The 56,180-nt window shown below is 65.4% G+C and carries 45 protein-coding genes and 1 pseudogene; 20 read left to right on the top strand and 26 right to left on the bottom strand.

The features are described from left to right. Positions 1-277 precede the first annotated feature (277 nt). Entirely contained in the window at positions 278-1,129 is an 852-nt protein-coding gene (locus tag JF66_RS03955) for a DUF3097 domain-containing protein (RefSeq protein WP_035875478.1), read from the bottom strand. Positions 1,130-1,193: 64 nt separating this feature from the next. Here JF66_RS03955 and JF66_RS03950 point away from each other — a divergent pair, with 64 nt between their 5' ends. The 3 genes from JF66_RS03950 to JF66_RS23485 all read left to right on the top strand — a co-directional run bounded on the left by JF66_RS03950 (position 1,194) and on the right by JF66_RS23485 (position 2,655). After that, complete coding sequence (locus JF66_RS03950) at positions 1,194-1,919, top strand: SOS response-associated peptidase (protein ID WP_035875476.1); 726 nt, start codon at positions 1,194-1,196, stop codon at positions 1,917-1,919. A gap of 10 nt (positions 1,920-1,929) precedes the next feature. Beyond that, complete coding sequence (locus JF66_RS03945) at positions 1,930-2,427, top strand: DUF6328 family protein (RefSeq protein WP_035875474.1); 498 nt, start codon at positions 1,930-1,932, stop codon at positions 2,425-2,427. A gap of 63 nt (positions 2,428-2,490) precedes the next feature. Further along, on the top strand, positions 2,491-2,655 hold the full coding sequence (locus tag JF66_RS23485) for a hypothetical protein (protein WP_197059313.1): 165 nt from the start codon (positions 2,491-2,493) through the stop codon (positions 2,653-2,655). Positions 2,656-2,660: 5 nt separating this feature from the next. Here JF66_RS23485 and JF66_RS03940 read toward each other — a convergent pair whose 3' ends face one another. Continuing rightward, positions 2,661-3,314: a DUF1345 domain-containing protein gene (locus tag JF66_RS03940; RefSeq protein WP_035875471.1), complete on the bottom strand. Its 654-nt coding sequence runs from the start codon at positions 3,312-3,314 to the stop codon at positions 2,661-2,663. A 154-nt stretch (positions 3,315-3,468) separates the two neighbouring features. Here JF66_RS03940 and JF66_RS03935 point away from each other — a divergent pair, with 154 nt between their 5' ends. Then, positions 3,469-4,377 carry a J domain-containing protein gene (locus JF66_RS03935; protein WP_369797945.1) on the top strand — a complete coding sequence of 303 codons (909 nt, stop codon included), beginning with the start codon at positions 3,469-3,471 and terminating at the stop codon, positions 4,375-4,377. A 54-nt stretch (positions 4,378-4,431) separates the two neighbouring features. Here the strand turns inward: JF66_RS03935 and JF66_RS03930 are convergent, their stop codons facing one another. Together JF66_RS03930 and JF66_RS03925 are read right to left on the bottom strand one after the other, a co-directional pair. Next, on the bottom strand, positions 4,432-5,307 hold the full coding sequence (locus JF66_RS03930) for a hypothetical protein (protein ID WP_035875467.1): 876 nt from the start codon (positions 5,305-5,307) through the stop codon (positions 4,432-4,434). 71 nt (positions 5,308-5,378) lie between these two features. Next, positions 5,379-8,714, bottom strand: a complete 3,336-nt coding sequence (locus JF66_RS03925; RefSeq protein ID WP_197059312.1) for a glucodextranase DOMON-like domain-containing protein — start codon at positions 8,712-8,714, stop codon at positions 5,379-5,381. A 185-nt stretch (positions 8,715-8,899) separates the two neighbouring features. On the opposite strand from JF66_RS03925, the gene JF66_RS03920 reads away from it, so the two are divergent. After that, positions 8,900-9,544 (top strand): phosphoribosyltransferase, encoded by a 645-nt coding sequence (locus JF66_RS03920; protein WP_035875496.1) that lies wholly within the window; start codon positions 8,900-8,902, stop codon positions 9,542-9,544. 85 nt (positions 9,545-9,629) lie between these two features. Here the strand turns inward: JF66_RS03920 and JF66_RS03915 are convergent, their stop codons facing one another. From JF66_RS03915 to JF66_RS03905, 3 genes are read right to left on the bottom strand one after another with little or no spacing between them, the layout of a single operon-like run. Further along, entirely contained in the window at positions 9,630-10,115 is a 486-nt protein-coding gene (locus JF66_RS03915; RefSeq protein WP_051973095.1) for a hypothetical protein, read from the bottom strand. Next, positions 10,099-11,136 carry a DUF6545 domain-containing protein gene (locus JF66_RS03910; RefSeq protein WP_035875465.1) on the bottom strand — a complete coding sequence of 346 codons (1,038 nt, stop codon included), beginning with the start codon at positions 11,134-11,136 and terminating at the stop codon, positions 10,099-10,101. The genes JF66_RS03915 and JF66_RS03910 overlap by 17 nt, the downstream gene beginning before the upstream one ends. Then, complete coding sequence (locus tag JF66_RS03905) at positions 11,136-11,537, bottom strand: hypothetical protein (protein ID WP_035875463.1); 402 nt, start codon at positions 11,535-11,537, stop codon at positions 11,136-11,138. Before JF66_RS03905 ends, JF66_RS03910 begins: the two co-directional genes overlap by 1 nt. A gap of 608 nt (positions 11,538-12,145) precedes the next feature. Here JF66_RS03905 and JF66_RS03900 point away from each other — a divergent pair. From JF66_RS03900 to JF66_RS03890, 3 genes and pseudogenes are all read left to right on the top strand, one after another. Then, positions 12,146-12,571: a hypothetical protein gene (locus JF66_RS03900; RefSeq protein WP_156109641.1), complete on the top strand. Its 426-nt coding sequence runs from the start codon at positions 12,146-12,148 to the stop codon at positions 12,569-12,571. 187 nt (positions 12,572-12,758) lie between these two features. Then, a pseudogene (gene metH / locus JF66_RS03895) lies at positions 12,759-16,306 on the top strand (methionine synthase). A gap of 321 nt (positions 16,307-16,627) precedes the next feature. Beyond that, positions 16,628-17,554: an ornithine cyclodeaminase family protein gene (locus tag JF66_RS03890; RefSeq protein WP_035875459.1), complete on the top strand. Its 927-nt coding sequence runs from the start codon at positions 16,628-16,630 to the stop codon at positions 17,552-17,554. Between the two features lie 15 nt (positions 17,555-17,569). Here JF66_RS03890 and JF66_RS22840 read toward each other — a convergent pair whose 3' ends face one another. From JF66_RS22840 to JF66_RS03870, 5 genes are all read right to left on the bottom strand, one after another. After that, on the bottom strand, positions 17,570-18,406 hold the full coding sequence (locus tag JF66_RS22840; RefSeq protein WP_051973094.1) for an ECF transporter S component: 837 nt from the start codon (positions 18,404-18,406) through the stop codon (positions 17,570-17,572). After that, positions 18,403-20,424 (bottom strand): ATP-binding cassette domain-containing protein, encoded by a 2,022-nt coding sequence (locus JF66_RS03885; RefSeq protein WP_051973093.1) that lies wholly within the window; start codon positions 20,422-20,424, stop codon positions 18,403-18,405. Before JF66_RS03885 ends, JF66_RS22840 begins: the two co-directional genes overlap by 4 nt. Further along, positions 20,424-20,960, bottom strand: a complete 537-nt coding sequence (locus JF66_RS03880) for a hypothetical protein (protein ID WP_035875457.1) — start codon at positions 20,958-20,960, stop codon at positions 20,424-20,426. Before JF66_RS03880 ends, JF66_RS03885 begins: the two co-directional genes overlap by 1 nt. Before the next feature lie 21 nt (positions 20,961-20,981). Then, positions 20,982-22,310 (bottom strand): O-acetylhomoserine aminocarboxypropyltransferase/cysteine synthase family protein, encoded by a 1,329-nt coding sequence (locus JF66_RS03875; RefSeq protein WP_051973098.1) that lies wholly within the window; start codon positions 22,308-22,310, stop codon positions 20,982-20,984. Between the two features lie 80 nt (positions 22,311-22,390). Beyond that, a complete protein-coding gene (locus JF66_RS03870; protein WP_035875455.1) occupies positions 22,391-23,581 on the bottom strand; it encodes a MalY/PatB family protein in 1,191 nt (396 codons plus the stop codon). A gap of 179 nt (positions 23,582-23,760) precedes the next feature. On the opposite strand from JF66_RS03870, the gene JF66_RS03865 reads away from it, so the two are divergent. Further along, positions 23,761-24,519, top strand: a complete 759-nt coding sequence (locus tag JF66_RS03865) for a DUF4386 domain-containing protein (protein ID WP_051973092.1) — start codon at positions 23,761-23,763, stop codon at positions 24,517-24,519. A gap of 28 nt (positions 24,520-24,547) precedes the next feature. On the opposite strand, the gene JF66_RS22835 is transcribed toward JF66_RS03865, so the two are convergent. The 6 genes from JF66_RS22835 to JF66_RS03845 all read right to left on the bottom strand — a co-directional run bounded on the left by JF66_RS22835 (position 24,548) and on the right by JF66_RS03845 (position 31,169). Continuing rightward, positions 24,548-24,688: a hypothetical protein gene (locus JF66_RS22835; protein WP_156109639.1), complete on the bottom strand. Its 141-nt coding sequence runs from the start codon at positions 24,686-24,688 to the stop codon at positions 24,548-24,550. Next, complete coding sequence (locus tag JF66_RS22830; protein WP_156109638.1) at positions 24,675-24,875, bottom strand: hypothetical protein; 201 nt, start codon at positions 24,873-24,875, stop codon at positions 24,675-24,677. The genes JF66_RS22835 and JF66_RS22830 overlap by 14 nt, the downstream gene beginning before the upstream one ends. 3 nt (positions 24,876-24,878) lie before the next feature. After that, entirely contained in the window at positions 24,879-25,013 is a 135-nt protein-coding gene (locus JF66_RS24945; protein WP_255351503.1) for a hypothetical protein, read from the bottom strand. A 93-nt stretch (positions 25,014-25,106) separates the two neighbouring features. Beyond that, on the bottom strand, positions 25,107-26,579 hold the full coding sequence (gene cls / locus JF66_RS03855) for a cardiolipin synthase (protein WP_035875452.1): 1,473 nt from the start codon (positions 26,577-26,579) through the stop codon (positions 25,107-25,109). 73 nt (positions 26,580-26,652) lie between these two features. Beyond that, positions 26,653-27,435, bottom strand: coding sequence for an alpha/beta fold hydrolase (locus JF66_RS03850; RefSeq protein ID WP_035875450.1), 783 nt, complete (start codon positions 27,433-27,435; stop codon positions 26,653-26,655). Positions 27,436-27,467: 32 nt separating this feature from the next. Beyond that, a complete protein-coding gene (locus JF66_RS03845) occupies positions 27,468-31,169 on the bottom strand; it encodes an SCO7613 C-terminal domain-containing membrane protein (RefSeq protein WP_197059310.1) in 3,702 nt (1,233 codons plus the stop codon). Between the two features lie 93 nt (positions 31,170-31,262). Between JF66_RS03845 and JF66_RS03840 the strand changes: the two genes are divergently transcribed. The 3 genes from JF66_RS03840 to JF66_RS03830 are packed head-to-tail and all read left to right on the top strand — an operon-like array spanning position 31,263 to position 36,839. Then, positions 31,263-32,765, top strand: coding sequence for a DUF3375 domain-containing protein (locus JF66_RS03840; RefSeq protein WP_051973091.1), 1,503 nt, complete (start codon positions 31,263-31,265; stop codon positions 32,763-32,765). Next, positions 32,758-33,477 (top strand): DUF4194 domain-containing protein, encoded by a 720-nt coding sequence (locus JF66_RS03835; RefSeq protein WP_051973090.1) that lies wholly within the window; start codon positions 32,758-32,760, stop codon positions 33,475-33,477. Before JF66_RS03840 ends, JF66_RS03835 begins: the two co-directional genes overlap by 8 nt. Then, positions 33,474-36,839, top strand: a complete 3,366-nt coding sequence (locus JF66_RS03830) for an ATP-binding protein (RefSeq protein ID WP_051973089.1) — start codon at positions 33,474-33,476, stop codon at positions 36,837-36,839. The genes JF66_RS03835 and JF66_RS03830 overlap by 4 nt, the downstream gene beginning before the upstream one ends. A gap of 32 nt (positions 36,840-36,871) precedes the next feature. Here JF66_RS03830 and JF66_RS03825 read toward each other — a convergent pair whose 3' ends face one another. Further along, positions 36,872-37,078: a DUF6186 family protein gene (locus JF66_RS03825; protein ID WP_035875446.1), complete on the bottom strand. Its 207-nt coding sequence runs from the start codon at positions 37,076-37,078 to the stop codon at positions 36,872-36,874. Beyond that, positions 37,075-37,662: a hypothetical protein gene (locus JF66_RS03820; protein WP_156109636.1), complete on the bottom strand. Its 588-nt coding sequence runs from the start codon at positions 37,660-37,662 to the stop codon at positions 37,075-37,077. Before JF66_RS03820 ends, JF66_RS03825 begins: the two co-directional genes overlap by 4 nt. Positions 37,663-37,812: 150 nt before the next feature. On the opposite strand from JF66_RS03820, the gene JF66_RS03815 reads away from it, so the two are divergent. From JF66_RS03815 to JF66_RS03800, 4 genes are read left to right on the top strand one after another with little or no spacing between them, the layout of a single operon-like run. Beyond that, entirely contained in the window at positions 37,813-39,438 is a 1,626-nt protein-coding gene (locus JF66_RS03815; RefSeq protein ID WP_035875444.1) for an MFS transporter, read from the top strand. 35 nt (positions 39,439-39,473) lie between these two features. Continuing rightward, positions 39,474-40,451 (top strand): magnesium transporter CorA family protein, encoded by a 978-nt coding sequence (locus JF66_RS03810; protein WP_035875441.1) that lies wholly within the window; start codon positions 39,474-39,476, stop codon positions 40,449-40,451. A gap of 16 nt (positions 40,452-40,467) precedes the next feature. Beyond that, the gene (locus JF66_RS03805; RefSeq protein WP_035875439.1) at positions 40,468-41,718 is read left to right on the top strand and encodes an MFS transporter; all 1,251 of its coding nucleotides are present in this window, start codon (positions 40,468-40,470) and stop codon (positions 41,716-41,718) included. A gap of 24 nt (positions 41,719-41,742) precedes the next feature. After that, a complete protein-coding gene (locus tag JF66_RS03800; protein ID WP_035875437.1) occupies positions 41,743-43,977 on the top strand; it encodes an ATP-binding domain-containing protein in 2,235 nt (744 codons plus the stop codon). Here JF66_RS03800 and JF66_RS03795 read toward each other — a convergent pair. Genes JF66_RS03795 through JF66_RS03785 form a run of 3 tightly spaced genes read right to left on the bottom strand, consistent with a single transcriptional unit; the run spans position 43,974 to position 48,291 of the window. Then, positions 43,974-44,888 (bottom strand): MIP/aquaporin family protein, encoded by a 915-nt coding sequence (locus JF66_RS03795; RefSeq protein WP_081882125.1) that lies wholly within the window; start codon positions 44,886-44,888, stop codon positions 43,974-43,976. The genes JF66_RS03800 and JF66_RS03795 overlap by 4 nt on opposite strands. A 34-nt stretch (positions 44,889-44,922) precedes the next feature. Then, positions 44,923-47,280, bottom strand: coding sequence for an arylsulfatase (locus tag JF66_RS03790; protein ID WP_035875436.1), 2,358 nt, complete (start codon positions 47,278-47,280; stop codon positions 44,923-44,925). 30 nt (positions 47,281-47,310) lie between these two features. Next, positions 47,311-48,291: a formylglycine-generating enzyme family protein gene (locus JF66_RS03785; protein WP_081882124.1), complete on the bottom strand. Its 981-nt coding sequence runs from the start codon at positions 48,289-48,291 to the stop codon at positions 47,311-47,313. Between the two features lie 542 nt (positions 48,292-48,833). Between JF66_RS03785 and JF66_RS03780 the strand changes: the two genes are divergently transcribed. From JF66_RS03780 to JF66_RS03770, 3 genes are all read left to right on the top strand, one after another. Continuing rightward, positions 48,834-50,213, top strand: a complete 1,380-nt coding sequence (locus JF66_RS03780; protein ID WP_035875434.1) for a DMT family transporter — start codon at positions 48,834-48,836, stop codon at positions 50,211-50,213. A gap of 67 nt (positions 50,214-50,280) precedes the next feature. Beyond that, positions 50,281-51,198 (top strand): NADP-dependent oxidoreductase, encoded by a 918-nt coding sequence (locus JF66_RS03775; RefSeq protein WP_035875433.1) that lies wholly within the window; start codon positions 50,281-50,283, stop codon positions 51,196-51,198. Between the two features lie 54 nt (positions 51,199-51,252). Continuing rightward, a complete protein-coding gene (locus tag JF66_RS03770) occupies positions 51,253-52,101 on the top strand; it encodes an aldo/keto reductase (protein WP_035875432.1) in 849 nt (282 codons plus the stop codon). Positions 52,102-52,220: 119 nt separating this feature from the next. Here the strand turns inward: JF66_RS03770 and JF66_RS03765 are convergent, their stop codons facing one another. Continuing rightward, positions 52,221-53,399 (bottom strand): MFS transporter, encoded by a 1,179-nt coding sequence (locus JF66_RS03765; RefSeq protein WP_231556283.1) that lies wholly within the window; start codon positions 53,397-53,399, stop codon positions 52,221-52,223. A 20-nt stretch (positions 53,400-53,419) separates the two neighbouring features. Then, positions 53,420-53,752 (bottom strand): hypothetical protein, encoded by a 333-nt coding sequence (locus JF66_RS03760; RefSeq protein WP_035875430.1) that lies wholly within the window; start codon positions 53,750-53,752, stop codon positions 53,420-53,422. Between the two features lie 105 nt (positions 53,753-53,857). Between JF66_RS03760 and JF66_RS03755 the strand changes: the two genes are divergently transcribed. Then, positions 53,858-54,547 carry a biliverdin-producing heme oxygenase gene (locus JF66_RS03755; protein WP_035875428.1) on the top strand — a complete coding sequence of 230 codons (690 nt, stop codon included), beginning with the start codon at positions 53,858-53,860 and terminating at the stop codon, positions 54,545-54,547. 24 nt (positions 54,548-54,571) lie between these two features. Here JF66_RS03755 and JF66_RS03750 read toward each other — a convergent pair whose 3' ends face one another. Further along, positions 54,572-55,972, bottom strand: coding sequence for an ATP-grasp domain-containing protein (locus tag JF66_RS03750; protein ID WP_035875425.1), 1,401 nt, complete (start codon positions 55,970-55,972; stop codon positions 54,572-54,574). Positions 55,973-56,180: the final 208 nt, after the last annotated feature.

The following is a 56,180-nucleotide window of genomic DNA, read 5'->3' as shown; positions in this document are numbered from 1 at the left end:
GAACCATTTCACGGTACCTGTTGCCATTTGTAAAACTCCTCCAGGAGTGTTAGACCGACCCCGACTGTCGGGGCCGTTCGTCGCGGTATTCGTCGTCCGCTTCCGAAAGGAATGTGGCGCATCAACCGAGGTCGATACGTTTAAGACGTGCAAGCACTACAACTTCAGAACCAACACTAGCCCACATCTCTGGATGGTTGCTCAATTGGGCGGCATTTCGGAACAAAACCGTCATACTTTTTCACGCCCTGTCCCCCGAAATGTGGACATGCACGTGTCATTCCGCCGTGACGAAGTCGATGAGCTGCTCGACGCGACCGAGCAGTTGGGGCTCGAGGTCGGCGTAGGTGCGAACCTGCCCGAGAATGCGCTGCCAGGCGCGAGCGATGTCGGCCTGCTCCTCATGAGGCCAGCCGAGCGCGTCACAGATTCCGTGCTTCCACTCGATGCTGCGCGCGATCTGAGGCCACTCCTTCAACCCGACTCTGGCCGGTTTCACCGCCTGCCACACGTCGACGTATGGGTGTCCGACGACAAGGACGGTACGTCTGTGCGGTCCACGCGCCACCGCTTCTGCGATTCGGCTCTCCTTGGATCCCGGCACGAGATGGTCGACGAGAACGCCGACCTTGCGCGTGGTCGTGGGCTTGAACTCCGCGAGGATCTCTTCGAGGTGGTCAATGCCTTCCAGATACTCCACGACGACACCCTCGATACGCAGGTCCGCGCCCCAGACCTTTTCCACAAGTTCCGCGTCGTGGCGACCTTCCACAAAAATGCGACTCGCCCGGGCGACGCGCGCCGGCGCGTCCTTCACGGCCATTGATCCCGAGGCGGTGCGGGCGCGCCCAAGAGCGGCCGCCATGGTGGGGGCAACCAGAGTCACCGGCTTGCCCTCAAGGAGGAAGCCGCTGCCGAGCGGAAAGAGCCTGAGCTTGCCGTGCCTGTCCTCGAGAGTGACGATGTTCTTCTCGACCCGCATGACGGCACCGCAAAAGCCGGTTGCCACCTCTTCGACCACGAGCTCACGGGTTGCTTCCTGGGTGGGGATCACGATGCGGCCGACCTTCTGCCAGCCGGGAGAAAGTACATCTGCGCTATAGCGGTCGTCGCCGAATCGGTCATCCATTGAATTGACGCTAGCCGATGTCGACTCCGCTGCATGCAGACGAGGCTGGAGTAATCTGGTCTGTATGTGTGGTCGATTCATCATTACCGATACGGCGTCCGATCTCGCCGCCATGTTCGAAGTCGAGCATGAGGGGAGCAACCTGCCCGAGCCCTCGTGGAACATCAAACCCACCGAGCAGATCCCGATTGTGCTCGAGTCCGCCAAACAGGACCCTGCTGTGCGCCGTCTCGAATCTGCCCGGTGGTCTCTCATTCCGTCCTTCGCCACCGAAATGACGTCGTCCTTTCCCACTTTCAACGCCCGCTCCGAATCCGCAGCAGAGAAGCCGACGTTCAAGAAGTCCGTCGCGTCCCGGCGGGCCCTTGTACCGGCCACCGGCTATTACGAGTGGCACACCGTCGGAACGACGAAGACGCCGTATTTCGTGCACTCCGATGACGGACTGCCGCTCGCCTTCGCCGGCCTCTATTCCTGGTGGAGAAACCCGTCACTCGCGGATGATGACCCCGCCCGGTGGGTACTCTCGGCGACCATCCTCACAGCGGATGCCCAGGGCCCTCTTTCTGCGATTCACGACCGGATCCCTGTGGCTCTCCCCGAAGAGACGTGGGATCAGTGGCTTGACCCGCACACCGTCGGAGACCAGGAATTCGTGGATGCCGCCGTCGCGGCATCGCGGTCACTGGCGGAGAGCCTGCGTTTCTATGAGGTGGCACCCGTGGTCGGAAACGGTCCGGATCTCATCGAGCCCGTTGTCCGCGACTCTGCCCACAGCGACACCATGTAGTGGGGCATCCATGCCCTATCTCGATCATCCGGCACCCGGCGAACAGACAAACGGACGCCATGAAACCAGGACGGAACGTCTGGACCGCAATTGGATCTCGATTCTCCAGGAGCTTCGGGTCACGCAGACGGGCACCCAGATCATCACGGGCTTCCTGCTGGCAGCGGCGTTCCAGCCTCGCTTCCAGACCCTGGATAGCTACCAGATCACGATTTACCTGACACTGATCTCCTCGGCCATCATCACCACGGCCCTCGGGATCGGCCTGGTGAGCCTCCATCGGCACCTGTTCCATCGTCATGCCATGGTGCAGGTTGTCGCGATCGGCAGCGTCCTCTTGCGAGCGACCCTGATCGGGCTCTCGGTGGTGCTGACCGGAACCGCGCTCCTCATCTTCGACATCGTGGTCGGTCGTGTGGCAGGTCTGGTGGCCGGGGGTGTGATTTTGCTCGCGACTGGGCTGATCTGGCTCGTCTTGCCCCGTTTGGTTAAGGTCAATCGGCCATGAACGGTACGCTCGAATGAGGTGCCCCGAGAATTTCAGCGGTCACCACATCGAGAGGATCACCACATGAACGTCGTCGCCTTTATTATCGCCTTTGCGATATTCGTTCTGGGTATCTGGCTTTTTGGTTTTGCTTTCACGGCTCCGGCCCTTCAGGGCGCGATCTTCATCTCAGGGATTCTGGCTATTTCCGTCTCGCTGGCGATCCCGTTCCACATCCTGCGGAACTGAGGCGCTTAGGGCAGCAGCCCGGCCACCAGATTGATCAGGGCGGCCAGGATGCCGGCGCCGAACGGAAATGACAGCAGTGCGTGTCGCAGCGCCGTCATGCGAATCGCGTGGGTCTGAATGGGAGTGTCCGAGACCTGGTAGGTCATGCCGATCGTGAAGGCCAGATACGCGAAGTCTCCGTAGTTCGGGGCCTCCTGCCGAGCGAAGTCGATTCCGCCGTCGACGCCACGGTAATAGAGCGAGGCGTATCGCAGCGTGTAGAGCGTGTGGATCAAGGCCCACGATAGTGCGACGCTGGCCACGGCGATGGCTGCCAAGCCGCCTTTTTGGGAGAGGGTGGAGGTCGAGGCGGCTGTGAGAAGAAAAGCGATTGCACCCAGACTGCCCAGGCTCGCGAGGAGCACGAGCAGTTCAGAGACCCGGCGGGACGGATCTTCACGAGTGGCGTGTCGTGCGGTGCCGCTGGCATCCAGTCGGCGGACCGCCAGCCAGACCCACGTGATGTAGGTCACGCATGCGGCGGCCCAGCCGATGATGAGCGAAAACAGCCAGGCGTTGAGTAGCCCGGTCACCAGGGCCGCGGCGACGCCCACCACGAGCATCGCCAGAAGTCGAGTGCTGGAGCGATGTATGTGGCGCACGGGGCCGGGACTCTTCACCAGCTGATCGTCGCATAGTTACCGCGCGAACAACCGCCCTCGGCGGTATTTCAGGCGGGCGCGGTATGTTAATTTATTCACTCACCGAACTTTGACCGTATGAAAGGTTCCGCCCCGGATGCACGAGAGCCCTGCCGCGTCCACACCATATGAGGTGTTGGGAGTATCGTCCCAGGCGACTGATGAAGAACTACGACGTGCGTATCGGCTGAAGCTGCGCAAAACGCATCCCGACGTCGGCGGAAGTGCTGCGCAATTCCATGCCGTGCAGATCGCGTGGGAGCGGGTGGGCAGCGCGGAGAGTCGAGCCGCCTACGATCGCACGCGCTTCGGTGACCCGGAGCCCACGGCAGGTGCCTTCAGTGGTTCCTCCACGCCAGGGTCCGGGTCGTCGTCCCGGTCATCACAGACGGGGCTCAAGACACGAATGCACGGCCACCCGGGTGGGCAGGTGCGACAGCGTTACCTCACCCTGATCAGGGAATGGGCCGGCCGAGGAACTGTCGTCGACGACCCCTATCTTCCGTCTCTCGTGCGGTCGGCACCCCGGGGAATTCGGCACACCCTGGCCAAGGCCCTGGCCGAGGAAGCGACTGCTCATCTCGTCTCTGGTCTCGGTATCGGGTTCACGGCGTGGCACGACGTGGACTGCGGCAACGGGCGCGACAAGCTCGATCACGTCGTGCTCGGCCCCGCGGGACTCTTCGGAATCCTGTCGGAAGACTGGGGGAGCACGGTTTCGCTGCGCCGTGGAGAACTCGTGGGCGATGAAATCCCCGACGAGGAAGACCCGGTGCACAGCTTCCAGGCCAGTGCAAAGTCCTTCACACGTCTGGTGCGCGTTCGCTTCACGGGACTCATCGTCGTTGTTCCCGACGGCGACGTCGACGGCACCCCCACAGTGGCCAAGCGCGGACGGCATCCTCTGGTCATCGTCGTACCCCGGTCCCGCCTGAACGGTCTCTTGCGTGACGGTTTTCCGGGGATGGATCGGGGTAGCTTTGAGAAGGTCTTCGAACTGCGCAGCACCCTCCAGAACGGCATCCGCTTCGTCTCCAGCTAGGGGACGAGGTACGAGTCGCCGTCGCGGCGAGACCGTGCAGCCACGAGGGGCTGCCTAGCGCAGGCCGAGCTTCTCCACCCAGTAGTCGAGAAAGCTGGCTCCGGCCTCATCGTGGATCTGTTCACCCATCACGATGACGGGATAGGGGCGATCGAGGATGCCGTCGAGCGGACGCACGTCGACATGGGACACGTCGTAGCCGGCTTCGTGCAAGTGGTCCGCCATCCGGTAGTCGCTGCGGGAATCGCCGACTGAGCGCCAGAGGCGGGGGAGCGGCCCGCCTTCGGCGAAGAAGGCGAGGGCGCGTTCGGCCGCGTGGTTCTTGTCGAGGGTGACCGACTCAATATCGGTGGAGATGATGGTGGCGTCGAGGCGGAACGGCACGGCACCGGCGGAGTCCGGCGCGACCCGGTCTTCGAAGCGCACCCCAAGGCCGTGGCGCTCAAGGATGGCAAAGGCGGCTCGGTTGAACGCTGGCTGACGTCTCTTGTAGGCGTCGCTGGGCACATCCGTTCGCTGTTCCACCGAGACCATGGCCTGTTTGGTCTCGTCGAAGAACATCGTGTCGGCGAAATCATCGTGCACGAGTGTGCGCAGCTCGCCGATGACGGCCTGCGGCAGTGCCACGCTGTCGTCGACCACGACCTCGCCCATGCCGTCGGCGCCGATCGCAAACCAGACGGCCCCTTTTTCGCAGACTCCGTACATGCGGAACGTGTCGGGCAGCCCCTCCTGAAGGAGCGGGGCGACGACCTGATCGCGAATGAACGCGGCCGATCGACCGGTGATGAAGGCAATGGGCACGTTGGCGCCCGCGAGAGTGACGAGGTCGGTCAGGATGCTGGGGGTCGCGATGGTGCGCGTGATCGGGCTTGCGATGGGTCCGTCGACATCGAGCAAGAGACCCAGCGGGGAAGCGGTTGTAGGCATGCCTCATCATTTCACGGGAGTGGTGCCCGTGCGTCGCGGGGTCTACGACACGGGTTCGGGTGCGAGCTGCGCTAAGGAATCACAACGGCCGGAAGCACGACCGGATCCTGAGCGGTGTAGTCCAGTTCTGTCGATTGCGTGACGCCGTCCGGGGTGAGGATGTCCATGACCCTCGGTACAGATGTCGGGTCGGCTGAACAGAGGGCGTTTGCGCGAGCCGTGGCGCACACACCAAACGTGAACGCTCCGGGCGTCGGGGTGAAGGCGCGGGTTTGGTCAGGGCCCTGGGTGCCGTCCTGGCCGGTCAGAGCCACGGTGAATCCCCATCCGCTGACCGGCGTACCGCCGAGCGCCGCCTTGTCCACGCGGAAGGAGATGAAATCGGTGGTCGGATTCGCACGCACACTGAGCGAACCCACACTGATTCCGATCGAATCAACGAAACGGTTGTTGCCGAAGCCCTGCACCTCGATGAGTCTGCTCCACGGCTCGGCGAGTTGATAGTTCATGCTGGGGAAGGCTGAGGAGGTCGACGACGCCGTCCCCTCCGGGCTGTGCACGTAGACATCCACGAGCTGGGCGCCATTCGGCGAGCCGAACGCAGGCGTCAGGTCGCGCGTCTTCACCCGGAAGGTCACACTCGAACCCGTGTCGTACATCTCAAACCCGGTCAGATCGAAGGCATCTGGTGTGAAATCGCCCGACGTCGGGTAGGCGTAGTTGCGCGGTCCGTTGTCGTCGCCCACCGGGTCGCCCCGGCTGAAGATGAGCTCTCCGTCGACGGCGTCGCTCACCACCGACCGCACAAGCTGGGCAGTTCCGCCGCCGGCCGCGATGCTCGTGATGACGATGACATTGGTGCCGAATGCCGAAGGCACGTCGACGGTGAATGCGCCGGTCGCATCGGCGGTGGTGTGCGCCGTCGCGGTCTGGCTGTCCTCGTCCGTGGCGACGCGGGCAAGGGAGATCCCGGCGCCCGGCTCGGCTGTGCCGGACACCGTCGTCGTGGCTGGCGTCTGTGAACCCTCCGTCGGCGCGGTCACGGTCAGTGGGGTGGTTGCCTGCGTCGTGCTCACGTAGCGGTCACGAACCTCCGCGGGCTGCTCAAGCGATCGGCCTGCTCCCAGAGCTGCTGTGAGGCGCACCTGGGCAGCCGATCCCCAGGTAAGCGGAGACGCCGATCCCACCGACTGGCCGTTCACGAAACCGATTGATGCGGTAGCCGGATCGCTCCCGAATGGCGACGCCGGAACGGGCGTCTGGTCCCAGACCTGCTCGGGCACAAGACCCGGGCCCGAATTCATGGCGTTGATCGCCACAAGCTGAGCCGCGGCTTCGCCCGCCTGTCCCTGCGCGAGGTACTGCTGAGCGCGCTCGACGCCGAGCACCGGCCACGGATGTCCGAGCCCCGAGAAGTTGTTGGTCCACGGCGCTCCGGTGACAGCGCAGTTCGTCGCTACGCCGACGAAGCAGTCGCCGTAGCCGTCGCCGTTGTAGCGCAGCCACCCGGCCCCGCTCTCGGTGGACCGCTGGAGCGTCGCATCCGTGACAACGAGGGAATCGAGAATCGTGGGGTCGGTCGCCGGAAGTATGCCCAAACGCACATATTCGAGGAAGCCGGCATCCACGATGGCTCGTTGATCGAGCGTGGGCCCGCCGTTTCCGACGTTGTAGCTGATCGCGGCGTTCGGGTCGCCGGTCTTGGAGAGGCGGATGAAATAGGGCGACATCGACAGCGGGCCGGTTGTCGTCACGCCCCACGTCGTGATCGACCGCTGGTACTGGTCGGCGGTCGCGCGCCACACCGCTGCGCTGGTTGGATCGCCGTGCTGGTCGGCGATTGCCGCGGCCGCCACCAGCCCGGCGATCTGAGCGGCGATCGTTGAGGGGGAGTAGCCGGGCTGTTCTTCCCACCGTTCCACGCCGAAACTGGGGCCGTGGCTGATCAGAAAATTGGCCGCAAGCTTCACATGCGGCCACAGGTCGTTGTCATCGGCGAGGCCCGATTGCAGGGCCATCAGCAGGGGATATGCCGTCTCATCGAGCTGGTCATTGAAGGCATCCGCGGCCTTGGTGCCGTCGAGCAGCGAGTTGCGCGGCTGCGATCCGTTGGCCTGCTGACTGGAGAGCAGCAGGTAGCGAACGGTGTCGCGGGCAGTGGCCATATCCCCGGCGGTGTACAGGGCCGTCCAGGCCTCGTAGAGGTCGCGCGCGAAAACCTCCTTGTAGCCGCCCACGAACAGGTTGTTTGGATCGTTGGCCGGGATGGACTGCCCCCACGGGGCGTTGACTCCCGCCACGATGGCACCGGGATAGGTCTTGTCCTCCGAGGCCTTCACCACATTCGCGGCACGAAAGTAACTTCGGGTCGCCGTCTTCAGCTGGGCGGCAGTGAGCCCGGCGGCCGAGAGAGCCGGTGCCGTCAGGCCGCGGTCATAGCTCGCCCACCCGGCCGTGTAGCCGCCCTGCATGCGCGCGAGGGGCGTGGCCACCGTGGCCTGGGCCGTCTCGACGGCGGACGCCCGGCTGGTGCCGAATCCCAGGGCCAGCGTCGACTGGTTGAGCGCGTCACGCTGCAGGCCCATGGTCTGTTCCACATTGCCGTCCGTGGCCGTCGTACCGGTTGCGGTCAGGGCATGCGATGCATCGAGTTGAGTGAGGCCGTCGCTCGGTGTGCCGACAAAGCCGCTGCTGATTCGGTCGAAGGGGGAGTCGGCCGCCACGGCGAGGAACGACGGCACCGCATACGCGGAGCGGTCCGCCTGGCTCTGGGTGTTCATGTCAAATGAGACGGGCACAGGCGACGCCGTCGAGGTGTCGATGACCGCAGAATCCGCCCCACCGTTCGCCGAGCCGCCGCCGCCGTTACCGCCCGCGTTCGCGTCCAGTCGCACGAAAAGTTTGTACGTCGACGGGTTCTTCTTCGCGTCGGCGGAGAGCGGCACAAACGTCGTGCGCACGACCACGCTATTGCGCTGCGGATCAGTGAAATACCGGTTTACCAGTCGGTACGCGCCGCTTCTGGCGGTCGACGTCACCGTGCACACCATGCCCGTGGCATCCGCTGACACCGAGTAGGTCATGTCACGACTCTGCAGGTCGGTGAAACTAGCGCCGTCGGTGACGAGGAACTGCATTGTCTCTACATTTGTCGCGTCAACGGTGGGGGCGTACACGTCGGACAGAATCCCGTTCGCCACCGTGAACCAGATCTTCGAACGGTCGTTGCGGGCGGTGCCGATGCAGTCTTTGCGGGACTGACTCTGGTGGCTCACTGCCCCGGGAGCATCGGTCGCCTCAGCCGTCACCCGCATGGCGCTCTGCGGTGAGGCGGTACACCCCGCGGCGAGGGTGCTGACGGCGAGGGCCAGCGCCAAGGCGGAGATGATGACGCGCGGATGCTTCACGATGTGTCTCCTCAGGTCGGCCTCTCGAACCTTAGGGGCAGCCCTCGCAAGGGTCAACGCCCCGTCCGCGCATGCCACTGCGCGCAGGGCGCAAGCTAGCGACAATGTGAGCCGGGGCCATAATGGCTCAGAAACCACTCCGACGAGTTTGTCCCTGCCCGTCGATGTCCCCGGGAGGTGCGGAAATGCCCGTGTTCACTGATCGGGTCGAGGCCGGCAGGTCCCTGGCCGAACACCTCGAGCACTTGAGGGGACGAGACATCGTGGTGCTGGGATTGCCGCGCGGTGGAGTGCCCGTCGCCTTCGAGATCGCCGACGTACTCGATGCGCCATTGGACGTGATCGTTGTGCGCAAGCTCGGTGTGCCATTTCAACCTGAACTGGCCATGGGAGCCATCGGAGAGGGCGGTGTGCGTGTGGTCAGTGCGCACATCCTTGCCGTCACCGGGGTGACGGAGGAGCAACTGCGCGAGGTCGAGCGACGGGAGCGCGCCGAACTCGAAGCGAGAGTGGCCCGATTCCGAAGTGGGCGCCCCCGCCTCACCCTCACCGGCCGGATCGCCGTCATCGTCGACGACGGAATCGCCACCGGGTGCACCGCGCGCGTCGCGTGCCAGACGGCCCGGCACATGGGCGCTATGCGGGTGATCCTCGCCGTACCGGTGGCCCCGGCCGATACCGTGCGCGAAATCATCGAAGCCGATGAGGTCGTCTGCGTATCGACACCGCGGATTTTCGAGGCTGTCGGCCTGCACTATCGCGATTTCTCCGCCACGACCGACGAGGAGGTCATCGCGCTGCTCGACGCTGCCGCTGCGCGGACGGCCTAGCGATAGGCGTGGGCCACGTCGCCCCAAATCGCAGCGGCGTTCTGGGCTGTGTGAACGAGGCCGTCAGACTGACCCGGGGTGGTTCTCAGATTCCTGAAACAGGTTCAGCGTCGGTGACGACATCGGGAAGCTGCTCGGCGAGCAGATCAGTGATGGAACGCAGGGTTTCGGGGGACACATCCCCGAGCATGCGCGCGGCAAAGTTCACGACGCGCTTGACCCGGAGGCTTTTCACGAACGCGAGCTGCGAATCCACTCGCTCCGGCAGGTCATCATCGGACCCGAGGAGATACTCGGGTGGGATGCGGAAGAATTCACCGATCCCGGTGAGAAGAGCAACATCGGTGACGAGGGGGCCTTGGCCAGTGATCATGTAGGCCCAGCGCGCCCGCGACAATGCGATGCCCCGGTCAGTGAGCCCCTGTGCGATCTGCCTGTAGGTGTACGGTGTGTTGCCTTCGGCCACGACAACGTCGAGCAAGAGATTGAGCTTTCGTGCGAGTTCGACCTGGGGACTGAGAACCGGTTGCCCCGGAACGGTCGGCGTCGGCTCGTCAGCTGTCTGTGACATTGGATTGGGTCCGATCAGTTTGTGGCTTCGGCGTCTTTCTGGTCGGTGCCTGGGTCTGTCGTTCGGCCCGGTCGATCACTGATTGCTCCCTTAAGGATACGGCTTGTGCGGGGTTGAGGAGCAAGCTGTCACGAATTTCGACGTGTCGTCGATACAGGTGCACGCCCGGTCTGTGAACAACGAGGAGTTGCAGCGGAGTCAGAGCGCGCTCGATGCTCAGATCGGGCGAGGTCGAGAGGAGACGATTCCAAATTGGCGTGATTCGCCAGAGGAGCACCAGATCACGGTAGGTCTTGCGCACGGATGAAAGACCGTCCGCGGTGGCGGTGAGGCATAATCCGACAGCGAGGCTAATCGGCGACAGGAGAAACGTCAGCGTGTAGGCGAAACGGGACCAACCCTGAAAAGTGAAGTCTGGATTGAGCACGGACTGAAAGGCGCTCGTGAGGCTGATGAGCGCGTAGCCGAGAACGCCGAGACACCCCAAGGTCACGAAGCCGAGCGAGATCCTGGTTATGCCGCGCGGTTGCTGCCGCATATCAGACACGCAGGCGTACGCGACTGAGACTCCGAAGATCGCCATCGCGATCCAGGTTGTCGACGCGTAGGCGGTGTAGTCCCAGCGAGAAACAAAAGCCCGCGAGATATTGTCAGTCACCCGCCAATCGCTCCCAAAGAAGAGCACGGCTTGTGTCGCAATGATTGCACTCGCGATGATTGCGGTGCCGAGCTTGCGAGCCTTCGTAATGCCTCCCGGCGAGACGGCCTGCTGAACGATGACGTCAACTAAGGCGATCGCGACGATGGCCAAGGCATGGAACAGGAAGTAGGTGACATTGATGTCACCTAATAACGAATCCACTCCGTCATAGATCGGCTTGGGCTGAAGCGTCATGGTCAGTGCAAACACGGCGAGAAACCAGAACAGCAGACGCCGTCGACCGTGGAGCGCGGATGGTGCGCACAGGCCCGCGGCGAGCCACAGGATTGCAGACACGGTGATCAGCACGGTGGCCTGCATCACAGCACCCGTCCGAATCCCGTCGGGGGACCCTTCGCAGCTGCCGGACCATCGCGCAGAATCATGAGCGCGAGGCAATCCCCGATTGCTTCCGCCAGAGCTTCCTGCTCGTCGCTGAACCGGCTGCGCGACAACGCATAGGCGATGGCATCGAGCGGAATGAGCGGCGCCAGTAAGGCTACTCGGTCGGCCGGGATCAGCTCTTTCTCGTGGTGCAGGATCATGTGCCCGAATTCGTGATTGATCAGCTGTTGGCGGTGAACGGCAGACTCCGTCGGCACGTGGTGGATGCGCTCGAAGTCCTCGCCGGCGACGGCGATCCAGAGACCGCAGATGCCGTGCGCGAGCATACGTTCCGTGGCGGCGCGAATAACGATCTTCTTGCCACGCACGACTTCCATCTGCTGGTGCAGCAGATCCGCTGTCAGAGGTCGAGGTAGGTTCAACCCCGCCACCAGCTCACGTGCTCTTTCCGTGCGCCGTTCGTAACTCACCCTGCTCCCCCCTTGACGCACCCTGATCCCCCTCGTGTCCGTGGATCGAGTGGGGGCGTCACCTACCTCCAAAGTATCGCGTTCACGGGGCAGGATAGAACGTCAGTTCACGAAATGTTGCTTGTGGCATCTGAGGTGCTCGAGTCCACGGTACGATAGACATGTCTAATGTGGGCCTTGGGGGGAAGGACAGTCGTGGCTTTGCGTGATCATGGTCGTGTTCCGGGGGGACTCGTACCCAGCCTTGTGCGGGGTACTACCGGCCAATGATCGGGCGAAGGCGTGACTCCATGTGGAGGCTGTGCGGGCGGTGTTTCCGGGGGGATGACACCGCCCTGCAGAGCATCGCGCGGGGCAGGGGGATCGTCGAGCTGCGACGGCTCGGTGTGGCCCTGCTCACCGGGGAACATTCTGTGCACACCAATGAACCGGCGAGACCGGTTCCCGCGGACGATGCCGGTGCGCGACTATGGCTGCGGGCGGTCCTCCCGGCAAACGAAGGTCAGCGTGCCGTGATGACCTTCGAAAGTTGGAGTCATCCCCGCATGGTTCTGGAGGTGGTCACCGACGCGGTCGGCGATGTGCTGACCGCGTACCGACGCGTGGTTCAAGAAGCCATGCGCATCATCGACTCCGGCGACACGATGGTCGTGCAGGTCTGTTCAACGCCGAACCGGGACGAAACCCCCTACGCGTCGCCCGCAACGACATGGGTCTGGGTCTTTGACCGCGACGGCGCTCGCGCGGTCGACGCCGAGACGCTGCAAGCGAACCTGACCCCGGATGAACGCATGGCCCGCTCGACCTGGGGTGCTCGGTTCGCAACCGGATGGGCTCTCACCGGTGAACCAGGTGGGGTCGCTGCCCCTGTTCCCGGCGGCCGGCGGCGGCGTCGGACACGGTCTGTCTCACGAGCACGGCAGTCGTTTCGATCCGTGTGAGGACCGGATTGACCTCTCCGTACGGAATGTTACACACACGTTCCGGGGCGGACTCCCGCGCAGTTAAGCTGTCCGAATGAGCGAAACATCCGGACACGTCGGCGCCTCCGAGCACGTCAATGCGGCTCGTCCCCGTGACGCCCGACCCCACACGACGGATGCCGGGCGGCCCGTTCGCTCGCAGGCCCTGCTGGATGCCCTGCGCACCACGGTCGTGATCGCCGACGGTGCCATGGGCACGATGCTCCAGGAGCACAACCCCACCCTCGACGACTATCAGCAGCTTGAGGGCTGCAACGAGATCCTCAACGTGAGCCGCCCCGACATCATCGCGGCGATCCACGACGTCTACCTCGAAACAGGTATCGACGCGGTGGAGACGAACACCTTTGGCGCCAACTGGTCAAATCTGTCCGACTACGACATCGAAGACCGCATTGAAGAGCTCGCCCGCACCGGCGCGGAGATCGCCCGCGCACGCGTGGAAGCCTTCGAGGCCCGCGACGGCCGGGTGCGCTGGGTGCTCGGGTCGATGGGCCCGGGCACCAAACTGCCGAGCCTCGGCCACACCACCTATGCCAACCTCAAATCCACGTTCGCCGAGCAGGCTCTGGGACTCATTCGCGGCGGCGCCGACGCCTTCCTGATCGAGACCTCCCAGGACCTGTTGCAGACCAAGAGCGCGGTGAACGGCTGCAAGCAGGCCATTGACGAGACCGGCGTCTGTTTGCCCATTTTCGTCGAGGTGACGGTTGAGACCACCGGCACCATGCTGATGGGCAGCGAGATCGGTGCGGCTCTGACCGCGCTTGAGCCGCTCGGCATCGATGCGATCGGCCTCAACTGCGCCACGGGACCCACCGAGATGAGCGAGCACCTGCGTCACCTCTCCAAGTTCTCGCACGTCCCCGTGATCTGTATGCCCAATGCCGGGTTGCCGCAGCTCACGAAGACCGGCGCGAGCTACCCGCTCACTCCCGAGCAACTTGCCACCGCCCACGAACAGTTCGTGAAGGAGTTCGGTCTGGGCCTCGTCGGCGGATGCTGTGGCACGACCCCCGCGCATATGAAGGCGGTTGTCGATCGGCTGCGCGGCACCCCGGTGAAGGCGCGCACCCTGGAGGTCGACCCCGGCGTGGCCAGTCTTTATCAGCACGTGAGCTTTGACCAGGACAGCGCCTTTCTCGCGATCGGCGAGCGCACCAACGCCAACGGCTCCCGCGCCTTCCGCGACGCGATGCTCGCCGAGAACTGGGACGACTGCGTCGACATCGCCCGCGCCAGGTGCGCGACGGGGCCCATCTGCTCGATGTGTGCATCGACTACGTCGGACGCGACGGTGTGGCTGACATGAAACAGGTCGTGTCACGGCTCGCCAGCGCCTCGACGCTCCCGCTCGTGATCGACTCCACCGAACCCGCCGTGCTGCAGGCCGGCATGGAACTCATCGGCGGGCGGCCGGTCGTCAACTCGGTCAACTTCGAGGACGGTGAGGGCCCCACCTCCCGCTTCGGACGCATCATGCCTCTCGTGAAGGAGCACGGTGCCGCCGTGATCGCCCTCACCATCGACGAAGAAGGGCAGGCGCGTACCGCCGAGCACAAGGTGCGCATCGCCACCCGCCTGGTGGACACGCTCGTGGACGAGTGGGGAATGCGCGTCGAAGACATCATCGTGGACGCCCTCACCTTCCCGATCGCCACCGGTCAGGAAGAGACCCGCCGCGACGGAATCGAAACCATCGAGGCCATCCGCCAGATCAAGGCGAAGTACCCCGGCATCCACACCACCCTCGGTGTCTCCAACGTGTCCTTCGGCCTCAATCCCGCCGCGCGCTCGGTGCTCAACTCCGTCTTTCTGCACGAGGCGACCGAGGCCGGTCTTGACTCCGCCATCGTCAACTCGGCCAAGATCGTTCCTCTCGCCTCCGTGCCGGACGACCGCCGCAAGGTGGCCCTCGACCTCGTCTGGGACCGCCGCGAGTATGACGCCGAGGGAACCCTCACTTATGACCCGCTCGTGGCCCTGCTCGATCTGTTCGCCGGCGTCGACTCCGCCGCGCTCAAAGACGAACGCGCCGCGGAACTCGCCGCGCTGCCCGTGGGTGAACGTCTCGAACGCCGCATCATCGACGGCGAAGCGAAGGGGCTCGAGGCCGACCTCGACCTCGCCCGAGCCGGCGGACTGAGCGCCCTCGACATCGTGAACGTGCACCTGCTCGTGGGCATGCAGGTGGTCGGTGCTCGATTCGGCAGTGGCGAGATGCAGTTGCCGTTCGTGCTGCAGTCCGCCGAGGTCATGAAGGCGGCCGTTGCCCTGCTCGAGCCGCACATGGAGAAGTCCGAGGCCGCCGGCAAGGGCACGATCGTGCTCGGCACCGTGCGCGGGGATGTGCACGACATCGGCAAGAACCTGGTGGACATCATCCTCACCAACAACGGCTACGACGTGATCAACATCGGCATCAAGCAGCCGATTTCGGAGTTCATCCGGGTGGCGGAGGAGAACAACGCCGACGTGATCGGCATGAGCGGCCTGCTCGTGAAGTCCACTGTGGTGATGAAAGAGAACCTGCTCGAGCTGAACTCCCGCGGCCTCGCCAAGACCTGGCCCGTGCTGCTCGGCGGCGCTGCGCTCACGCGTTCCTACGTGGAAGACGATCTGGACAGCATCTTCGACGGGCAGGTGCGCTACGCCCGCGACGCCTTCGAGGGTCTCGCTCTGATGGAACCGCTCGTGGCGATTTCCCGCGGCGCGGACGCAGCCTCCGTCGGTCTGCCCGCGCTGAAGAAGCGCATCCACAAGAAGAGCCTGCTCACCCTCACCGAACCCGAGGAGATGCCCGTCCGCTCCGACGTGGTCTCCGACAACCCGATTCCCGTGCCGCCCTTCTGGGGCAGCCGCATCGTGAAGGGATTGGCCCTCGCCGACTTCTCCGCCTTCCTCGATGAGCGCGCCACGTTCATGGGGCAGTGGGGACTCAAACCGAGCCGCGCCGAAGACGGCGCGAGCTACCAGGAGCTGGTCGATACGGTCGGCAGGCCGCGGCTGCGCTACTGGCTGGACCGCATCCTGAGTGAGGGGATGCTCGACGCCTCCGTCGCCTACGGCTATTTCCCGGTCGTCGCGGAGGGTGACGACATGGTCGTACTGCACCACGGCGACGACCCCACCGGTCGCGTCGGCCCGGCCGGCCTGCTTGCACCCGATGGGGGATCGGGCGGCACCGTGGGCGCAGACCGGCTGCGCTTCGCGTTCCCGCGCCAGCGCCGCGACAAGCACCTGTGTCTGGCCGATTTCGTGCGTTCCCGGGACAGCGGTCAGACGGATGTCGTGGGAGTGCAGCTCGTGACGGCCGGGTCTAACGTGGACTCGGTGACGGCGAAGATGTTCGCGGCCAACCAGTACCGCGACTATATGGAGCTCAACGGGCTCACCATGCAGCTCACCGAGGCCCTGGCCGAATACTGGCACTCTCGCATCCGCTCGGAGTTGGGCGTGGGCGACGAAGACCCGACCGACGTGGCCGGCATGTTCAAGCTCGAGTACCGGGGAGCGCGCTTTTCGCTCGGCTACCCGGCGTGCCCGGAGATGGAGGACCGCCGCAAGGTGGTCGAACTGCTCAAGCCGGAGCGGATGGGCGTGGTCCTGTCGGAGGAGCTTCAGCTGCACCCGGAACAGTCGACGGACGCGTTCGTGTTTCACCACCCGCAGGCGAAGTACTTCTCCGTCTAACGAGCCCCCCGCCCCCAACTCCGCTGGTCGAGGAGCGCCGAATACGGGCGCTATGTCGCTGGTCGAGGAGCGAGGAGCGAGGAGCGAGGCACGAGCGTATCGAGACCTCGCGAGCCGCCCTTCGGGCGCCCGCATTTCGCTCTCGTCCGTTCCGAAGCGGAAAATCCTCCCGCCGCTTGAATCGGGCTTCTCGAGAATTCTTTGTGCAGCCGGAGGTGGTGCGGTCCGGAGGGCATGATGCGTGCGAGGATCGTGCCGGGGGCTGTGGCCGGCTTGATCGCCTCAACCAGGGACTCTGCGGCGATCAGGAAGAATGGGGCTATGACCATCCCACAGGATGTTGTCCTCATGTCGGCTGAGCAGGTGTACGCGGGCCTGAGCATGACGAGCGCGGTGCTCGCACTCTCGACGGCCCTCCGAGCGGGACTCGACCCCGGCGTGGCAGCCGAACGCAGCTCTGTTCCGCTGGTTCGGGGAAGCTTTCTGCTGATGCCTGGGGAATTCGGGCAGTACGCGGGCGTGAAGATCCTCACGGTCGCCCCGGACAACCCCGCACAGAACCTTCCGAGCATTCAGGGAAGCTACCTGCTCTTCGACTCCACGACCCTGAGCCCGGTCGCGGTGATCGACGGCATCGCCCTGACCCTGCTGCGTACGCCGGCCGTCTCGGCTCTGGCCGTCGACCTCCTCGCCGGAGTGGATGCGTCCACCCTTGTGGTCTTCGGCACGGGTCCGCAGTCCCTCTTCCACGTGCGCGCGATGGCAGCCGTGCGACGACTCACGAGCGTCACCATCGTCGGGCGCTCGGCGGAGGCGACAGCGCGGCTCGTGGCGACCCTCCGGGCCGAAGGCTACCCGGCGGCGGCCGGGGTGGCCGATGATGTCGCCACCGCCCGGATCGTGGTCTGCTGCACGAGCTCTCGTGAACCGCTGTTCGACGGAGCCCTCGTTCGCGACGACGCCGTCGTAGTGGCCATGGGTTCTCACTCTCCGGGCGCCCGCGAGACAGACGACGCGCTGGCCCTGCGCAGCGTGATCTACGTTGAGGATGTGCCCACGTCGCTGCGGGAGGCGGGAGATGTCGTGATCGCCATCGACAACGGATGCGCCAACATCGCAGACCTGGGATCGCTCACCGACCTGGCACGCAACGGCGCGAAGCCCCGCAGCGGCCCCGCACTTTTCAAGAGTGTCGGAATGGGCTGGCAAGACCTCGTCATCGCGAGCGCGCTGCATTCCGGGATGTAGGCGCCGTGGAAGGTTTCAGAGCCGCGCGAGGTCGCCATCGCTCTGTCGTCGTGCCTCGACCGGCGGTACTGTCGACCGCCGGTCGAGGCGCGGGGACATCTTCGCGCGACGCAGCGCGGCGAGCACGGCCGGGCCCACCAGAATGATTCCGATCGTGGTCGTGATGGCCCGAACGGTGTCCCAGGTGAGCGTCGAGGTGACGAGGGAATACAGGGCGAACGAGGCGAGGTTCTGGCCGGGCTCGGCATCCGCGGCATAGGAGATGCCTGTTCCGGAGCCCACCGCGAAGGGCCAGAACCAGAGGTTCATCACGAGTCCGAAGACGTACGACGCGACGATGCCGTAGGCGGCAAGGGCGGCGATCTCGAGCCGCGCTCGAATCCTGGTCGGCGTCCCGCGACCCTGCGGAAGCAGGCCGGCGCCGGCGCCGACCCAGCCGCAGGCGAACATCTGGAACGGCGTCCACGGGCCGAACCCACCCCACAGCAGCGATGACACCGCAATCGTGAGGAGTCCCAGGAGGAAGCCGAACCGGGCGCCGTAGGCGCGCCCGGCCAGGATCAGCAGCACGAACACGGCCTCCACACCCCCGACGCCGGTGCCGGCGATGCGTACCGCGGCTCCGACGGCCGAAAGCACGCCGAGGAGCGCCACGGTCTTTGCCGTGTACATTTCCCCGTCGAGGGTGATCGCCAATGCCACGATCAGCGCCGGAACGAGGGCGAATGCCACGATCGGCACGGCGGCCCGGGCATCGGCCGGAACCGCGGACACGAACAGCGGCCAGGCGAACGCCGCAGCGGCGAGAATGCTCCCGATCCCGAGCACCCACCCGGTCCAGCGGCCCGTCACCGGGTCACCGCCGCAGGCTCTGCCACGAGGCGAGCCTCGCGCATGTGGATCCTTCGAGTGGCGAGCTTCTGCGCGAATTCGTGGTCGTGGGTCGCGAACATCACCGCCGAGCCGGTGGAGCCCGTTGTTCGCTCTGCGGCACGACGCAGGGCGTCACCCACGAGAGTGCGGGCCCGGGCGTCAAGGCCGCGAGTCGGCTCGTCCACGAGCAGCAGCGCCGGGTTGGCCGAGAGTTGGATCGCCATCACAAGGCACAGTCGCTCACCGGCCGACAGATCGCGCGGATGCCGATGCAGGAGACCCGAAACGGCAGTGCCCGAATCGAGGCCGAGGAGACGCGCGAACGTCTGCGCGGTGACGGCTCCCGTCGCGCGCGACGTTCGGTCGGCCCGCCGGCACTCCTCGGCCACCGTGAGCGCGAAGAGCAGGTCGTCGAAGTTCTCGGGGACAAGGGCGACCGCACTCCGGCGCCTGTGTCGCGTGAGAGCGTGCACGTCACGTCCGCCCACCCACACGGTACAGGTCGCCGTGGGGAGCGCAATCGCCTGAAGCAGGGTGCTCTTGCCTGCCCCGTTGCTGCCGCAGAGGGCTACCAGGTCGCCGCGCTCAATGCTCAGCGACACATCGTCGACAGCGCGGGTGGCACCGTGCGTAACCGACAGGTGACGGATGCTCGCGAGCGGGTTCGCTGACGTGGCGCCGCCTGGGCTCGGGGTATCGGAACCGCTTCGGGACTCGGAGCGCGGGGCTGCGAGCACGGGCGGGGCAGGCAGCTCGGGCGGGGCCAGTTCCCGCGGGATGGTGTCGCGGCCCAGAACGTGCACGGAATTGCCGCGAATGGCGAGCCAGGCATCCGTGATCGCCTCGAATTCCCGCGTGTTGTGTTCGGCCACGACCACACAGACCTGTGCCTCGTGCGCCAGGGCGTCGAGCACTCCGCATACGCGGACGCGAGCGTTGGCGTCGAGGTCGGCGAGGGGCTCGTCGACCAGCAGCAGGATGGGGCGCGAGATGAGGGCGGCGCCGATGGCCACGAGGCTGGCCTCGCCCGCCGAGAGGGCGTCGATGGGCCGGGGAAGCAGATGTTCTATGTCAAGCCGAGCGGCCACCTCGCGCACGCGTTCCTGCACGATCACCGGGGCGACGCCGCGCACGGCGAGGGCGAACCCGATCTCATCGTGCACGGTTTCGGCCGCAAACCCCAGGCGCACGTTCTGTGACACGAGGCCCACGAAACCAGCCGTGTCCCGGGGTGGTGTCGTCGCTCGGTCGACTCCGGCGACCTCGATCCGGCCGTTCTGGGTGCCCTCGTGGAAGTGCTGGAAGAGTCCGCTCATACTGTGCAGCAGGCTCGTCTTGCCCGAGCCCGTGGCTCCGGTGATGACGGTCAGCGTGCCCGGAACGAGCGCAAACGAAAGGTTGTCGAGCCGCCACTGTCCGGTGAAGCCGAGCGAGGCATCCGTCATGACAACGGGCCGGTCGCAGGCGCCCTCGGCGCGCTCCGTTGCCGCGAACCCTCGGCTCTCCATCGACGCGGCGAGCGCGAGGGCCCGCTCGATGGTCTGCTCGAAGACGGGCACCAGGAGGGCCGAGATCGAACGTTCGCCGCGCAGGGCGCCCGCGACCCGCACGCGGCGCACGGCCTCAAGCAGGGCGGGAAAGGTGGCCCAGGCGATCACGAGCGCACGCGACACCGTGCGCACTGGGCCCCGCCCAGCGCCCCTAGCGAAGAAACGGCGCACGTCGATGGTCGCGTTGAGCACACCGAAGAACAGAATGATCGCGGCAACGGGCAGGGCGCTCAGCGCCGCATTCCCCAGCCCGGTCGTCGTGATGGGTCCGAGAAAGGCCACGTGGCTGAACGGGCCGCCGAGGCGCAGCAGAGGCAGGTCGAGCAGCACGGCCCCCGTGCCGCCGCCCGCACCGCCGAAGAGTACGCGGTAGACCACGCGCACGAGCACGAAGCCCATCGCGAACAGCGCGGCGGCGCGCAGCGGACCCGGGCGCAGTCGGAACACTAGCTGCCCGGTGTCGGAGTCTCGGTACCGGTGGTGAAGCGGAGTCCCACGGACTGGCCCGGCGTCGACTGCAGGGTGCCGAGGCCCTCCTGGGCATATTCCCAGTCGGCAGTGGCGGCGGGCTTGACCCAGAGTGACCAGTACGCGTACGCAGGCGGCATCGCGGCACAGGATTCCGTGAAGCTGGCTTCGCCCTCCACCTCGACGGTCTCCTCCGGCCCCGGGCGGTCGTTGACGCGGCAGACAATCTGGTCGCCCCACTCCACGCTTCCCTCGGTCGCGATGCCGGCCGTCGTCAGGACCTCGGTCGCCGCCACGGCTCCGGACGCGTCCACGCAGTCGGTGACCGTGGGGGAGTCGAGAGTGCCGTAGTCGATCACGACGGCCACGCCGGCGCACTCGGTGGCGTTCGACTCGGCGGTGGAGGTCGGCGCGGGGGCGCCGGCCGCGTCGGACGAAGCGCCCGCGGCGCATCCGCTCAGAGCGAGCGCGGCGGAGAGGACGAGGGCGCCGAGGGCGGCGCGTGAAAGCTTCATGGTGTTCAGAATACCTAGCGTTTAGAGGATGGCGGCGACCCCGTCGAGGCCTCCGCGCAGATCAGTGATCAGGTCGTCGACGGACTCGATGCCCACCGAGAGTCGCAGCATTCCGGCCGTGATGCCGAGGCGGGCGTTGAGATCATCGGCAAACGAGACGTGCGTGGTGGTGAGCGGATGCAAGACCATCGAACGCGTGTCGCCGATGCCGGTCATGCGGCTGAAGACACGCAGACCGTTCGTGAAGGCGCGCGCGCCATCGCGGCCACCCTTCACGGTGACGGCGAAGACCGATCCGGTTCGACCGTTGTAGTAACGCTGCGCAATCTCGTGCAGAGGGCTGCTCTCGAGTCCGGCATAGTCGACGCCCTCGACCTCCGGCTGTTCCTCCAGCCAGTGCGCGACGGCGATCGCGTTGTCGACGTGGCGTTCCATACGCAGCGACAGGGTTTCGATTCCCTGGTGCAGCAGAAAACCGTTGAAGGGAGAGAGCGACGGTCCGATGTCGTTGACGACCGCCTCGCGAACGTACTGGGCGTAGGCGGCGGGGCCGAAGCGCTCCAGCAGCGAGGGGAGGCCGCGACGGAGCGAGTCGGTGAGCAGCGGGTAGCGCCGGGAGCTTGCCGCCCAGTCGAAGGTGCCCCCATCGATGACGGCACCGGACACCCCGGCACCGTGGCCGCTCAGAAACTTGGTGGTGGAGTGCACGACGATGTCGGCGCCGTGTTCGAACGGCCGAATCAGATACGGGGTGGCCACGGTGTTGTCGACGACGAGCGGGATACCGTGTCGTTTCGCGACGGCGGCGACACGCGCGATGTCCACCACGTCGTTGCGGGGATTGGGGATCGTCTCCGTGAAGATCGCCTTGGTCTCCGGACGGATCACGGCGTCCCACGCGGCATCGCTGTCCGTGTCCCACACATAGTCGACCGAGACACCGAACCGGCGGAAGCTGCGGCCCAGCAGGATGCGGGTCCCGCCGTAGATGCTCGCCGTCGACACGATGTGCTCGCCCGACTCCGCCAGGGCGAAGAGGGCGGCCGTGATGGCGGCCTGGCCGGACGACACGACGACGGCCGCGGAACCGCCCTCGAGCGAGGCGAGGCGTTGTTCGGCCACCGCGTTGGTCGGGTTGCCCTGGCGTGAGTAGATGGGTTCCCGGGAATCTCCGTTGAACCGAGCGGCGCCGTCGTCGAAGGAATCGAAGACGTACCCCGCGCTCAGTGCGAGGGGTGGAATCCGCGCCCCCCGGTTGTGATCCGGGTACTCGCCCACATGTACCTGCCGGGTATCGAAGCTGAAGTTGTTCCAGTCAGAGATGGGGGCGGCGACATCGGTTGTGGGCATGGCGTGTCCTGTTGCTTCCGGGGTGACGTGTGCGGGCGAGCCCGTGGTGAGCGGTGGAGTCGAGGTGGTGGGCATCGCCGTCAGGCCGCCGTCTCGATGGCGGGGGATTCGGCGTTGCCGACCCGGGCGACGAGGGCCGTGATGCGGGCGACGGCCTCGCGCAGGGTGTCGGGGGAGCAGGCGAGGTTGAGGCGGGCGAAACCGCGGCCGCCGAGTCCGAAACACTCGCCGTCGTTGAGGGCGACCCGACCTTCGTCGAGGATGCGACGGTACGGGGACTCGCCGAGCCCGAGGTGACGCAGATCGAGCCATGCGAGATAGCTGGCTTGGGGCCGGTGATACACCACGGCGGGGAGATGCTCGCGGAGCAGGGAATCGAGCAGTCGGTCGTTGGCAACAATTCTATCAATGGCATTGTCGAGCCAGTCGCTACAGGAGAACGCCGCAATGTTGGCGTGCAGTCCGAGGATGCTGGTGCGACAGGCGACCTCCTCCGGCAGCCGGTTCAGCAGCTCGTTCACCTGCTCGTCCGCCGCGACGATCAGGGCACACTTCACACCGGCGACATTCCAGCCTTTACTGGCCGAGGTGACGGTGACCGCCCGGGCCCCGGCTGCCTTCGCGAGGGGAGCGAAAGGCGTGAATGTGACTCCGGGATGCGTGAGGGGTGCGTGAATCTCGTCGGAGATGACGAACACATCATGGGTGGCCGCCAGCCGGGCCACCTGCTGAAGCGTTTCGCGGTCGAACACGATTCCGTGGGGGTTGTGCGGGTTGCACAGCAGGAAGGCATCGACGCCGGTGGCGAAGGCCCGCGCGAGAGCGATGAGGTCCAGGGCCCAGGCCCCACCGACCTCGATAAGCGGGGTCTCCACGACGACTCCGGCAACCTCGTCCACGAGTTCGTAGAAGGGTGGGTAGACGGGTGGTGCGATGGCCACGCGACCGCCCCGTGGAACGGCGAGCCGCAGTGCTTCGACGATCCCGACGCTGACATCCGTCGCGAGGTGAACGTGGGCGGGGTCGACCTGCCAGCCCCAGCGGGCCAACGCGAAGGAGGCGAAAGCGGGGGCCAGAGGGCCGGGGCCGTCGAGATAGCCGGTGTCGGAGGCCTGCACGCGCTCCACGAGGGTTGCCACGATGTTCGGGGCGAGGGAGTAGTCCATTTCCGCGACAAACAAGGGAAGTACGTCGGAGGGAAACCGAGTCCACTTGATGCTGCTGCGCTCGCGTCGAATATGTTCGAGCGGAGCCACGGGAAAGTCTGACATGACCACAGCATGCAGGATCTATCGGTCTTTCGCGAACAGCCATGTAAATATTCGACACATGGGGCGGTGTGGGCGAGAGAATCGAAGAATGACCGTCGGGCCCGTTGCCTTCTCTGTCGGAGCTGGGCGGAGTATATTGCCCGGTGATACGCGTGGTGCCCGAGCCGACAGGAGCCGAAATGACGCATACACGAACCTCGACTGCTATTCCCCTCGGGCTGCGCCGCACCACCGGTGTGCTGTTCGTGATCGGTGCCGTCGCCTTTGCGGCGTCGGCATCGGTGCTGTCCGCGACCTTCGACTGGCCGGACATCCTTCGAGAACCGGCGGCCATTGTGCTGCCGTCCTTTACGGCTGGAGGAGACAGCCTGGTCTGGACGTGGTTTGCGACGGCCTGGACCTACGCCATTCTCGCCGTGCCCCTACTATTCCTGCCCACGGCCATCGGACGGCGAGACGACCCCGTGCTGCGCGTCGCCACAGCGATCGGTGCAGCGTCCGTGCTGCTGGCGCTGATCGGGTTTCTGCGCTGGGTCTTCGTGGTGCCGCCCCTGGCCCTGAGCTATGACACGGGAAACCTGCTGACTAAGGCCGCCGTGGAAGCGGCCTGGACGGCCCAGCACCAGTACGGCGGGGCGCTGCTCGGCGAGCACCTCGGTCAGGTGCTCGCGATTGTCTGGTCGGTCACCGTAAGCATCGTCATCGTGCGAACGCGGGTGCTTCCACTCTGGCTCGGCGTGGCGGGGCTGGTTGTGAGTGCGCTGTACCTACTGGCACAAGGGGATGTTCTCGCCACCGCAGTGCCATCATTTCCCCTCTGGGATCTGGCCGGTCTGCTGGGCAGCTCGGCATGGGGGCTCTGGATCGCAGTCCTCGGCGTGACCCTGCTGGTTGTTCGGCCGTCCGGCCAGGGCCGAGTGACGTCTGATTCGGATTGACCTGTCGAGGTGATCAGGTGACTTGAGGTCAGAGGGCCGTCATCTGCAGGGCGAGGGCCTCGATTGCTGCACGTGTCTGAATCGCCTGGGTTGCTTCCGCCACGTCGCAGATATCGTTCTCGACGGGCCATTCGAGTGCTCGGGTTTCGACGCGATCATCGTGGAGCATATGCGATACCCGGCCGAGGGGGGGCTTGCTGGAACACGTTGTCGTGGGAGCGTCGGAAGACTCCCCGCCCGTCCAGAGCGTGGAGAAGGAGGCGCGAGAGTCGGTTACCGGTGACGGCGTTCGCAAAATCCAGCATGTCGAGGTCGATGTCCTCATCGTCGCCCGTGATCGGGTCACCGTTCTGCACGATCTACACCACATTATTCTCCAGGTCGTAGTACCCACCCTCGCCGTTGGACATGACCATGCCCACCATTTCCAAATCGATCTCGGCCAGAGGCCGGTGTGACCGTGCGGACGGATTGGCGTGCTCGCGTGACTGCATGCTTGATTCTCGTGCGAAACGGGCCCAATTCCAATCGGGGCGATCGGGCACCCGAGTCGGCGCGGTAAATCGCAATCCGCGCAGGAACGCGCACTACTGCAGTCCCGATGTCAGCCGCGCGACACCGTCCAGAACCGTGGAGCGGCGCGGCAGAGCATTGAGCTGCTCCAGAGTGAGTTCACGGCTGACGGCTCGGTAGCCATCCTCGACTCTCCGCATATCAGCGACGAAGGAGGCGCCACGCACCATCAGGCAGGCTTCGTAGTTGAGGCTGAACGATCGAATATCCATGTTGCTCGACCCGATCACGGCCACATCATCGTCGATCGAGAAATGCTTCGCGTGCAGGATGTACGGAGCCGGATACAGCCAAATGCGCACGCCGGCCCTGAGCAGCGCTCCGTAGTAGGACCGTTGAGCGTGGAAGACGGCACCCTGATCGCCGAGCTCCGAAACGAAGAGTTGCACATCCAGTCCGCGCTGGCGCGATGACGTGATCGCGTACATCATCGCCTCGTCGGGGACGAAGTATGGGCTGGTGATGATGATGCGCTCCTGCGCCGAATAGAGCAGGGCAAGAAAGAGCCTGAGGTTGTTTTCTCCGTCGAAGCCCGGGCCGCTCGGGATCACCTGGATATCCAGGGCATGGGGTGACGTGTCGAGGGGCAGCTGATCGGCGGGTACGCGCTCCATCGAGAGGAGTTCATCGGTCTCGCTGTACCAATCGCTGAGGAACACAACGTTGATGCCGCTCACGACCGGGCCGGTCACCCGCGTCACCAACTCCTGCCATTGCAGTCCTCGCTTGAGGTTCTTGGGCGCGTTGTAGCTTCGATCGATGAGGTTCTGTGAGCCCATGTAGCCGACCCGGCCATCGACGACCACGAGTTTGCGATGGTTGCGAAGGTCCGGTCGCTGGTATTTGCCCTTCAGCGGTTGAACGGGCAGGAGGAATTGCCACGTGACGCCGATGCGGTCGAGTTCCGCGAAGGTGGCCTTGTGCCCGGCCGCCCGGAGTGAGGAAATGTGATCGAGCAGCACGCGCACGATGACGCCGCGTTTCACGGCGGCCTCCATGGCGGTAAAGAACACCTTCGTCGTCGGGTCAAACGAGATGATGTAAAACTCCACGTGCACGAAGGTCGTGGCCGTGTCAATATCGGCGGCCATCGCGGCAATGGTGTCGTTGTAGTCCCCCAGCAGCCGCGCGGTGTTTCCTCCCACCAGCGGTACGGCTCCCAGGCTCGTGTTGAGCTCCACAACGGACGCGAACCAGGGCGGCCATCCGGCGCTATCCGACACGAGCTGGATGTCGCCCCTGCCTTCGGCGATCAGCCGGTTGATGTCGACCTGCTTGTCACGGCGCTTTTTGGGCAACCGTGAGCTGCCCAGCAGGAGGAAGAAGATAATCCCCGCGTAGGGAATGAGGAAGATGGCGAGAAGCCACGCCATCGCGGCGCTCGGCTTGCGATTTCGGGGAATCACGATGATCGCCGCGATCCGCACGGCCAGGTCGATCAGGCCGGCAACCACGACGAGCAGAACGGATAGTTGTTGCGAGTTCACTCCAGCCACGCTTCCACTCAGGGGCCATTTCTGGCTTGAATCTAGCGCGGGAGCTCGACCTTGTCAGAAAGTCCTAGGCGTCGGCCGTCAGAAATGCGATGGACGCCTCTCGGAAGGCCCGTGACGTGGGCGCGTTGAAGTGGTTGCGGCCCGGGATCTCGAAGAAGGTGCCCTGCGGGGTGGCTTCGGCGAGCGCCCGGGAAGCCTCCAGGATGCCGTCCTCGCTGCCGGTGGCAAAAAGCAGTCGCTGCGAGGGCGCGTTCTCCCGACTCGGCTCCGGTCCGCCGCGCATTCCCTCGACGAGCGCCACGAGCGCCTCGAGGTCGTTGCCGGGAACGGAACGGGCCATGGTCAGGTAGGCGCCCGTGAGTCGGTCGTCGACGTCGGCGCCGTGCTCGATGTGTGCCCGGGCATCCGCGATGTCGAATCGCTTGAGGGGATCGCCGTCGGGGATTCCACCGAGGACGGCTCGCTCGATTCGGTCCGGAAGATCTCGGGCAGCCTGCCAGCCGACTCGAGCGCCCAACGAATACCCCACGAAGGTGACCTCATCGAGCAGGTAGGCATCGAGCACCTGAAGCACATCGGAGACCAGATGCTCCATCGTGTAACGGTCGGCGGAATGCGGTTTCTCGCTCGAGCCGTGGCCACGCTGGTCCATGGCGATCAGTCGAAAGCCCGAGCGGGACAGGTCGCGCACCCACCCCGTGGCGTGCCAGTTGGCGACGGCACTGGAGGCGAAACCGTGCAGGAGAAAGACCACGGGCCCGTCAGGCGCGCCGAACTCGTACGTGGCGAGTTGAATGCCATCGGCAGAATAGACAATCTTGGGCGAGGGCGCGGCGGGAGTATGCATCAGGATCTATTCCACCACAGACGGTCCCTTCGTCAGCCGAGGTCGCGCAGGCCCGCTCTGATACTGCTCTGATCGGCAGTGTTCCGCTCCGACGTGATCGCGATGACAAGAAGCACTGCACCGACGGCTGCGAGCGTGATCCACCAGAGCAGCGGGTTGATCGTGCGCCCGATCTGCACGCTGAAGACGACAGCGATCTCGATCGGGAGCACACTGAGGCCCACCATGAAGGGGGCCGCGAGACGCAGCAGGGAACCGATGAGGATCGCCGCGAGGGCGAGAGTCATCACGAGCATGGCGCGCCAGGTCTGTGGGTCGGTCCCGGTCGCGAGCACCGAGGGCAGAAACGTCACGACGATTCCCGGGGCCAGCAGTCGCCACGAACCGGTGAAGCCGTTCGGCCAGGCCGCCAGTCCCGACCAGAAACCGGTGGTGGGTGGGGACTCGCGGGGCGGACGCATGGCGAGGATCCCGGCGGCGAGCAGGCCCAGCCCGAGTGGGAGTGAGAAAGCTTCCACCCTCAACTCGCGCTCGCTCCAACCCGCAACGGCGGTGCCCCAGGCGAGCGCAAAAAGAAACCATGCCGGGGGCAGCGATACTCGCCGGGTGCGGGCCCGGGTCACCACCACGAGCATAAAACCGAGCAGGCCAACGGTGAGGGTCATCAGAGTGGTCACGGAGAGCACGTCGTGCCGGATCGCGGTGATGGGTCCGACCACGAGGAACGCGGTGGCCGCGGCGTAGCGCCAGCGAGATGTGTCCGGTGCATCATCGGCCGCGCGCAGCAGGTATGCGGTCGCGGTTGCGAGGAGAGCGGCCACGATACTGAGCGCAAGGACCGGCAGCATCACGAGGGGCTGGATAGCGAGATCCAGCAGGTCCAGCCCGAGGCCCCACCGCACGGCCTGCGCGGCGCCGGCGCCGGCGGCAACCGTGGCCAGTACCAGGGTGGGTCGGCGAAGGATTCGCAGGCCGGAGTACCGCATCGACAGCGGATGTCCCATGACCCAGCGCCCGAGCAGGAGCAGGGCCAGGCTACCGACGAGCAGGGCCGTCGCCGACCATGGCGCGGTGACGTAGTAGTGGGCCCCCGAGAGAACGAGCACGAGCAGGGTGGGCACGATGGCGAACGTGAGGCCGACGGCGTACAGCCCGACGCCCGGACGGCCTCGCGCCACCAGGATCGCACCGGTGATCGCCACGGCGACTGCCGGGGGCAGCAGGAACGCTTCGATCATCGATACGCCCAGCAGGGCCCACAGGCACCAGAGCGCACCGGTCCAGCTGATGCCCGCTGCCCACCAGGCGAACCGGCGATGGGTGGAGAGCGCGGTGGCCGCGGCACCGAACCCGAGGACAAGGAGAACCAGGAGGGCGGTGGGAAGGCCGGCGGCGATGCGCACCAGCGCCAGCACGACGGCGAGCCCGGACGTGATGAGAGCGGATATCTCGATCCAGCGGCGCGCGGAGTCCGCTTCACGCTCGGGAATACCCCGGTGCCGAAGGCCCAGAGCCATCCGGTGCGTCAACGGGAAGATGCCGGCGACGATCAGGGCGATGATCGGCAGCACGATGGGGGAGCCGCTCATGGGGAGCTGCGCGCCGAGGCACACCACGACGACGGCGAGGGACGGCACGAGCAGCGCGGCCGCTGCCGAGCGCAGGGCGCTCGACATCCCTGTGCGGCGGGTGAGCAGCAACGTGAGCGCGAGGGCGAAGGTCACTCCCGTCGACAGGGCGGTCCAGCCGCTGCGCACCATGAGAACGGCCAGGATGCCGAGGAGAAACGGGACGGTCGTCACGATCAGGGTCGCGTACCAGCTGCGCGGCGACAGCCAGGTGGTGAGCGTTGCCGCCAATGCGTAGAGCGAGGCGAGGGTCGTTGTCAGGCACAGGACGATGATGTTCTCGAACTGGGCCAGATTCAGCGCGGACGAGAAGACGATCAGCGCGTAGGCGTAGCCGACCCCGAGGTAGAGCGGGCGCCAGCGGACAGGCCTCGTGCGGGCCACCGCAGCCAGAACGGCAACGGCTACGGCCCCGACCCACAGCGCGGTGCCCGCCTGAGTCCACCCGATGGCTGCCGAGAGTGCGAGAGACAGATGGGCGCCTGCAATGAGGGGAGCGCGCAGGGCCCGCGGCGCCACCGCGAGTGCGGGCATTCGTACGAGGGCCAGGCTCAGGACCGAGGCCAGAGTCAGGCCGACCACAGCCTGCGTGGGACGCTCGAACCCGGCCCATCCGGTCACGGTCAACAGCGTGAGCAGGGTGGCCCACAGTGCGGTGACGCGGCCTCCTACACCACCGGGCGCCTCCCCACCATGGGTGCGGGACGACAGCACCCACAGGGTTGCGGCGGCCACCCCGGTGGCGAGAATCGAGGCCAGTCCCAGCGTTGGCGGCACCAGGGACGCCACCGGCGAGACCGCTCGTCCGAGCACGGCCAACGCGAGGGAGGCGAATGGGAACAGGTACTGCTGAACGGCCACGACGGTCGCCGGCACGACGGCAAGCGCGGCCACCACCGCGGCCCCGCGGAGGAGGTCGGGTCGCCGCGCGGTGAGGGCGGGGCGCACCATCGACAGGCTGACAAGGGCCGCTCCCGAAGCAGCGGGAATCAGAGCCAGGTACCACGCACTGTCGACGAGGTCCAGGGCGAGCGGCAGGATGCCGATCGTCGTAACGATGAGAGCGCCGACGGCAGCGCTCCAGGCGCGAGGAAAACCGTTCCTGCTCGCACGGGCCGCCACCAGGGCAAGGGCCGTCAGAACGCCGGCACTGACGATGATCCGGGGTGCACCATCAGGGAGCGGGAGCAGGACTACCTGGAGCAGCGCGGCGAGAACCGCCACAATCTGGAACCCCGTGGCCGTCGTATATTCCGCGGACAGGCCGGATTCAAACCGGGGCTCCAGCCTCCGTACGACGGCCTGGAGTAGAAGCATGACAGCAGCGACAGCCACGGTGCCGAGGACGGGGGACAGCGCGCTGCTCCCGGCGGCCCCGAACAGGACGGGGGTGAAGGCCAGTCCCACCACCGCAGACCACACCCAGACCCGAATGCGGGCGCTCGCTCCGAGCCTGAGCAGGAGGAGCGCACCGAAGAGGGTACCGATACCGGCGAGGAAGAGCGATCCGCGGCCCGCGGGAGCGACGTGTGTGAGGGCCCAAATGTCGAGTCCGACAAACACGACCGCCAGTGCGCCGACCGATTCGGCCGAGAACTGCAGGCGGTTCCGGGCGAAGAACCAGGCGCCGACCACGAATGCCGCCGTAATAGCAGCGATGGTCATGGTGCGTGTCGCGAAGCTGGTGAGGTCGGAGTTGAGAAACGTGAAGACGAGGGCAGCCACGGCCAGCAGGCCGGCGCCGGCCACGGCGAGCACCGACTGCACGCTGATCTGCGAGGTCGTCCCCGGGCGCGCTCCCGTCTCGGGAGATCCCGGCGACCGGCGGGGGGTGTCGGGCTGTTCGGTCCCGAGCGTGCGGCCTGTACGCTCTGCCGTCGCCTGATGCGGCCACCTCGTGATGATTCGACCGATCACCATCTCTCGGACCTCGAGTGCCACGGCCGCCCGGGCGGAGGCGTCTGCCAGCTCGGCCGCGACAGGCCCGGACAGCTCGGCACCGCAGTTGGCACACCACTGTTCATCGACCAATGCGATGTCACACCGGGGGCAGATGCGTTGATCCCCGAGATACCGCACCGCGCTGTCGCTCCACATTTTCCCCATTCGCGCAGTCTAGGTGGGGCCGGGCGACCCGGAAGGCCAGCGGCGTGTCCGCGGACGACTACGGTTGATGAGGTCTTGGAAAGGAATAACCACGTGAGCGATATTGCGGGTGAGCTGGCGCGGGTGCGCGAGGCCTTCGACAAACCCACGCTGCGTCTTCTCGATCGCAAGTGGGCGCCGTTCGTGCTGGCGGTCTTCGCGTCGTCGTTCAGCCGTGACCGACGCAGTGTGCAAGCCGACCTTCTGCACGCCCAAGTCGACGCCTATCTGGCCGATCTGAGGTCGGTCGGCACCGAGGTACCGACCAAGAACGGCCGCGCCCTCTGCGTGCAGTGGATGAACGACCAATGGCTGTATCGCGAAACCGGGGATGGCGGCGATGAGCAGTACTCTCTCACGTCCCACGCCCTGGAAGCCCTCCTGCTCGTGGCCAGTTTGTCCAGGGACCGCGCGCTCATCAGCGAAAGCCGCCTCACCACCATCGTCGACACCGTGCGCCACCGCGCCACGCAGGCTAACCCCGACCGCGAGGAGCGCATCCGTCGCCTCGATCTCGAGATTGCCGAGAAGGCAAGTGAGCGGGAGCGACTCGCGCAGGGGGGCGAGATCGCGGCGGTCTCGAACGATCAAATGCACGAGGGGTACGCCAACCTGATAGACCTGATCAACCAGCTACCGAGCGACTTCAAGCGCGTCGAAGAGTCCGTCGCGGGCATGCACCGGCAGATCGTCAATGATTTCCGAGGTGAGGAACGCCCCATCTCTGAGGTGCTTGACGAGTATTTGACGAAAACGGATGCCCTCATGTCGTCGACTCCCGAGGGCCGCGCTTTCGAGGGGGCCTTCGCCCTGCTGCGCAATGACGCGCTGATCCAGGAGCTGAAGAACGACCTCGAGACCATTCTCTTGCATCCCTTCGCCCTGGAACTCAGCGCGCACGACCGGCGCAGCTTCATGGGGACGGTCAGTCTCATTCGCAAGGGGATCGATGACGTTTTGACACAGCGCAACGGTCTGACCACGACCCTGCGCGAGCACATCGTCAACCACGACGTGGTCAAGGACCGCGAGCTCGAGCGCCTCCTGCGCGAGATCAACCGGGAGCTGGCGACCTGGATGCAGACGGCCGGTCCGCGCTCCACGGTGACGGCCGAGCTGATGCCCGGGACCCTCGACGTTGAGCATCTGCGCGAGCGGTTCTACGATCCGGGCGCGCACCTGGCCCCGCCCGGACTCGAGGATGTCTCGGCGGATGCCCCGCAGCCGGCAAGCCTCCACGACATGCGCCAGCAGGGTGGCCCGCTGCTTGAGGAACTGCGGCAGGCACTGGTGACCGCGTTCTCGAACGGGGAGGCGGCATCTGTCGGCGAGGCGTTCAATGGCTTCGCGGCCGAGCTGCGGCGTCCGGTCGAGATCCTCGGAATGCTGCAGATGGCCACCCAGCTTGACGCCGTCCACCGGGCGGACACGCTCGAAACCTTCGATACCCTGCGGCCCGACGGTTCTCGTCACAGCTTCCTGGTTCCTCGGATCATCTTGAATGGGCACGAAACCGCGGCGCTGGCCGCCCTGAACTCTGGATCTGACGATGACTGACGCTCCTGTCGGCGAGACCGACTCCGACACTCCTTCCGAAAATTTCTCGCTGTTCGAGGGTGACGAAGGCGGACTCACCATCGACCAGCGCAAGACGCTCGTGTTGCTGATGAAGCACCGTTACATCTCTGCCGCCTTGCAGCCGGCCGAATGGCGCATCCTGCTGCGTTCGCGCAGCCTGCTCAAGTCCCGGCTCAACGATGTATTCCTCGATCTGCATATCGACCTGCACTACGAGATCGCGTACAAGCGCCAGGCGGTGGCCGAAGGTGGAGACCGCTTCCCGACACTGCTTCATGATGTGTCCTATTCCCGAGAGGAGACGATTCTGCTCGTTCTCCTGCGCCAGCGCTTCCGCAGCGAGCGCGCGAACGGTCAGGACATCGTCATCGTCGATCGCGATAACCTCGTCGAGAACGTCGCGCACTTTCGCCCTGAGAACGCCACGGACCGTTCGGGGGACGCGCGCCGCGCCGCCGCCGCCGTCGACAGTCTGGCCAAGGCACGGGTGCTGCTCAAGACGAGCGACGCCGATCGCTTTCGAATCTCCGCGGTGATCGAGGTGCTGCTGCCCGTGGAACGCCTGGCGGAGCTGCTCGAATGGCTGGTGGCTCAGAACGCCGATCCGGCACCGTCCGGCAGTGCTCGGTCCGATATAGATGCGCCACACATAGACGCGCCTGACGCGCTGGAACTGGAGAGCCTGTCATGAGCGATTCCCCCCTCTTCTATATCGACGGGTCCACCGAAGGCACCACGCAGTGGCGCGCCGAATCGTTCCAGATGGTCAATTGGGGCGGATTCCACGGGCACCACGAGGTCGCCTTTGCTTCCGGCGCGACGCTCGTCTCCGGCGCGTCGGGTACCGGTAAGAGCAGCCTGCTCGATGCCTACCTGGCGCTGATGATGTCATCGGATACCCCTTTCAACGGCGCGTCAAACGATGCCGGCGCCGGCCGGGCGCGCAGCGTCGACCAGCGCAACCTGATGACATACCTACTGGGTAAGACCGACTCCACTCGAGAGGCCGACACCGGCCGGTTGCGGGATCAGGTGCTGCGTGGAGCGGATTCAGCCACCTGGGGCGCGGTCGCGATGACCTTCCGCGATGACAACCAGCGCCGGTTCACCGTGCTGCGGGCATATTTCGTGCCGCGAGGCGCCCACAAGTTTGCGGACATCGCCATGAAGATGGCGACAACGGACGGATGGCTTGACCTGCGAGACCTCGCAGAGCTCACCGAGTCCCGGTTCGATAAGCGCGCGATGAAGACGCGCTTTCCCGACCTGGACGTGTTCGACACCTACGCGGCGTTTGCCCAGACTCTGTACACGCGGCTCGGCATCGGCGCCAACGGCGAGGGAGGAAAAGCCCTCCGGCTCCTCGCCCGCATCCAGGCAGGCCAGCAGGTCAAGACCGTCGATGGACTCTACAAATCGATGGTCCTCGAGGAACCAACGACGTACGCCGCAGCCGACAAGGCTGTCGACCATTTCGAAGACCTTGAACGTTCCTATGGTGCGATGGTCACCGAGGCGCAGAAGGCCACGGTTCTGGAGCGCCTGCCCGATCTCCACCGTGACTTCGAATCGGCGGCCGCCCAGGCGGATTTGATCGATACCTTCGGGGTGCACCGCGCGGGCGATACCCCGTTCATCCTCTGGAAGCTTCAGACCGAACGCCGTCTTCTCGAGCAGGCCTCTGACGCCAACCGGGTGGAGCGCCAGGACGGCCACCTCGAACTCACCCGCAGCCGGGACACTGAGGCCGAGTTGAAGACGCGAGTCGCCGACGTCCAGCGCCAGCAGCGGGACAACGGCGGCGACGCGCTGGTCAGCCTGCAGACCGAACTGGGCCGGCTGGGCGACAGGCGCGACGACGTGCGTGCGGACCGTGTCAAGTTTGAGGACCGCATCCGTGACCTGGCCGTCTCATTCGACACCGAACCGGAATTCCGTCAGGGCCAGCGGGTCTCCGAAACCTTTCTGGCGGGCTCGGTCGCGGCCGAGCAGACCCTTGATGAGCAGCGCTCAGCAGTGCACGCGCGGTCGTACCCGATTGAAGAGCAGATTCGTGCGCTCAAGCAGGAGCACGCTTTCCTCAGCGGGCGGGCAAGCCTCGTTCCGCAACACCTGCACAACGCACGCCTGATGATCGCCGAGGCGGCCGGCATTCCCGCCGAGGAATTGCCGTTCGTTGCTGAACTCATCGACCTGGCCCCCGAGGAAAACGCCTGGCGGCACGCCGCCGAAGTCACCCTCGGGTCCGTCGTGCGCGTGCTGCTCGTCGATGAGACGCGGCTGCGCGCGCTCAGCGAGGCGATCGATCCGCTGCGCATTCCCGTGCGCATCCACTTTGAAGGAGTCGCCCTCGAACCGTTCGCGCCGGTCGCCCGCGACACGCGCTTCGTCTCGGGCAAACTCGTGCACAAGGACTCGCCCTTCAGCGGCTGGGTGCAGGATCGCGTGCACTCATCGAGCCTGGACGCGCTGTGCGTCGACGCGCCGGCGGACCTGGCCGGGGACGGCCCGCGGGTCACTCCGAGTGGCCAAACCCGCAACGGAGCCCGCGGCGCACACGGGTGGAACAAGGACCAGAAGTCCATTATCGGGTTCTCCAGCCGTGCCCGCCTCGACGACATCGACGCCGAACTCCTCGACCTGACCCGCGCGGCGGACGCTCTCGCCCGCCAGGCCGCCGCGCTGGGCGACGAGATCGCCGCCCTGCACAGCAGCACGCTCGCGCACCGGTTCATCATCGATGCGCTGTGGACCACCATCGATGAAGCCGGCGCCGAGTCTCGAATCGTCGAGAAGTCCGCCGAATTGCAGCGGATGCTGGCGAGCAGCGACATCCTGCGCGGCTTGAAGGAACAGGAAGAGCGGCTCGTCGTCGAACTGGAGTCGGCACAGAAACTGAAGCACTCCACAGAACGCACCGCGGAGGTGCTGGCCGCCGAGCAAGCTCGCATCGTGGATTCCCAGGACGCTGTGAGCGACGCGCTCGACAGGATCGAGCGGGGAGAAGCGGTGACCCTGTCGATCGAGAATGCCGCGCATCTGGACGAGCAGTTCGCCATGGTCAGCGATCTGCACGACCTCGCGGCCTTCGACGGCGGGGTGAGGCGGCTGCAGGACCGCCTGACCGAACAAGGCGCACGTGACCGAGACCGGGCGACGGGCGCGCGCGATTCTCTCCTCCGAATCTTCGAGACCTTCCAGAGCCGGTGGCCCGACCCCAACATCGGTGTCTCGATGGACTCGTTCACGGGCTATCGGGACATTCTCGATGCCGTGTACACACTGGGGCTGCACGAGCGCCGCCAGGAATGGAAACGCCGCCTCGCCGCCTGGAGCGGTCAGGACCTGGTACCCCTCACCGGGGCCTTCACGAGCTCGATCGAGGAGATCGAGGACCGGCTGCGGCCCATCAACGAGATCCTCACGACCCTGCCGTTCGGCGCGGGACGCGATCGACTGAAGATCTCGCTGCGCCGACTCCACCGCGACGATTCGAGCGCCTTTCGCACGGAGCTTCGGCTCCTGTCGTCCGGTGCGACGGAAGATTTCACCGACGAGCAGACCGAAGATCGTTTCATCCGCTTGCAGGCGTTCATGAACCTCATTCGCAGGCCGGAAACCGACTCGAAAACGCCATCGCAGCGGGATCTGCTTCTGGACGTGCGCAAGCATGTGGAAATCACCGCGGTCCGCATGACGCCGGAGGGCGAGGAAGTGAGTACGTACTCGTCCCTCGGCGGCAAGAGCGGTGGTGAATCTCAGGAACTCGTGGCCTTCGTCGTGGGCGCCGCACTGCGTTTCCAGCTCGGGGACGAGAGTCGCACCCGGCCCCGATTCGCGCCGGTCTTCCTCGACGAGGGATTTGTGAAGTCGGACTCGGAGTTCGCGGGCCGGGCCGTCGCCGCCTGGAAGGGCCTCGGCTTCCAGCTCATCATCGGCTCCCCGCTCGACAAGGTGACCGCCCTCGAACCGCACATGGAGCTCGTGTTGTCCGTGACGAAGAACACCCGCACGGGTTATTCGTACATCACGCCCCTTGGAGCGTCAGGGTAGGCGCCCCGCAACGCTGACCTGATGTCACGATGTCACATGGTCTGTGAGAAGAAGAAGTGCCAGCCGAACCACCACCACGCGGAGATGAGACCGATGCGAATGGTGCGCGAGGCCATCGCATCGGCGAGCATGTCCGACAGCGGGGCCACGTCGTCTGGTTTGCGCCGCGCGTAGAGTTCCAGCACCAGCATCGCGGTCACGATCACGAGGTAGCCGCCGATCATGATGATCCGCGTCATGGCCGACTCCAGAGGCGGAGAAGGCCGAGACCGGTCAGGAGCCAGCACCCCACGAAGAACACCTGCCCAACCCCCGAGCGTAAGAGAGGGTCCAACAACACCGAGACCGTGGGAAACGCTTGGAGTGCATAGGTCGCGGCCAAGGGCGAGGTAGCGCTGATCACCAGGGCCAGGGCCTCCCACACGCACAGGGATATTGCCAGCAGGGCCCAAATAGTGGATGACCGATGCACCGCGGCGTCCGGTCGTACGTCCCGAGTCGGCTGCGGTGACCACGCCAGGAACATGACCCCCGCGCCGGCAATGAGAACACCCACGAGGTCGAGCCATCCGTTGCGCGGGGTGACGGTGAGGATGACACCGACGATCGCGGCACACGCGACGATCACGCCGCGGGGAAGGATCCTTCGCCGGATGAAGGGTTCCACGGGGCTTCCTTTGACAAGATCAACGAGGACGAGGGCGACCGCGAGCGTGAACAGAAGACCGTCGACCCGGGCGCCCCTCCACCATTGGAAGCCGGCCATGATGGCGAGCGCGAGCAACCAGAGCAGTGCGCTTCGTTTCCAGATGATTCGTCCCACGCGCACACAATAGACGGACTCGGGCGCGCGCGCGATGGGGTGAATTCACACATCTGAACCCGGATGGGTGCATACTCGGCGCAAATGAGGCAGGTTACTTTCGCTGCCATCCGCACAAACCGGCGATCGGGCCAGATTGAGTGTGAAGTCATGAAAAGTTGGACCGCGGTCAGCATTTTGGGCAGTGCCCAGTTCGTCATGGTCCTCGACAGCACGGTGATGAATGTCTCCATTTCAACGGTCGTCGCGGACCTGAACACGACCGTTGGAGCGATGCAGACCGCGATCACGTTCTACACACTCACCATGGCGGCACTGATGCTGCTCGGTGCGAAGCTCGGCGATATCTGGGGCCGAAGGCGCGCGTTCGTCATCGGCGGGATCGTCTACGCGTGCGGATCGCTGACCACAGCGCTGAGCCCCAATATTGCGGTGCTTTTCATCGGCTGGTCCATCATTGAGGGACTCGGCGCTGTGCTCGTCATACCGGCCATCGCGGCCCTGATCGCAAACAACTACACCGGCCGCGAGCGTGCGACCGCCTACGCGGCCATCGGTGCTGTGTCGGGCGCCGCCGTCGCCGCCGGCCCCCTTATCGGTGGCTATGTGACCACCTATCTCAGCTGGCGATACGTGTTTGCCGGAGAAGTTGTCATCATGGCGGTGGTGCTGCTGCTCGCCCGGCGCATCAGCGACACGAGCAAGCCCCAGCAGATCACGATCGATGTTCCGAGCGTGCTGCTGCAGGCCACAGGTCTTGTGCTCATCGTGTTCGGAATGCTCCAGAGCAAGACCTGGGGCTGGATCTTGCCCAAGAACGCGCCGGAAATCAACGGGGTTCCGATCGAACCACTGGGTCTGTCCCTTGTGCCCTACCTGATCGTCGGCGGATGCCTGTTGCTGTGGATGTTCTTCGAGCGCCAACGTCATCTGGTCGAGACCAACCGCGCGCCACTGGTCAACGTGGAGATTTTCTCCATCACTCGCCTGCGCGCGGGGCTCACGGTGTTGGCATCACAATATGCGATTACCGCCGGGCTGTTTTTCATCATCCCGGTCTACCTGCAGATGACGTTGGGGCTCAACGCTCTCGATACCGGATTGAAGATCTTCCCGCTGTCGATCGCACTGATCCTCTTCTCGATCGTGGGGACGAGGCTGTCTACCCGGTTCTCGCCGCGGCGCATAGTGCGCATCGGACAGCTCATTCTGGTCGCTGGGTCGATTGCCCTCCTCGGCTCGGTCTCCCTCGAGGTGAAGAGTGCTCTCTTCGGCACGGGCATGTTCCTGGCCGGTTCCGGTCTGGGGCTGCTCGCGTCCCAACTCGGAAACGTGAACATGTCGAGCGTGGGAGAAGACGAAACAAGCGAGGTCGGTGGAGTGCAGGGGGTCTTCCAAAACCTGGGTTCCTCCCTCGGAACGGCCCTGATCGGTTCAGTGCTCATCGCCGCACTGGCCACGTCATTTGTCGGCGCGGTCGACGCGAGCGACCTTCCGGCGAGCGCGAAATCGCAGGTCAACACCGCCAGCCAGGCGGGTATCGCCATCGTCCCGGTGACGAGCGTCGCCGGTATCGGCGAATCAGCGGGGCTGACGGCCGATCAGTCCCAGGAGCTGGAAACCATCTATGCCGATTCCCAGGTGTCCTCGCTTCGTGTCTCTTTCTTCGCCCTGGCCCTGCTCTCCGTTATCGCGCTCCTGTTCTCCAAAAACCTTCCCCTTGAGGTGATGGAGAAAAAGGAGAAGGCTCAGCGACGCAATCAGGACATCTCCTGACGTGTGCCGAATCGAGAAAGCTGATTTACTCAATCGTGCTCAACTTCACAACGCGTTGCTATCGCGACGGTACCCTGATCGACGAAGGATTCGACCTAGCGGAGGTGTCTGAGCATCTGGCAGCCCCGGACACGGTCATCTGGGTCGACCTGTGCCAGCCGGATCGTGCGGACCTCGCCCGTCTGGCCGAGGAACTGGGACTCCATGAGCTGGCGGTCGAAGACGCACTCACCCTGCGCCAACGGCCCAAACTGGACCGATATCCCGACCACCTCTTTCTGTCGGCCTATTCGGTCGGCTTCGACCCCGGAACCGCGCTTGTCACCACGAAGGAGATTGCGGCGTTCATCACCGACCGGGCGTTGGTCACGGTGCACAAGGACGAGAACTTCGATCTGGCTGCGATCGTGGCACGATGGGATTCTTCCCCGGATCTGGCCAAAAACGGCGTGGCCTTCCTCCTGCACGGCCTTCTCGATGTGCTGGTCGACGGTTACTTCGAGGCTGTCGAGGCACTCGACCAAGAAATTGAAGAACTCGAAGACCTTCTGTTCCTCCCCAGATCCAACCAGACCGAGGTTCAGCAACGCTCTTTCACACTGCGCAAGAGTTTGGTCGTGTTGCGGCGCGTCATACTCCCGATGCGCGAGGTCGTGAACACGCTGCTCCGCCGCGACCTGCACATGCAGATGGACGAAATGGGCCCGTACTTTCAGGACGTCTATGACCACGTGCTCCGCGTCATGGAGTGGACGGACAGCCTGCGTGACCTGGCGACAAGCATCCTTGAGGCAAACCTGGCAATCCAGGGTAATCGGCTGAACGTCATCACGAAAAAGGTCACCGGCTATGCGGCCATCATCGCCGTACCCACGGCGATCACCGGCTTCTACGGTCAGAACGTGCCCTACCCGGGGTTTGCCCAGATCGACGGCTTCTATGCCTCCACCGCCGTGATCATCGGCCTGTCCGCACTGCTGTTCGCTCTGTTCAAACGCAACGACTGGATCTGACCTGACGGGAGGCTCCATGACCGCACCGGACGCCGGGGGACCACGCCCGGAGACCCCGCCGTGGTCGGCCTGGCGAGTCGTGATGGGGTTCGGGGTCGTCAGCCTCGTTGTGGACCTGTCCTCGAACGGCGCACAGTCCATCTTCGGCCCTCTGCTCGGCCAGCTGGGTGCATCTGCCTTCGTCGTCGGTGTGATTGTCGGCCTCGGCGAGGGGATTGCACTGGCGTTCAGGCTCGTCTCCGGACCGATTTCCGATCGAACGGGACGGTACTGGGGTTTCACTCTGGCGGGCTACCTGCTTACGGCGGTGTGCGTGCCCCTGCTGGCCGTGACGCCACTCGTCGGCTCGGCGGGACTCGTACTAGCCAGTGCGCTCATTCTGCTGGAACGCACGGGCAAGGCCGTGCGAAGCCCGGCGAAGACGGTCTTGCTCGCCAACGCGGCCGGCGCGGTAGGACGAGGCCGGGGATTTGCCGTGCACAAGTCACTCGATCAGGTGGGCTCCCTGCTGGGGCCGCTGATCGTGGCGGGCGTCATCGCCGCCACCGGGTTGCTCTCGCCTGCATTTGCGCTCATGGTCGTCCCGGGGGCGCTGGCTATGGGGCTCTTGCTGTGGATCCGGGCGCGGGTCCCCGACATGAGTATCTACGAGAGAGCCGACGACCGCGCCGCGGAACCAGAGCCGGTGCCCGGTACCGTTCGGAGGTTGCCGACCACGTTCTACCTGCTCGCGACGTCCGTGAGCCTGTCCACGGCGGGCCTCGTGAGCTTCGGCGTGATCTCCTTCCACCTGATAGACGCAGGACTCCTGAACGTCGCCGCCGTGCCTCTGGTCTACGCGGCGGCCATGGGCGCGGCGGCCCTCGCCGCCCTGATCAGCGGATACGCCTACGACAAGTGGGGAGCGCGCGTGCTTTTCGCCCTTCCCGCCCTCATCTGCTGCGTGCCGGGCCTGGCGCTCTCGGTGCAGTTGAGTGCGGTTGTTGTCGGAACCGTGATCGCGGGCATGGCGTCCGGTATCCAGGAATCCACCGTCAAGGCCCTGGTGGCCGACCTGATTCCCTCGGTGCGACGGGGCACCGCCTACGGGATCTTCGCGGCCTTCGAGGGGGGAGCGGCGCTCTGCGGCGGCATCCTCGCCGGAGCGCTCTACAACCGGGTGGGTCTGCTCATGGCCGTGGTTGCCGTGTTGCAGGTTCTCGCGGCCACGATGCTGTTCATCACGATTCGACTGCGGGAGAGACTCTCGGCACCGCGTCTAAACTAGTACTTTCGGTTTAGGGGAGTTTGAGTGGTCGACCAGGAACTTGTGCGTGAACAGGACTACGTCGCGATTCTCTATGCACGACTTGATGCCCTGCAGCGTGAAGCCGAGGAACAACTGACGGCCATTCGGCGACTCGACGTGGGCGGCAACCATCAGGCGCGCTCCGAGCGAGACAACTTCGCGCGGCTCTATGAGGACCGCATCGTTCAGCTCCGGGAGGTCGACGACCGCCTGGCGTTCGGACGTCTCGAGACGGCACCGGACGAAACGACCGGCGAACCCGTTTATCGGTACATCGGCAGGGTCGGCTTGCGGGATGCCGATCTTCACCCGCTCCTGCTCGACTGGCGTGTACCGCAGGCTAGTCCCTTCTATCAGGCTACCGCCGCGACCCCTCTCGGGGCCCGGTCCCGACGCCACCTTCTGTCGCAGGGGCGCAGCGTCGTGCGCATTGAAGACGAGATTCTCGACGCTTCCCTGCTTGAGAATGCCGATGCCACCCTGCATCAGGGCGAGGGGGCGCTGTTGACGGCGCTCACCGCCCAACGAACCGGTCACATGAACGACATCGTGTCGACGATCCAGGCCGAGCAGGACCGCATCATCCGCTCCGACCTGCCGGGAGTTCTCGTCGTGCAGGGTGGCCCGGGTACCGGGAAAACCGCGGTCGCGCTCCATCGCGCGGCATATCTTCTGTACACGCACCGCGACAGATTGCGCGATTCCGGCGTGTTGATCGTGGGACCGTCGCGGTCGTTTCTGCAGTACATCGAGAACGTGCTGCCGTCGCTCGGCGAGACCGGTGTCGTTCTGACCTCCGTCGGCCAGCTCTTTCCGGGGGTGGAAGCGACGATCGAGGATGCTCCTGCAGTGGCAGCGCTCAAAGGCCAGACGATCATGGCCGACCTGATCGCCCGGGCGGTGCGCTCGCGCCAGAAGGCTCCCGCCCACCCCCAGCGGCTGGTGGTGAACGGCGACGCAATCACCCTGCGTCCGCAGCTCGTCGCCGATGCCATTTCGCGCGCGCAAGGCAACGGAAAGCCGCACAACGAGGCGCGCGTCGCCTTCGCTAAGGCGGCTCTTGGCGCGCTCGCCCGCGACTGGCTGACCCAGCTGAAGGCCCAGGGGCGGTCGATGGATGACACCGACCTGCCGATGCTGCGGGAGGACCTGCGTTTGGCCGATGATGTGCGCGTGGCGCTCAACACCGCATGGCTTCCTTTGACGCCCGAGAAACTCGTCAAGGATCTGTACGCTCGCCCGGAGTGGCTCGCCCAGATCACCCCGGAATGGACCCCGCAGCAACGCGCCCTCCTGCATCGGTCTCGCGGTGCGGATTTCACGATCGCCGATATTCCCCTTCTCGACGAAGCAGCGGAACTTCTCGGCGAGTACAACGTCGTCGATGAGGCGAAAAGGCGCGCCGTCAAGGAGCAGCGTAAGCGGGACATCGAGAATGCCGAAGCCGCCATCTCGAATATGGAGGTCAAGGGGCTGGTCAACGCGAAGGCGCTGGCGGAGAGCTTCGCGGAATTGGGGGAACGGGCCACGACGGCGGAACGCGCCGGTCGTGATCGCACCTGGACCTACGGGCATGTCGTCGTCGACGAGGCCCAGGAGCTGTCGCCCATGCAGTGGCGATTGCTGCTGCGGCGCGGACCCCGCCGATCCTTCACCATTGTCGGTGACATCGCGCAGGCCGCCTCCGCGGCGGCGGCCGCAAGCTGGAAGGACGCCCTCCAGCCGGTGCTGGGCTCGTCCCTCGAGGCGGGCCGCTGGCGCCTCGAAGAACTCACCGTGAACTATCGCACACCGAGCCAGATTGCGGCGGTCGCCGAACGGGTCGCGGTGGCACACGACCTCCCGATCACTGCATCGCGAACGGTGCGAGAGAGTGAGTGGCCGGTGGAAACCGTGCGGGACGTGAGCGACGCCGTCCGCCGAGACCGTTCGCTCCCTCATGAGGGAACACTGGCGGTCATCGTGGTCGCGGCCCAGATCACGGCCGTGGAGGAAAAGCTGAACTCGGAGTTCGGCAGCCTTGTCGGGCGCGGGGAAGTAGGCCTCACTCGGGAAATCACCCTGCTCACGCCGCACGATGCGAAGGGCCTGGAGTTCGACGCCGTGATCGTCGTCGACCCCGCGGCCATTCTCGCGGCTTCCGAGCGGGGAGCCGGCGCACTGTATGTCGCCATGACACGGGCCACCCAGCGCCTGTACCTCGTGTCAGACGGGCCGTTGCCGGCGGGCTTCGCCTAGTCCGTATCCGAGTCTGACCGGCTGGGTGCCGGCTTGACGGACGGCATGCTGTCGGATGCTCCCTTTTCGGCCGGCACGGAGTCCGTTCGTACATCGTCCAGTCGCCCCTGGGCGGCGAGGATTCCCCCTCGATCGCCGCCTGGACCGCGAAGGATCCAGGCGATGCCAACGGCTATCAGTGCGCCCGCAAGGGGACCCACGACGTACGCCCAGTAACCGCTGAAGTCCTGCAGCACCAGAGCAGGGCCGAAAGAGCGGGCGGGGTTCATCGACGCCCCGCTGATCGGGCTCGACCAGAGCCCCGCGAGGATGATGTAGCTGCCCACGCCGAGGGCCCCGAACACTCCCACGTTCTGGGCCCCGGAAGCCGTGCCCAGAATGGTGCTGACGAGCCCCACCGTGAGGAGCAGTTCCATGAGCATTGCTTGCGTGTCGCTGATACCGGTGCCCGGAGTCGTGGCACCGAGATCGCCGATCTTGCCGAGCAACGCCCACAGAGTCAGGCAGGCCAGTGTCGACCCGAGCAGCTGGGCGATGATGTAGCCGGGCACCCGTCGCCACGGGAAATCACCCCGTGCGGCGAACGCGATGCTCACAGCCGGGTTGAGGTGAGCGCCGGACACCGCCCCCATGAACAGGATGATCGCCATGACCATCAGCCCCGGGGCGGTGACCGCCGCCGCGCGCTCGATCGCGCCGTTGGACTGCGCGTTCACCACGGCGCCGCCCGCGCCCACGAGAACGAGGAAGAATGTGCCCAGCAACTCCGAGAAGAGTCGCCGCCATTCGTGCCGGGGATCATCGAACTCATATGACCGCCCGAATTCCAGGGCGGCCATCGCGGATGCCCGTCGCCGGGCCTGATCGACCGCGCCGATGTTCTCCGGCTCGTCCTTCTGATGAGCGGCCATGTCAGTCCCCGTTCCTCGTTGGTGTGGTGTGAAATCACTCACGCATGAGCATTGCCTGCGCCTCGCGTTCGAGGTCGACGTACGGCTCGCCGCTAACGTCCACCGCGACGCGGTGGATCGTGCCTCCGGTGAAGGCCCACGGCGAGCCCCCCGCGTACTGACCGGTCACGGGCTCACCGCCGTCGCGGCCGACGCAGAGTCCCTCGCCGGCGATGGAGAACTTGCCGGGTTGCGTCTTGATTCGCCCCTCGCCCACCTTCCGGTCGCCGTAATAGAGCGAGAGGATGCCGGTGGACACGTGAGGCGGATCTTCCCCGTCCTTGGTGAACGACGCGGACAGGATGATCTTGTCTCCCGTCGGCAGGTCTTCCGAGGCATCGATGGTCTGTTGGAACAGGCCGACGAAGTTGTAGACGTAGTGCAGGCGGTTGTCCCGGACAAACAGGGAATGTCCGCCGAACCGCGAGCCCTGAGCGAAGAGCACACCCTCGGAATCCGCTCCGGGAACGTCCACCAGGGCTCCGATCACGTAGGACCGGTTTCGGATGTTGACTGCTTGAGACTCCGGTACCTCAGACGAGTTCGGGTAGTAGACGTAGCGGTTGCGCGCGGGGGACAGCACCGGTCGGGGTGTGAGCATGATTTCGAGCGCCGAGCGGTCGTCGAGGGGGAAAGCCTCGTTCGCGCCTGCCTCGGCGAACCAGAGGTTGACCAGTTCGCGCACCTTGTCGGGATACTCGGCAGCACGGTTTGTGACCTCGGCCGGGTCGACATCAGTGTGGTACAGCTCCCACTCGTCGTCGTTGAAGTGGCTCCAGCCACTGATCGTCGGGTGGTTGGTGATCGCCTTCCACCCATCGTGCCAAATGGCGCGAGAACCGAGCATGGAGAAGAACTGGGTGCGCCGCGTGGTCGGCGCGGCTTTGTCATCGAAGCTGTACCGCATGCTAACGCCGTCGAATCTGCTCTGCACGTGACCTTTGATCCGTGAGGGCGGAACGACACCGAGCACATCGAGCACGGTCGGCACAATGTCGACCGCGTGGTGGTACTGCGTGCGCAGCTCACCTCGTGCCTCGGAACCGGCGGGCCACGAGATAATGCAGGGATCGCAGGTCCCGCCGTTGAATTCGTACCGCTTCCACATCTTGAAGGGCGTATTGAACGCCATCGCCCACCCATTCGGGTAGTGGTTGTAGGTGCGCACACCCCCGAGCTCATCGAGCCGCTCGAGGTTGTCGGCGATCTCATCGGGGATTCCGTTGGCGAACTTCATCTCGTTGACCGAGCCGTTCGGTCCGCCCTCGCCACTGGCACCGTTGTCGGACACGACGATCACCATGGTGTTCTCGCGTTCGCCGATGTCGTCGAGGTAGTCCAGGAGCCGGCCGATCTGGTCGTCTGCGTGCGAGAGGAATCCCGCGTACACCTCGGCCATCCGGCTGAAGAGTCGCTGCTCGTCCGGTGAGAGGGAGGCCCACGGGCGGGTCTCGTCCAGCAGCGGGAACGGGAGTCCGTCCGGCCCCGTCCGGGTTTCGTAGGTGCCGATCGGGTTGATCGATGGTAGTTGCGTGTTGGCGGGAACGATGCCGAGTTCTTTCTGACGTGCCAGGGTCTTCTCCCGCATGGCCTCGTAGCCGTCATCGAATTGGCCCTTGTACCGGTCTGACCACTCCCGAGGCGCATGGTGCGGGGCGTGCGCGGCGCCGGGTGCGTAGTAAAGGAAGAACGGCTTCTGCGGGGCGATGACCTTGGAATCCTTGATGAATTCAATGGCCTTATCTGTGATGTCAACCGAGAAGTGATAACCGTCCTCGGGGAGCGCGGGCTGGTCGACCGGGTGATTGTCATGCACGAGATCGGGATACCACTGGTTCGTTTCGGCGCCGAGGAAGCCGTACCAGCGCTCGAAGCCTCGGCCGGTCGGCCAGTTCCGCCGCGTTGAGGCAACGTTCATCTCGTCTTCCGGACACAGATGCCACTTGCCCACCATGTACGTGTTCCAGCCGAGTTCCCCGAGGATCTCGGAGAGCATGCCGTTTTCGGGCGGGATGGTTCCGCTGGCATTGGGAAAACCGATGGCGGCCTCGGTGATGCACGCCATGCTGTTGCGCGTGTGGTTGCGTCCGGTCAGCAGGCACGACCGGGTGGGGGAGCACAGGGCTGTCGTGTGCCACTGGGTGTAGCGCACCCCGTCCTGGGATATCCGGTCGATATTGGGCGTCTGGATCGGCCCCCCGTAACTCGACATCGCGGAGTAACCCACGTCGTCCAAGACGATGTAGACGACATTCGGTGACCCGTCGGGCGCCTTGGGCGGTTCGAACGGGGACCAGTCCGGCTGGGAATCCCGGATGTCCACATTGATCGTGCCTTTGAACGGTACGGGCATGTCGATTCTCCTGTCGTTGGGTGCGTTCATTTACATCATTCCGACGGTTCTGAACCCGATGTTTGCTGCGGAGGAGTCGGGAGTATTCGAGGCTCGGGCCGAGTTCCGATAACGGTTGCAGTAGGAGTCATGGCAGAGAAACGAACCGCCCCGCATTGCGCGCTGCGCGCCGTCACGCGGCCCCGTGGGGTTTCGCACGGGAGACTGTGCGTAGTAGTCCTCGTCCCACCAGTCGGAGCACCACTCCCAGACGTTGCCGACGCTCTGCCAGAGGCCGTAGGGATTCGGTGAGTACTCCCGCACGGGCGCCGTGGTCAGCCATCCGTCGTCGACGGTATTGAGCGTGGGGAAGACACCCTGCCAGGTATTACAGCGAAAGCGGTCGCCCCAGTCATTGCCCCAGGGGAAGACCTTGCCCCGCAGACCACCGCGAGACGCACATTCCCACTCGGCCTCGGTGGGCAGACGACGTCCTGCCCAGACGCAGTAGGCCGCCGCGTCGCTCCAGCTCACATGGACCGCCGGATGCTCGCCGCGGCCGTCGAGAGTTGAGAGCGGTCCGCCGGGGTGCTGCCAATCAGCACCGCGTACGCCGAGCCACCAGGGAATCTGAGGTGGCTGGCCGAGGACGTCTTCCGGATCGGCCGCCAGCGCCAGATGAAACACTGCCGAGTATCCGAAGGTCTCTGCCTCGGTCCGATAGCCGCTTTCGGCGACGAAGCGTGCGAAGGCTGAGTTGGTCACGGTGGTCGCGTCGATCTGGAAGGCGTCAACCCAGACCTCGTGCGCGGGCCCCTCCCCGTCGCCGGGGTTTCCGGCGTCGGTCGAATCGCCCATGAGAAAATACTGGGCAGGGACGGCGGCCTGCTCGATGGCGTGCCGCTCGGCACCTCTCGATGGCGGGGTGACGACGGCACTCTCCGTGCGGAGCCCGCCGTCGCGCAGGAGACTCGGCGAGCAGCAGGACGCCTTCGCCTCCGCGCTGTTCCCATGATCGCCTGTCGTTGTCACCCCGTCATATCACTCCGCACCTCACGATCTGTCAACCACCCGCAGCTGCCCAATCCGCAACGCGCTCTATCCTTACCGCTGCGCGGCGACGTAGCATTGAAGTACCAAGAGCAATAGGTGGTGCCTGATGATGAGCGTTGTCGTCGCCGCGCTGTGTAACGATTGCGGATTTCGAACCGTGCATCCGACGCGGTCGCGAGCTGTCGCCTCGCTTGAAGCGCACGAGAACGAAACGGGTCATCGGGAACAGCTCTATTCGACTCCCGGAGATGGGTGGATCCGCTTCCGCAGACTCGACTTGACTCGCGCCACGGTTCAGCGTTCGGAGTAACAGTCCGAACCGAGCGTGCTGTTTCCGCCCGTCCGCCGGTTCATTCTCGCAGTCGTCCTGCGCTACGTTTAAAGCCACACAGATAGGCATCAGCGAGGTGCGTCAACGTTGGTTCGGTGCGACCGGCGCTCTGTAGAGAGTGGGCCGCGACGTGAAGAATTGGTGGCGTAGGCCGGACGTTCTCATGGTGCTGGCCAGCGCCCCGGCCTAAGTGGCCACCCGGGAAGCACTCACGGTCTTGGCTCCCCAGGACCTCACGACCCTCAGATACCTCGGGGGCGCACTCATTCTCGGCCTCTATCTCCTGGCAACCAAGCAGGGGCTGAGTCTCAAGCGCCGCGATATGCCGCGGATGCTGGCGGTCGGCGCCTGCGGGTACGCCGGATACGGTTTGCTGATCGGCCTCGGCCAGACGACGGTACCGGCCGGAACGACGAGTCTGTTGCTGAATATCTCACCGGTTTTCGCTTTCATTCTCGGGTATTTCGTGCTGGTCGAGCGAACCACGGCACTCGGCTATCTGGGGATGCTCGTCGCCGTTCTCGGTGTCGTGACGATCACCCTGGGTGACACGAACGCGACCGGCTTCAATGGCAATGCACTGCTCATCGTCGGGGCCGCGCTGCTGCTCTCCATCTTCCTGATCGTGCAGCAGCCGCTCTTCGCGCGGGTGCCTCCCGTGGAGATTGTGTTCTGGGGCTGTGCCGTCGGTGGTCTCGCGACGCTTCCCCTGGCAACGTTCCAGACCACGTCGGCGAATATCTCCGCCTCCTTCTGGGTGGCCATTGTGGTTCTCGTCGTGCTGAGTACCGTTCTTGGTTACTCCTTCTGGAACGTGACGTTGGCTCGGACGAGTGTCGCCGAGGGCGGTTCGCTGCTGCTCGTCGTGCCCATTATTTCGGTCCTCCTCGGCTGGCTGGTTCTGGGCGAGGTTCCGACGGTGGCGGCAATCATCGGCGGCAGTGCGGCCCTCGTGGGTGTCGTCATGCTGTCCCGAGCCACCTCGCGACGCGAGCAGGCCGGGCCTGGCCTGCTCACCGGAGCGATCCCGGTGATCGGGGTCCTGACGGGCGCGATTCCGCTCATCGGTCTGCCGCTCGTGCGTGAAGATCGTGCCGACCTGACCGTGACCGCCGATGACATCGACGATCTGCACGAGATCGCCACCGAGGCGGCGCAGGCCGTCGGATCCCAACTGGTCACTGTCTCCCTGTGGCGCCCGGATAGCGCCGACCTCGTGCGGGTGTATTCCAGCCGCCCCCACGTGTATCAGGTCGGCGGCATTTCGACGGATCTCGGTGGCGACTGGCTGCAACAGTGTGTGCTCGACCAGCGTTCTTACCTCGCCGACGGTGGCGGGGGAATCCACGCGGATGCCTTCGAGCACTCCGACGGTCTCGATTCTCTGGAACTGGCGGCGGCCGTGAACGCCGTGGTCGCCGACGAGGGCGAATTCCTCGGCTGCATCAACTTTCTCGATGCCGAGGGTGCCTATTCCGAGGCGAGCCTGGCCGTCGCGGACCAGTTCGCGCCACGCCTCATTCCGGTGCTGCGTCACCTCCGGATGGAGCAGCCCGAGCCCGTGGTGTGAGGCTGGTAGTGCCCTCCGAGCATGCGCAGACCGGAATACTCGGTGGTCCGACGTGGTTTCTACCCCCATGCGAGCAATTACGTACAGCAAATATGGCAGCCCCGATGTTCTTGAGCTAACCGAGCAACCCGTTCCGAAGGTGGGTCCGGGAATGGTGCTGGTGCGAGTGAAGGCCGCTGCGGTCAACCCGGTGGACTGGAAGGTGATGGCGGGCTATCTGGACACGATGCTGGACAGTGATTTTCCGGTGATTCCCGGATGGGACGTTGCCGGTGTCGTGGAGGCCGTCGGTGTCGATTCCCCGCAGTTCCGGGTGGGCGATGAGGTCATCTCCAACGGCCGCAAGGACTACGTTCACGGTGGAAGCTTTGCTGAATTTATCGCCCTGCCGGAACGACTCGTGGCCAGAAAGCCGGCGTCGCTGACGTGGGAGCAGTCTGCCGGGCTTCCCCTAGCCGGGCTCACGGCTTTTCAGGTGCTCACCCGCCTGCAGGTAGCGGCCGGCGACACGGTCCTCATCCACGGTGGTGCCGGGGGCGTCGGGTCCCTCGCGATCCAGATCGCCGCCGCGCGCGGCGCCCGCGTGATCGCGACCGCCTCCGCAGCCAACCACGATTACCTTCGCGAGCTCGGCGCCGAGCCGGTCACGTACGGTGACGGCCTCACCGAGCGCGTGCGGGCTCTGGCCCCCGAGGGCGTTCAGGTGGTGGCGGACTTCGTCGGGGGTGTCCTCGACACGACCCTCGCCGTGCTGGCCGATGGCGGCCGACATGCCTCCGTTGCGGACGGCGAGGTCGAGGCCCACGGTGGCACCTGGATGTGGGTCGACCCCGCCGGGGCGGACCTGCAGAAGCTGGCCGACCTGGTCGAGGAGCATGCCTTCACCGTCGAGGTAGCGCGCAGCTTCCCGCTCGATCAGGCAGCAGACGCGTATCGGCTGAACATGCTCGGCCATACCCGGGGAAAGATCGTCGTCACGCCCTAACCCGCACACCCCAACCACCGCACCGTTTCCACCCCGATCAAGGAGTTTCACGATATGACTGACGCACCCACTCTCGATGTCCCGACCCGGAGCCTGAACGACGGCTCGGTTATTCCGCAGCTCGGTTTCGGCACCTTCCAGATCGCGCCCGAAGACACCAAGGCCGCCACCCTCGCGGCGTTGGCGGCCGGCTATCGACACATCGACACGGCCGAGATGTACGGCAACGAGAAAGAGGTGGGCGAGGCCATCGCCGAATCCGGCCTCGCGCGCTCGGACGTCTACGTCACGAGCAAGCTGAACAACGGCTTCCATGCCCGCGCGGATGCCCTCGCCGCCTTCGACCGCACGCTCGACGCCCTCGGCTTCGAGTACCTGGACCTCTTCCTGATCCACTGGCCCATGCCCGCCGTCGGCGACTACGTGGAGACCTGGAAGGCAATGGAGGAGATGCATCGCACCGGTCGGGTATCGACCATCGGCGTCTCCAACTTTCAGCAGTCGCACCTGCAGCGACTCTTCGACGAGACCGACACCGTTCCGGCCGTCAACCAGATCGAGGTGCACCCGTACCTCACCCAAGACGGCCTGCGCGCCTTCAACACCGACCACGGCATTGCGACCGAGGCGTGGTCGCCGCTGGCTAAGGGCAACGTGCTCAGCGAACCGGTCATCGCAGCCATCGCCGAGCGCGTCGGCAAATCCGCGGCGCAGGTCACGCTCCGCTGGCACATCCAGCGCGGGGACATTGTCTTCCCGAAGTCGGTCACCCGCAGCCGAGTTGATGAGAACTTCGCGCTGTTCGACTTCGAACTGACGGATGCCGACCTCCTCGCCATTGCGGGCCTGAACCGCGATGAGCGGACCGGTCCCAACCCCGACGAGTTCAACTACATCCCATAGCCCCGCTCGTCGTCGCTAGTCCGCCGCATCCACCGTCAGTGTGGGTGCGGCGGAGCTGTGCGTGGGCCGTAGGAGAAGGATCGTCAGGAGCCCGGCGAGCGCCACGAGTCCCGCCACCATCATGCTGTTCCCGCCCATCCCCTGGCGCCGAAGAACACGCCCCCGAGCCAGCCGAACAGGCTCGAGCCCGCGTAATACGACAGATTGTAGAGCGATCCGGCCTGGGCCTTGCCCACCGTCGCCTCTGTCCCGGTCCAGCCGGACGCCACCGCGTGGGCGGCAAAGAAACCGGCCGTCGACAACAACACCCCCACCAGGACGAACGCCAGCACGTCGGTGAGTGTGAGAAGCACGCCGCCGACCATCAGCGACACGGAGGTGAGCAGCACGGGAAAGCGCCCGAGCTTCGCGGCGAGCACTCCGGCCTGCGCCGAGGACCAGGTGCCGGCGAGGTAGGCGAGGAAGACGAGGCTGATCAGAGCCTGCGGAAGGTTGAACGGATCGGCGGCAAGCCGGAATCCGAGATAGTTGTACAGGGCCACGAACGCGCCCATCAGCAGAAAACCCTGAGCGTACAGGGCCAGCATGCGTGAGGAGCGCAGGTTGGCCTTCAGCAGGGTGATGAGTCCGGGATCGATCCCCGACCGCCGTGAACCGCGTGGCACGAAGCCCTGGGGCCGGGGGATGAGGGCGATGAACAGTGCAGCCGCGATGGCGCAGAGCACGGCGACGGTGAACACGCCCACGCGCCAGTTCGACAGCTCGGCGACCGGGCCGGCGACCAACCGACCGAGCAGGCCGCCGATGGAGGTTCCCGCCACGTAGGTGCCCGCGGCGCGTGCCGCATGACGAGGTTCGATCTCCTCGCTGAGGTAGGCGATGGCGATTGCCGGCACGCCGCCGAGCATGAGCCCCTCGCAGAATCGTCCGGTCAGCAGCAGCGAGAAAGTCGGGGCGAACGGAACGAGAAGGCCGAACACGGTGGCGGCGAGCACGGCGAAAGACATCGCGCGCACTCGTCCCACCCGGTCGGCGACGACCGACCAGGGAATGACACCCACGGCAAGACCGATGGTCGACGCGGAAACAAGCAAAGACGCATCCGCCGCCGAGACATCGAGGTCGCCGGCCACATGGGAGAGCACAGCCTGAGGCGAGTACAACTGCGCGAACGTGGCGATGCCCGCAAAAAAGAGACCGGCGAGCAAGCGCCGGTAGTCGGCACTTCCATGCTCGTGTCCATTCCATTGGAGAAATGGGTCGGTCGCACCGGACCGTGCGCGTGTCGGTTCTGTCACCACCTCCCCACCGTACGTGGTTAGTGTGCGGTGTTCTGCGCGCTGCTCAGCTTGACCTGAGCGGCGACCTCGGCATCGGAACGGGCATCGAAGACGCCCCACATGACGTGCGTCGGTCCGCTTCCATCGCTGCGCGGAGCGGGCGCGCGCATCGCCCAGCCGCAGGAAAGCGCCACCGTCCCCAGCTCGACGAGCGAGGAAGCGATGCGCTTCTTCACAATCTTGCCCGCCATGACGTTGCCGTTATCGGCGACGCGCCAGCCACGGTGATGCGCAAGAGTGTGACCCACTTCTTCCTCGCTGAGCCACCATCGGAACGACCGGGCGGGGGCGTCGAGATCCTTGATCGTCATAATGTCACTGTATCCGTGCCAGCTCGGCGATCGCTGGGCGAACCAACGCGAACGCCCTCCTGAATTGCCAGCCAATTTTCAGGATCGGCGCTCAGAGTTGGGGCTGTGTGGAGTCGGCACAGCGAAGACCGCTGGATCGAGTTCATCCTTCAACGCCTGAACGAGGTGACCGCCATGCTGCCCAGTTACGCCTTGGGACGGTCGCCCGAGCGCGGAACGGACCTTCCCGGCAGGCTGCGAGAGGAGACGATGGACCTCCACCGCACCCTGGAGCTGAGGATGGGGCTGCCGAGCAGCGTTCATAATCGCGGGGACTATGCCGGACTGCTGACCCGCCTGCTCGCCGTGCATTCAGCCATCGAGACGCGGCTCGATGCGCCGGCGTGGCGAGGACGGTGGCGGAGCGTCGGGCTTGAACTCATCGACCATGAGCGGGCCTACCTCCTGCGTGAGGACACTCGCAATCTCGGCATGATTCCGGGACCCCGTGCCGTGCCCGCCCCGGAGTTGACCACCTTCGAGGAGGCGCTGGGGTGCCTCTATGTCGTCGAGGCGTGCGCCGTGGACAGTCGGGCGTTGGCTCCGGCTATCCAGACGGTTCTCGGCCGGGTCCCCACATCGTTCCTCGACGGAGAGACACGCGGGCATCCGCGGCCCTGGGAAGCGACCCTGCTGGCTCTGCGTCGATTAGAAGAGGACGACGGCGATTGCGACGAGGTAATTCTGGGCGCGCGCATCGGGTTCCGTATGTTCATCGATCACGTGGCCCGCTCCGCCTGGACAACGGCGACCTGAACCGCCGGGCCGACATCAGCTCGGTCACGAATGCCCCAGCCGTTCGATCTGACGGAGGAAGACCTGCTGCGCTGTGCCGGACGTAGTGTCATTCACGAAGACGAATCGGCACGGGCCGAAGGGATTCAGACCCTGGGGAAGTGCGAGTACGCCATAGTCGGTCTGAAGGCGGTCGATGAGCGCTCGCAGTCGACCATCGTGGAGGCACTGCGTCGGCACGGGAACAGATGTGTGCACGTCGATCTGAGTTATTCGAAAACCGCCGCCGCGGTGGCTCGCGATGTGGGCCTCGACGTGACGGAGATGCGCGATCGGCGCGCAGGCCGTGAGCCGCGGATTGACCTCGATCACCCGGCCCCCGATGAGGTCAAGGCAGACCAGCCCAGAGAGGGGATGCTGGCCGCCGTGCGCGAGTCGTTGGTAGACGGCACGCGCTGCATCCACTTGGTCGGACTCAATGTCAGGCGTCCATCGTGCCCCGACGCACCGGCCAGCGGCATCCATCACCTGCCGGTGTGCTTCCAGAATATGCGCCGTGCCGTCGCCGGGGAGGTACGCAGAAACCCCGTGCGGTGTGCCCGCGAGAAACTCCTGCACCTGAAATCGGTGCGGCAATCGACCAGAGTTGGCCAGTACCCTCAGATGATCCTCGATCTCGCTCATGCTGGATCCGTGCTGTGCGTCGAAAAACACCCCGATTCCGGCGGCACCGCCGGCGGGCTTGAACACATAGCGGTTGTGCTCGGGAACGTCGCGCAGGCGCCCAGCCAGCCACTCCGCCTCGGTCAGTGCATATGTGTGAGCGGCTGGCACCCCGCTGCGCTCTAACAGCGTCATGGCGTGGTTCTTGTCCATCAGAAGCGACGTGAGGCGCGCCTGTCGGAGCAGCCGGGCGTCCCGGACACCGAGAGCGTCAGCGGTCTGTTCGTCGAGAACGAACGCGAGAAGTGAGCCGTTTCCGGATCGGTACTCGGCCGCAGCGGCCTCCGCGAGTGTGCCTACCTGCCAGCTCATGGTGGGCGGCAGTCGTGTCGTGGCCACGGAGGCGTGATCGGCCGCGAGAACAACCCGGCTGTCGCACGTGGCAAGTCGAATGCCCGTGAGCGAGGCCCAGATCTCCGCGTTCGCGGCCAGGCACCGCGACAGGTGATCGACCGCTCGGCGGGTGTCCCGCGGCATCCGGACGATGAAGGTGTCGTCCGGACTCGTATACAGATGCCCCTGGATACCGCTGTCGATCCCGCCGGGATCCGTGCGCCAGTATGTGCGCAGGAGCGACGTGTCGCTGAATACGGCGCACGTCGACAGTGCAATGATGCGGGCACCGGGTGCCCCGCCCGCCAGAGGTCCATCGCCGACAAGCGTGCCCAGATGCCTCGTGTCGGAAGCCGTTCTGGTACCGCCCTGGAACCCGGTTCGAGCCATGGTTCATCGTAACGGGTCACGTCCCGCTGAGTGGTGGAGTTTCTCGACACCGTGCAGGTCAGTTGTTTTAGTTTAGGCGGCAGCGAGTTCGGGGAGGATCACCGCCTCGTCGATGACCTCGACGGGGTTGTTCATTGTGGTCAGCTCGAGCATCGAAGCTTCGGAGAAGTAGCGGCGTTCGCCGGCTTCCCATTCGTCATGTTGCTCG

This window comes from Cryobacterium sp. MLB-32 (genome assembly GCF_000738085.1).
GTDB lineage: Bacteria > Actinomycetota > Actinomycetes > Actinomycetales > Microbacteriaceae > Cryobacterium.
This window is presented reverse-complemented; position numbering and strand designations above follow the sequence as displayed.

Coding starts and splice junctions, on each gene's coding strand:
- JF66_RS03760 (WP_035875430.1), bottom strand. CDS start 53,752: ATGACGATCAAGGATCTCGACGCCCCCGCCCGGTCGTTCCGATGGTGG.
- JF66_RS03775 (WP_035875433.1), top strand. CDS start 50,281: ATGCGAGCAATTACGTACAGCAAATATGGCAGCCCCGATGTTCTTGAG.
- JF66_RS24945 (WP_255351503.1), bottom strand. CDS start 25,013: ATGCAGTCACGCGAGCACGCCAATCCGTCCGCACGGTCACACCGGCCT.
- JF66_RS03795 (WP_081882125.1), bottom strand. CDS start 44,888: ATGGCCGCTCATCAGAAGGACGAGCCGGAGAACATCGGCGCGGTCGAT.
- JF66_RS03835 (WP_051973090.1), top strand. CDS start 32,758: ATGACTGACGCTCCTGTCGGCGAGACCGACTCCGACACTCCTTCCGAA.
- JF66_RS03945 (WP_035875474.1), top strand. CDS start 1,930: ATGCCCTATCTCGATCATCCGGCACCCGGCGAACAGACAAACGGACGC.
- JF66_RS03750 (WP_035875425.1), bottom strand. CDS start 55,972: ATGGCTCGAACCGGGTTCCAGGGCGGTACCAGAACGGCTTCCGACACG.
- JF66_RS03910 (WP_035875465.1), bottom strand. CDS start 11,136: ATGCAGGCCACCGTGCTGATCACCGTGTCTGCAATCCTGTGGCTCGCC.
- JF66_RS03865 (WP_051973092.1), top strand. CDS start 23,761: ATGACGCATACACGAACCTCGACTGCTATTCCCCTCGGGCTGCGCCGC.
- JF66_RS23485 (WP_197059313.1), top strand. CDS start 2,491: ATGAACGTCGTCGCCTTTATTATCGCCTTTGCGATATTCGTTCTGGGT.
- JF66_RS03805 (WP_035875439.1), top strand. CDS start 40,468: ATGACCGCACCGGACGCCGGGGGACCACGCCCGGAGACCCCGCCGTGG.
- JF66_RS03815 (WP_035875444.1), top strand. CDS start 37,813: ATGAAAAGTTGGACCGCGGTCAGCATTTTGGGCAGTGCCCAGTTCGTC.
- JF66_RS03915 (WP_051973095.1), bottom strand. CDS start 10,115: ATGTCACAGACAGCTGACGAGCCGACGCCGACCGTTCCGGGGCAACCG.
- JF66_RS03905 (WP_035875463.1), bottom strand. CDS start 11,537: ATGGAAGTCGTGCGTGGCAAGAAGATCGTTATTCGCGCCGCCACGGAA.
- JF66_RS03930 (WP_035875467.1), bottom strand. CDS start 5,307: ATGCCTACAACCGCTTCCCCGCTGGGTCTCTTGCTCGATGTCGACGGA.
- JF66_RS03880 (WP_035875457.1), bottom strand. CDS start 20,960: ATGAAGCTTTCACGCGCCGCCCTCGGCGCCCTCGTCCTCTCCGCCGCG.
- JF66_RS03900 (WP_156109641.1), top strand. CDS start 12,146: ATGACCTTCGAAAGTTGGAGTCATCCCCGCATGGTTCTGGAGGTGGTC.
- JF66_RS03955 (WP_035875478.1), bottom strand. CDS start 1,129: ATGGATGACCGATTCGGCGACGACCGCTATAGCGCAGATGTACTTTCT.
- JF66_RS03875 (WP_051973098.1), bottom strand. CDS start 22,310: ATGCCCACAACCGATGTCGCCGCCCCCATCTCTGACTGGAACAACTTC.
- JF66_RS03825 (WP_035875446.1), bottom strand. CDS start 37,078: ATGACGCGGATCATCATGATCGGCGGCTACCTCGTGATCGTGACCGCG.
- JF66_RS22835 (WP_156109639.1), bottom strand. CDS start 24,688: ATGCTCCACGATGATCGCGTCGAAACCCGAGCACTCGAATGGCCCGTC.
- JF66_RS03890 (WP_035875459.1), top strand. CDS start 16,628: ATGACCATCCCACAGGATGTTGTCCTCATGTCGGCTGAGCAGGTGTAC.
- JF66_RS03770 (WP_035875432.1), top strand. CDS start 51,253: ATGACTGACGCACCCACTCTCGATGTCCCGACCCGGAGCCTGAACGAC.
- JF66_RS03850 (WP_035875450.1), bottom strand. CDS start 27,435: ATGCATACTCCCGCCGCGCCCTCGCCCAAGATTGTCTATTCTGCCGAT.
- JF66_RS03845 (WP_197059310.1), bottom strand. CDS start 31,169: ATGGGGAAAATGTGGAGCGACAGCGCGGTGCGGTATCTCGGGGATCAA.
- JF66_RS03920 (WP_035875496.1), top strand. CDS start 8,900: ATGCCCGTGTTCACTGATCGGGTCGAGGCCGGCAGGTCCCTGGCCGAA.
- JF66_RS03950 (WP_035875476.1), top strand. CDS start 1,194: ATGTGTGGTCGATTCATCATTACCGATACGGCGTCCGATCTCGCCGCC.
- JF66_RS03790 (WP_035875436.1), bottom strand. CDS start 47,280: ATGCCCGTACCGTTCAAAGGCACGATCAATGTGGACATCCGGGATTCC.
- JF66_RS03870 (WP_035875455.1), bottom strand. CDS start 23,581: ATGTCAGACTTTCCCGTGGCTCCGCTCGAACATATTCGACGCGAGCGC.
- JF66_RS03830 (WP_051973089.1), top strand. CDS start 33,474: ATGAGCGATTCCCCCCTCTTCTATATCGACGGGTCCACCGAAGGCACC.